57 protein-coding genes (1 of these 57 running past the window's edge) are annotated in these 57,671 nt (G+C 29.9%); 33 read left to right on the top strand and 24 right to left on the bottom strand.

Annotated elements, in window-relative coordinates; translation table 11 throughout:
• From CRV03_RS11525 to trmD, 4 genes are all read right to left on the bottom strand, one after another.
• Positions 1 to 96, bottom strand: partial view of a DedA family protein gene (locus tag CRV03_RS11525; protein ID WP_129085293.1) — the 5' end (the start) only. It extends 498 nt beyond the left edge of the window; only the first 96 of its 594 coding nucleotides appear in the window; it begins with the start codon at positions 94 to 96; its stop codon lies off the left edge, out of view.
• Between the two features lie 117 nt (positions 97 to 213).
• Positions 214 to 753, bottom strand: a complete 540-nt coding sequence (locus tag CRV03_RS11520; RefSeq protein ID WP_129085292.1) for a hypothetical protein — start codon at positions 751 to 753, stop codon at positions 214 to 216.
• Positions 754 to 794: 41 nt separating this feature from the next.
• Positions 795 to 1,151 carry a 50S ribosomal protein L19 gene (gene rplS, locus CRV03_RS11515; RefSeq protein ID WP_129085291.1) on the bottom strand — a complete coding sequence of 119 codons (357 nt, stop codon included), beginning with the start codon at positions 1,149 to 1,151 and terminating at the stop codon, positions 795 to 797.
• 53 nt (positions 1,152 to 1,204) lie between these two features.
• Entirely contained in the window at positions 1,205 to 1,894 is a 690-nt protein-coding gene (gene trmD / locus CRV03_RS11510) for a tRNA (guanosine(37)-N1)-methyltransferase TrmD (RefSeq protein WP_129085290.1), read from the bottom strand.
• A 129-nt stretch (positions 1,895 to 2,023) separates the two neighbouring features.
• Between trmD and CRV03_RS11505 the strand changes: the two genes are divergently transcribed.
• The 5 genes from CRV03_RS11505 (at position 2,024) to CRV03_RS11485 (ending at position 7,506) form a co-directional block, all read left to right on the top strand.
• Entirely contained in the window at positions 2,024 to 2,389 is a 366-nt protein-coding gene (locus CRV03_RS11505) for a hypothetical protein (RefSeq protein WP_129085289.1), read from the top strand.
• 103 nt (positions 2,390 to 2,492) lie between these two features.
• Entirely contained in the window at positions 2,493 to 4,769 is a 2,277-nt protein-coding gene (metE, locus tag CRV03_RS11500) for a 5-methyltetrahydropteroyltriglutamate--homocysteine S-methyltransferase (protein ID WP_129085288.1), read from the top strand.
• 104 nt (positions 4,770 to 4,873) lie between these two features.
• The gene (gene ilvA, locus CRV03_RS11495; RefSeq protein WP_129085353.1) at positions 4,874 to 6,082 is read left to right on the top strand and encodes a threonine ammonia-lyase; all 1,209 of its coding nucleotides are present in this window, start codon (positions 4,874 to 4,876) and stop codon (positions 6,080 to 6,082) included.
• Between the two features lie 88 nt (positions 6,083 to 6,170).
• Positions 6,171 to 6,857, top strand: coding sequence for a F0F1 ATP synthase subunit A (locus CRV03_RS11490; RefSeq protein ID WP_129085287.1), 687 nt, complete (start codon positions 6,171 to 6,173; stop codon positions 6,855 to 6,857).
• Positions 6,858 to 6,939: 82 nt separating this feature from the next.
• Positions 6,940 to 7,506: a thiamine phosphate synthase gene (locus CRV03_RS11485; protein WP_258239079.1), complete on the top strand. Its 567-nt coding sequence runs from the start codon at positions 6,940 to 6,942 to the stop codon at positions 7,504 to 7,506.
• Here CRV03_RS11485 and CRV03_RS11480 read toward each other — a convergent pair.
• A complete protein-coding gene (locus tag CRV03_RS11480) occupies positions 7,503 to 10,229 on the bottom strand; it encodes a RecB-like helicase (protein WP_129085286.1) in 2,727 nt (908 codons plus the stop codon). The genes CRV03_RS11485 and CRV03_RS11480 overlap by 4 nt on opposite strands.
• 110 nt (positions 10,230 to 10,339) lie before the next feature.
• Here CRV03_RS11480 and CRV03_RS11475 point away from each other — a divergent pair, with 110 nt between their 5' ends.
• The 7 genes from CRV03_RS11475 to CRV03_RS11445 all read left to right on the top strand — a co-directional run bounded on the left by CRV03_RS11475 (position 10,340) and on the right by CRV03_RS11445 (position 17,971).
• Positions 10,340 to 12,163: a GGDEF domain-containing protein gene (locus tag CRV03_RS11475; RefSeq protein ID WP_129085285.1), complete on the top strand. Its 1,824-nt coding sequence runs from the start codon at positions 10,340 to 10,342 to the stop codon at positions 12,161 to 12,163.
• Between the two features lie 68 nt (positions 12,164 to 12,231).
• The gene (gene argB / locus CRV03_RS11470) at positions 12,232 to 13,134 is read left to right on the top strand and encodes an acetylglutamate kinase (protein WP_129085284.1); all 903 of its coding nucleotides are present in this window, start codon (positions 12,232 to 12,234) and stop codon (positions 13,132 to 13,134) included.
• Between the two features lie 126 nt (positions 13,135 to 13,260).
• Positions 13,261 to 14,739, top strand: a complete 1,479-nt coding sequence (gene thrC, locus CRV03_RS11465; RefSeq protein ID WP_129085283.1) for a threonine synthase — start codon at positions 13,261 to 13,263, stop codon at positions 14,737 to 14,739.
• A 148-nt stretch (positions 14,740 to 14,887) separates the two neighbouring features.
• Positions 14,888 to 15,391 carry a Rieske 2Fe-2S domain-containing protein gene (locus CRV03_RS11460; protein ID WP_129085282.1) on the top strand — a complete coding sequence of 168 codons (504 nt, stop codon included), beginning with the start codon at positions 14,888 to 14,890 and terminating at the stop codon, positions 15,389 to 15,391.
• 10 nt (positions 15,392 to 15,401) lie between these two features.
• The gene (locus CRV03_RS11455; RefSeq protein WP_129085281.1) at positions 15,402 to 16,649 is read left to right on the top strand and encodes a cytochrome bc complex cytochrome b subunit; all 1,248 of its coding nucleotides are present in this window, start codon (positions 15,402 to 15,404) and stop codon (positions 16,647 to 16,649) included.
• Positions 16,649 to 17,533, top strand: a complete 885-nt coding sequence (locus tag CRV03_RS11450; protein ID WP_129085280.1) for a c-type cytochrome — start codon at positions 16,649 to 16,651, stop codon at positions 17,531 to 17,533. Before CRV03_RS11455 ends, CRV03_RS11450 begins: the two co-directional genes overlap by 1 nt.
• A 42-nt stretch (positions 17,534 to 17,575) precedes the next feature.
• The gene (locus tag CRV03_RS11445; protein WP_129085279.1) at positions 17,576 to 17,971 is read left to right on the top strand and encodes a hypothetical protein; all 396 of its coding nucleotides are present in this window, start codon (positions 17,576 to 17,578) and stop codon (positions 17,969 to 17,971) included.
• Positions 17,972 to 18,016: 45 nt separating this feature from the next.
• Here CRV03_RS11445 and CRV03_RS11440 read toward each other — a convergent pair whose 3' ends face one another.
• Both CRV03_RS11440 and CRV03_RS11435 read right to left on the bottom strand, forming a co-directional pair.
• The gene (locus CRV03_RS11440) at positions 18,017 to 18,688 is read right to left on the bottom strand and encodes a 16S rRNA (uracil(1498)-N(3))-methyltransferase (RefSeq protein WP_129085278.1); all 672 of its coding nucleotides are present in this window, start codon (positions 18,686 to 18,688) and stop codon (positions 18,017 to 18,019) included.
• A complete protein-coding gene (locus CRV03_RS11435; RefSeq protein ID WP_129085277.1) occupies positions 18,689 to 19,093 on the bottom strand; it encodes a hypothetical protein in 405 nt (134 codons plus the stop codon).
• 72 nt (positions 19,094 to 19,165) lie between these two features.
• Between CRV03_RS11435 and CRV03_RS11430 the strand changes: the two genes are divergently transcribed.
• The 8 genes from CRV03_RS11430 (at position 19,166) to accA (ending at position 25,860) form a co-directional block, all read left to right on the top strand.
• On the top strand, positions 19,166 to 20,392 hold the full coding sequence (locus CRV03_RS11430; RefSeq protein ID WP_129085276.1) for a molybdopterin molybdotransferase MoeA: 1,227 nt from the start codon (positions 19,166 to 19,168) through the stop codon (positions 20,390 to 20,392).
• On the top strand, positions 20,385 to 21,062 hold the full coding sequence (gene queC / locus CRV03_RS11425) for a 7-cyano-7-deazaguanine synthase QueC (RefSeq protein ID WP_129085275.1): 678 nt from the start codon (positions 20,385 to 20,387) through the stop codon (positions 21,060 to 21,062). Before CRV03_RS11430 ends, queC begins: the two co-directional genes overlap by 8 nt.
• 3 nt (positions 21,063 to 21,065) lie before the next feature.
• A complete protein-coding gene (locus tag CRV03_RS11420) occupies positions 21,066 to 21,599 on the top strand; it encodes a 6-carboxytetrahydropterin synthase (RefSeq protein ID WP_129085274.1) in 534 nt (177 codons plus the stop codon).
• On the top strand, positions 21,586 to 22,341 hold the full coding sequence (locus CRV03_RS11415) for a 7-carboxy-7-deazaguanine synthase QueE (protein WP_258239078.1): 756 nt from the start codon (positions 21,586 to 21,588) through the stop codon (positions 22,339 to 22,341). The genes CRV03_RS11420 and CRV03_RS11415 overlap by 14 nt, the downstream gene beginning before the upstream one ends.
• A gap of 111 nt (positions 22,342 to 22,452) precedes the next feature.
• Positions 22,453 to 23,196 (top strand): 3-oxoacyl-ACP reductase FabG, encoded by a 744-nt coding sequence (gene fabG / locus CRV03_RS11410; protein WP_129085273.1) that lies wholly within the window; start codon positions 22,453 to 22,455, stop codon positions 23,194 to 23,196.
• A gap of 62 nt (positions 23,197 to 23,258) precedes the next feature.
• Positions 23,259 to 23,489, top strand: a complete 231-nt coding sequence (gene acpP / locus CRV03_RS11405) for an acyl carrier protein (RefSeq protein ID WP_114839973.1) — start codon at positions 23,259 to 23,261, stop codon at positions 23,487 to 23,489.
• Between the two features lie 136 nt (positions 23,490 to 23,625).
• A complete protein-coding gene (locus CRV03_RS11400) occupies positions 23,626 to 24,885 on the top strand; it encodes a beta-ketoacyl-ACP synthase II (RefSeq protein WP_129085272.1) in 1,260 nt (419 codons plus the stop codon).
• Between the two features lie 36 nt (positions 24,886 to 24,921).
• Positions 24,922 to 25,860 (top strand): acetyl-CoA carboxylase carboxyl transferase subunit alpha, encoded by a 939-nt coding sequence (gene accA, locus CRV03_RS11395; protein WP_129085271.1) that lies wholly within the window; start codon positions 24,922 to 24,924, stop codon positions 25,858 to 25,860.
• A gap of 34 nt (positions 25,861 to 25,894) precedes the next feature.
• Here the strand turns inward: accA and CRV03_RS11390 are convergent, their stop codons facing one another.
• Positions 25,895 to 26,227, bottom strand: coding sequence for a histidine triad nucleotide-binding protein (locus CRV03_RS11390; protein WP_129085270.1), 333 nt, complete (start codon positions 26,225 to 26,227; stop codon positions 25,895 to 25,897).
• 98 nt (positions 26,228 to 26,325) lie between these two features.
• On the opposite strand from CRV03_RS11390, the gene pheS reads away from it, so the two are divergent.
• The 7 genes from pheS to efp all read left to right on the top strand — a co-directional run bounded on the left by pheS (position 26,326) and on the right by efp (position 35,697).
• Entirely contained in the window at positions 26,326 to 27,318 is a 993-nt protein-coding gene (gene pheS / locus CRV03_RS11385; RefSeq protein ID WP_129085269.1) for a phenylalanine--tRNA ligase subunit alpha, read from the top strand.
• A complete protein-coding gene (gene pheT / locus CRV03_RS11380; protein ID WP_129085268.1) occupies positions 27,315 to 29,630 on the top strand; it encodes a phenylalanine--tRNA ligase subunit beta in 2,316 nt (771 codons plus the stop codon). Before pheS ends, pheT begins: the two co-directional genes overlap by 4 nt.
• Positions 29,631 to 29,640: 10 nt before the next feature.
• A complete protein-coding gene (gene aroA / locus CRV03_RS11375; protein WP_129085267.1) occupies positions 29,641 to 30,918 on the top strand; it encodes a 3-phosphoshikimate 1-carboxyvinyltransferase in 1,278 nt (425 codons plus the stop codon).
• Positions 30,919 to 30,964: 46 nt separating this feature from the next.
• Positions 30,965 to 31,798, top strand: coding sequence for a 4-hydroxy-3-methylbut-2-enyl diphosphate reductase (locus CRV03_RS11370; protein WP_129085266.1), 834 nt, complete (start codon positions 30,965 to 30,967; stop codon positions 31,796 to 31,798).
• Positions 31,799 to 31,870: 72 nt separating this feature from the next.
• Positions 31,871 to 33,523 (top strand): 30S ribosomal protein S1, encoded by a 1,653-nt coding sequence (locus CRV03_RS11365; protein ID WP_129085265.1) that lies wholly within the window; start codon positions 31,871 to 31,873, stop codon positions 33,521 to 33,523.
• 12 nt (positions 33,524 to 33,535) lie between these two features.
• Complete coding sequence (gene serA / locus CRV03_RS11360; protein ID WP_129085264.1) at positions 33,536 to 35,122, top strand: phosphoglycerate dehydrogenase; 1,587 nt, start codon at positions 33,536 to 33,538, stop codon at positions 35,120 to 35,122.
• Between the two features lie 11 nt (positions 35,123 to 35,133).
• Positions 35,134 to 35,697, top strand: coding sequence for an elongation factor P (gene efp, locus CRV03_RS11355; RefSeq protein ID WP_129085263.1), 564 nt, complete (start codon positions 35,134 to 35,136; stop codon positions 35,695 to 35,697).
• A 208-nt stretch (positions 35,698 to 35,905) separates the two neighbouring features.
• Here the strand turns inward: efp and CRV03_RS11350 are convergent, their stop codons facing one another.
• From CRV03_RS11350 to nadA, 13 genes are all read right to left on the bottom strand, one after another.
• Positions 35,906 to 36,610 (bottom strand): hypothetical protein, encoded by a 705-nt coding sequence (locus CRV03_RS11350; RefSeq protein WP_129085262.1) that lies wholly within the window; start codon positions 36,608 to 36,610, stop codon positions 35,906 to 35,908.
• Between the two features lie 153 nt (positions 36,611 to 36,763).
• Positions 36,764 to 37,771, bottom strand: coding sequence for a bifunctional diaminohydroxyphosphoribosylaminopyrimidine deaminase/5-amino-6-(5-phosphoribosylamino)uracil reductase RibD (ribD, locus tag CRV03_RS11345; RefSeq protein ID WP_129085261.1), 1,008 nt, complete (start codon positions 37,769 to 37,771; stop codon positions 36,764 to 36,766).
• 73 nt (positions 37,772 to 37,844) lie between these two features.
• Positions 37,845 to 38,273, bottom strand: a complete 429-nt coding sequence (gene rimP / locus CRV03_RS11340) for a ribosome maturation factor RimP (RefSeq protein WP_129085260.1) — start codon at positions 38,271 to 38,273, stop codon at positions 37,845 to 37,847.
• The gene (gene rbfA, locus CRV03_RS11335; protein ID WP_129085259.1) at positions 38,270 to 38,629 is read right to left on the bottom strand and encodes a 30S ribosome-binding factor RbfA; all 360 of its coding nucleotides are present in this window, start codon (positions 38,627 to 38,629) and stop codon (positions 38,270 to 38,272) included. The genes rimP and rbfA overlap by 4 nt, the downstream gene beginning before the upstream one ends.
• Positions 38,630 to 38,641: 12 nt before the next feature.
• Positions 38,642 to 41,278 carry a translation initiation factor IF-2 gene (infB, locus tag CRV03_RS11330; protein ID WP_129085258.1) on the bottom strand — a complete coding sequence of 879 codons (2,637 nt, stop codon included), beginning with the start codon at positions 41,276 to 41,278 and terminating at the stop codon, positions 38,642 to 38,644.
• Complete coding sequence (locus CRV03_RS11325; protein WP_129085257.1) at positions 41,268 to 41,546, bottom strand: DUF448 domain-containing protein; 279 nt, start codon at positions 41,544 to 41,546, stop codon at positions 41,268 to 41,270. Before CRV03_RS11325 ends, infB begins: the two co-directional genes overlap by 11 nt.
• Positions 41,547 to 41,580: 34 nt before the next feature.
• The gene (gene thrB, locus CRV03_RS11320) at positions 41,581 to 42,462 is read right to left on the bottom strand and encodes a homoserine kinase (RefSeq protein ID WP_129085256.1); all 882 of its coding nucleotides are present in this window, start codon (positions 42,460 to 42,462) and stop codon (positions 41,581 to 41,583) included.
• 11 nt (positions 42,463 to 42,473) lie between these two features.
• Complete coding sequence (locus CRV03_RS11315) at positions 42,474 to 42,926, bottom strand: hypothetical protein (protein WP_129085255.1); 453 nt, start codon at positions 42,924 to 42,926, stop codon at positions 42,474 to 42,476.
• Complete coding sequence (lpxC, locus tag CRV03_RS11310) at positions 42,923 to 43,828, bottom strand: UDP-3-O-acyl-N-acetylglucosamine deacetylase (RefSeq protein ID WP_129085254.1); 906 nt, start codon at positions 43,826 to 43,828, stop codon at positions 42,923 to 42,925. The genes CRV03_RS11315 and lpxC overlap by 4 nt, the downstream gene beginning before the upstream one ends.
• A complete protein-coding gene (locus tag CRV03_RS11305; protein ID WP_129085253.1) occupies positions 43,825 to 45,198 on the bottom strand; it encodes a M23 family metallopeptidase in 1,374 nt (457 codons plus the stop codon). The genes lpxC and CRV03_RS11305 overlap by 4 nt, the downstream gene beginning before the upstream one ends.
• Positions 45,179 to 46,168 (bottom strand): bifunctional oligoribonuclease/PAP phosphatase NrnA, encoded by a 990-nt coding sequence (locus tag CRV03_RS11300; protein WP_129085252.1) that lies wholly within the window; start codon positions 46,166 to 46,168, stop codon positions 45,179 to 45,181. The genes CRV03_RS11305 and CRV03_RS11300 overlap by 20 nt, the downstream gene beginning before the upstream one ends.
• 39 nt (positions 46,169 to 46,207) lie before the next feature.
• On the bottom strand, positions 46,208 to 47,029 hold the full coding sequence (gene nadC / locus CRV03_RS11295) for a carboxylating nicotinate-nucleotide diphosphorylase (protein WP_129085251.1): 822 nt from the start codon (positions 47,027 to 47,029) through the stop codon (positions 46,208 to 46,210).
• Positions 47,026 to 48,015, bottom strand: a complete 990-nt coding sequence (gene nadA, locus CRV03_RS11290; protein ID WP_129085350.1) for a quinolinate synthase NadA — start codon at positions 48,013 to 48,015, stop codon at positions 47,026 to 47,028. Before nadA ends, nadC begins: the two co-directional genes overlap by 4 nt.
• Positions 48,016 to 48,170: 155 nt before the next feature.
• Here nadA and plsY point away from each other — a divergent pair, with 155 nt between their 5' ends.
• From plsY to CRV03_RS11260, 6 genes are all read left to right on the top strand, one after another.
• The gene (gene plsY, locus CRV03_RS11285) at positions 48,171 to 48,794 is read left to right on the top strand and encodes a glycerol-3-phosphate 1-O-acyltransferase PlsY (RefSeq protein ID WP_129085250.1); all 624 of its coding nucleotides are present in this window, start codon (positions 48,171 to 48,173) and stop codon (positions 48,792 to 48,794) included.
• 57 nt (positions 48,795 to 48,851) lie between these two features.
• The gene (locus tag CRV03_RS11280) at positions 48,852 to 49,166 is read left to right on the top strand and encodes a dihydroneopterin aldolase (RefSeq protein ID WP_129085249.1); all 315 of its coding nucleotides are present in this window, start codon (positions 48,852 to 48,854) and stop codon (positions 49,164 to 49,166) included.
• A gap of 228 nt (positions 49,167 to 49,394) precedes the next feature.
• Complete coding sequence (locus CRV03_RS11275) at positions 49,395 to 50,642, top strand: major outer membrane protein (protein WP_129085248.1); 1,248 nt, start codon at positions 49,395 to 49,397, stop codon at positions 50,640 to 50,642.
• Between the two features lie 123 nt (positions 50,643 to 50,765).
• A complete protein-coding gene (locus CRV03_RS11270; RefSeq protein ID WP_129085247.1) occupies positions 50,766 to 51,413 on the top strand; it encodes a cytochrome c in 648 nt (215 codons plus the stop codon).
• A 4-nt stretch (positions 51,414 to 51,417) separates the two neighbouring features.
• A complete protein-coding gene (prfB, locus tag CRV03_RS11265) occupies positions 51,418 to 52,512 on the top strand; it encodes a peptide chain release factor 2 (protein WP_129085246.1) in 1,095 nt (364 codons plus the stop codon).
• A gap of 96 nt (positions 52,513 to 52,608) precedes the next feature.
• Positions 52,609 to 53,784 (top strand): porin, encoded by a 1,176-nt coding sequence (locus CRV03_RS11260; protein WP_129085245.1) that lies wholly within the window; start codon positions 52,609 to 52,611, stop codon positions 53,782 to 53,784.
• 137 nt (positions 53,785 to 53,921) lie between these two features.
• Here CRV03_RS11260 and CRV03_RS11255 read toward each other — a convergent pair whose 3' ends face one another.
• Genes CRV03_RS11255 through CRV03_RS11245 form a run of 3 tightly spaced genes read right to left on the bottom strand, consistent with a single transcriptional unit; the run spans position 53,922 to position 57,466 of the window.
• A complete protein-coding gene (locus CRV03_RS11255; protein WP_129085244.1) occupies positions 53,922 to 56,273 on the bottom strand; it encodes a PD-(D/E)XK nuclease family protein in 2,352 nt (783 codons plus the stop codon).
• Positions 56,257 to 56,826: a FixH family protein gene (locus tag CRV03_RS11250; RefSeq protein WP_164968657.1), complete on the bottom strand. Its 570-nt coding sequence runs from the start codon at positions 56,824 to 56,826 to the stop codon at positions 56,257 to 56,259. The genes CRV03_RS11255 and CRV03_RS11250 overlap by 17 nt, the downstream gene beginning before the upstream one ends.
• Before the next feature lie 13 nt (positions 56,827 to 56,839).
• Positions 56,840 to 57,466, bottom strand: a complete 627-nt coding sequence (locus CRV03_RS11245) for a hypothetical protein (RefSeq protein ID WP_129085242.1) — start codon at positions 57,464 to 57,466, stop codon at positions 56,840 to 56,842.
• Positions 57,467 to 57,671: the final 205 nt, after the last annotated feature.

Genomic DNA, 57,671 nt, shown 5'->3' with positions numbered 1-57,671 from the left:
GAAAAAAGAACTCTCTAAAAACATCATTAAAAATATACCAATATATCCTAAGTCCCCAACTAATTCAACAACAAAATTTACAATATCATGCAGCATCTATTTACCTTATTTAAAATTTATAATTAAAATATTAATTTGTGGGCAGGATTATAGCAAAAGAAGTATAAACAAAAAGTGTATTATTAGTAAAGTTTGATAATTTTTTTGAAATTATTAATTAATATATTTTTCGATTTTAGAGTATACATTTTGTATAAGAGATTCTATAAATTCATTTTTTAACTCTTCTGTTTCTAAATAGTCTGAAACAACTTTAAAGACATATAACTCTTTGCAGTTTTCCTTTGAAGCTTCTAAGAAATACTTAGCTTCTGTATCCACAAGAAGTGTTTCTAAGTTTTCATCTGTTTCTAAAGGAGTATCAACGGTAGTTAATGAGCCAAAATTCATTCCAAATAAAAGTCTATTGGTACAAAAAAGTATTCCTATTTTAACAGAACCATCACTACATCCAGCAATTCCAATATTTAAAGCTTTTGTTATTGTATAGTTTTTATAGACAAAGCCTAAAGTTTCAAGTATATTATCTTTTCCAGTTTCAGAAACTACTAAAAGATATTTAGCATTTTCATCTTCAAATATTTTTACCCCGTTTGGTAAATTCTTAACAGTATTATTTTGTTTTAGATTTAAAAAGTTAATAAAAGATTGTGATTGAGAAAGTGATGTACAGTGGATTAAAGTTTTTGACATAAGGTAAAACTAAGACCGTAGTCTTAGTTTTTCTGCTTAAATTATTTTCTAAGCTCTTTAATTTTAGCTTTCTTACCAGTAAGACCTCTAAGGTAGTGTAATTTAGCTCTTCTTACTTTACCTCTTCTTACTACTTCAAAAGACTTTAAAGACTCAGAATATAGTGGGAAAATTCTTTCTACACCAACAGAGTTAGCTCCAAGTTTTCTAACAGTAAATGTTGCATCAACACCGTTACCAGATCTAGCAATTACAACACCTTCGAAAGTTTGAACTCTAGTCTTAGAACCTTCTTTAATCTCAACACCAAGTCTTACGTTGTCTCCAGCTCTAAACTGAGGAATTTCTTTTTCTGCAATTTGCGCTGCTTCAAAGCTTGCAATGTATCTATTTTTCATTTGTTCCCTTTGGTGAAAGTGCCCGCCTTTGCAAGACGCGGGGTATCACGCTTTTAATTTTGTTTTTTATTTGTAACTAAACTTGGTCTAAAGTATTTTGTCTTGCATATAGCCAAGTTATATTTTAAGGTGGCAATTTTACTATGGTTTCCCTTTAAGAATTCTTTAATGACGCTTAAATCTTGAAAATTTTCTGGTTTACTAAAAGAAGGTGCTTCTAAAAGGTTATTTTCATAACTCTCTTCTACTAAAGAATCAGCATTTCCTAAAACTCCCTCAACATTTCTAGCAATAGCATCAGCCATAACTAAAGATGGTAGTTCTCCACCAGTTAGAATAAACTCTCCAATTGAAAACACTTCATTTGCATACTTTTCTATAACTCTTTCATCAATACCTTCATATCTTCCAGAAACAAAAACTATATTTTTCTTTTTTGCTAATCTTTTTGCATCATTTTGTTTAAAAGGTTTTGCAGCAGCAAGGGGAAATACAATATAAGCTTCAGGATTTTTTCTTTTAATTTCATCTAAACAATCAAAAAGTGGCTGAGGAGTCATTAGCATTCCTGCGCCTCCACCAATCATTTGTTTATCTACTTTTAAATGCTTATTAGTTGTAAAATCTCTAGGATTGTAAAACTCATAAGATATAAAGTTTGAATCAATAGCCCTTTTTAGTATTGAATCATAAAAATATGGTTCTACTAAATTGGGAAATAAAGTTACAAAAGTAAATTTCAAAACTGACCTTAAATATTTTTTGAAATATTAACCTAATTTCATTTAAACTACTTAACTTTTCAAATGTAATAAACATTAAGCTTAGATTTGATAAATTCCACTTTTAATTTTATGAAAGGAGAAACTAAAGTGAAAGCGCCTAAAGGTTTTGGAAAAAACTATTTTACATTTGCTAGTATCTTAGCTTATACTGTTGAAACAAAATTGCAAAACCTTGTGATAAAGGCTAAACACACATTACAGAAAAAATTATCTTCTGAAAATGATGAGTTTGATGAAAATGACCCTCCACTAGAGGAAGTCACTTTATGTTTACAAATAAATAATAGTAAACCTTGTCACTGTGATTATTTTTTTAGAAGAAAAACAAAATTAGCAGTCTTACTTTTCAAATTCATACCTCGTTGCCCTTTTTATTGCAAGTTCTTTGCGTTTAGACGAACAGGGGTACATCCACCATTACATATTCTAAATATCATAAACCATACTATTTAAATTTTACGCACGAAGATAATCAATAATTATCTTTATTGTTACTGCAAAAGCAGATAGATATTTAGACACCATAACTGGTGCAAAACTTTTAAGGTTAAAAATAATGTCAAAATCATATGTAATAGGTTTTCCAAGAATTGGAGAACAAAGAGAATTAAAAAAAATATTAGAAAAATATTGGTCAAAGAATTGTTCGTTTAAAGAAGTTGAAGAAGTTGCAAGTGTTTTAAGAAAAAGACACTGGAAATATCAAAAAGATGCAGGAATAAAATATATTTCGTCAAATGACTTTTCATTTTATGACAATGTTTTAGATACTTGCGTTTTATTAAATGCTATTCCAAAAAGATTTAAAGACTTAAAAGATGAAGAGCTATATTTCTCTATGGCTAGAGGAAATAAAACTAGTGTAGCAATGGAAATGACTAAATGGTTTAATACAAACTACCATTATATAGTTCCAGAACTTTCATTAGAAGATGAGTATAAATTAAATGCTTCAAAAATATTAAATGAATATAAAGAAGCAAAAGAGTACGGAATAAAAACGAAAATCAATATTATTGGACCAATTACATTTTCAGGTCTTTCAAAAAGAGTTGATAGAGGTGATACATATGAACTTCACTCTAAGATTTTACCTATTTATGAAGAACTTCTAAAAGAGATTTCAAAACTTGATGATGAAATCACTGTTCAAATAGATGAACCTATTTTTGTAAAAGACAATGAACAAAAAGTATTAAGCCTAATCAAGCCAACATATGACAAGTTAGCAAGTGTAAGTGAAAATATCAAAATCATTGTTGCAACATATTTTGAACACTCAAATGAAGCTACTAAAGTATTAGTAAATACTCCTATTTATGCTTTAGCTTTAGATTTTTTATATGGTAAGAAAAATATTGAAAGCTTAAGTGATATTGCAAAAAGTGATAAAAAACTTATTGCAGGAGTAGTTGATGGAAGAAATATTTGGAAAAATGATATTGAAAAAAGTGTTTCGATATTGGAAGAGATTTCTCAAGAAGTTAAAAAAGAGAATATCCTAATCTCTTCATCTTGTTCATTACTTCACACACCATTTACACTAAGATATGAAGAGAAGTTAGACAAAAAGATTAAATCTTGGCTAAGTTACGCAGAAGAAAAACTTGATGAGATTCACTTGATTTCAAAACTATTTTTCCAAGGCAAGTCTAGTCTAAATGAAATTGAAGCAAAAGATTTAGAAAAAAATATAGAAGCAAATAAAAGCAGAAAAACTTCAACTGTTATTCACGATGAAAAAGTAAAACAAAGAGTTGAAACTTTTACTAAACTTTCAAGAGAAAAAGATTTTGAAGAAAGAATCAAAATACAAAAAGAGCTTTTAAAGTATGAAGACTTAGCAACAACAACTATTGGTTCTTTCCCTCAAACACCTGAGATTAGAAAAGCAAGAAGAGATTTTAAAAATAGTGAAATCTCAAAAGAAGATTATGAAAAACAGATGAAACAGTATATTGATGAGTGTATTGCTTTTCAAGAAGAGTGCGGAATAGAAGTTTTAGTTCATGGTGAACCAGAAAGAAATGATATGGTTGAATACTTTGGAGAGCAACTAAAAGGTTATGGGTTTTCACAAAATGGTTGGGTTCAATCTTATGGAAGTAGATGCGTAAAACCACCATTTATTTATGGAGATATTTCAAGACCAAAAGCTATGACTGTTGATTGGATTACTTATGCACAAAGTAAAACAGAGAAAATCATGAAAGGTATGTTAACAGGTCCAGTTACTATTTTAAACTGGTCATTTGTTAGAGATGATAAACCTAGAGACGAAGTTTCAAAACAAATTGCTGTTGCTTTAAGTGATGAAATTGATGATTTACAAAAGAGTGGTATTAAAATAATTCAAGTTGATGAAGCAGCATTTAAAGAAGGCTATCCTTTAAGAAGTGAGAATATTAAAGCTTATGAATCTTGGGCAACAAGAGACTTTAAGATCTCAGTTAGTAGTGCATACCCTGAAACTCAAATTCATACACATATGTGTTATAGTGAATTTAATGACATTATTAAAACTATTGAAGATATGGATGCAGATGTTATTTCTATTGAGACTGCAAGAAGTGGAAACGAGCTTCTTAAAATATTTAAAGAAGTAGGATATAAACAAGAAGTTGGACCTGGAGTTTATGATATTCATAGCCCTAGAATTCCAAGTGTTGAAGAACTAAAAAAACAAATCAAACTTTTACTCGAAGTACTTCCAAAAGAGCAATTATGGATAAACCCAGATTGTGGACTTAAAACAAGAAAATGGGAAGAAGTAATTCCAAGTTTAAAAAACATGGTTCAAGCAGTAAAAGAGATTAGAGAAGAGAATAGATAGAGCTTATGCTCTATCTATTACTACTATGTAAAAAGAGTTTTATTTATAAAGGTGAAAACTCTTTTTAGATAGTATTTCAAGGAAATTAAATGAAAAGAAAAAATATGATTACGTTAGATAATATAAAAGAAGCAAAAGAAAATTTAAAAGATGTTGCACAAAACACACCTTTAACTTTAGCTCCTATTTTAAGTGAGACTTTTAGAAGTGAAATCTACTTTAAAAAAGAGAATCTACAATTAACAGGAAGCTTTAAATTAAGAGGTGCATACAATAGAATTGCTAATTTATCTCAAGAAAAAAGAGATAAAGGAGTAGTTGCAGCTAGTGCAGGAAATCATGCGCAAGGTTTAGCATATGCAGCTAAACAGTTTGGCTGTAATGCAACTATTTTTATGCCAGAAGCAACTCCTTTAACAAAAGTAAGTGGCGTTAAATCCCATGGAGCAAATGTTGTTCTAATAGGTGAAAACTTTGATGAAGCATATGCAGCAGCAATGAAATACAAAGAAGAAAATGGAGTTGAATTTATTCACCCATTTGCTGATGATGATGTTATTGCTGGACAAGGAACTATTTCACTTGAACTATTAGAAGAGATACCTGATTTAAAACAAATTGTTGTACCAATTGGTGGTGGTGGTTTAATTGCAGGAATTGCAATTGCTGCAAAAGCTATAAATCCAGATATCAAAATCATAGGTGTAGTTGCAAGTGGTGCAAGGGGTATGAAAGAATCATATAAATCTCAAACTCCTATTGATAGTGCAAGTGTTAGAACTATTGCAGATGGAATAGCGGTACGTGATGTTAATCCAAAACTTCTTGATATTATTATTGATTATGTAGATCATATTGTTGAAGTAACTGATAATGAAATTGCAAATGCCATTTTATTCTTACTTGAAAAACATAAACTTGTGGTTGAAGGAGCTGGTGCTGTATCAACTGCTGCTATTATGCACGATAAAATTGATAATATAGAAGACTCAAAAGTTTGTGCAATTATTAGTGGTGGAAATATTGATGTAACTATGCTTTCACAAATTATTGAAAAAGGTTTAGTTAAATCATATAGAAAGATGAACTTAATTGTAAAACTTATGGATAAACCAGGTTCATTAACTCATTTAAGTGATATTTTCAGAGACTGTGGTGCAAATATTGTACAAATAGACTATGACAGAGACTCAGTTAAGTTAGAGTTCGGGGAAGCCCAAATTACAATATCTTTAGAGACTAAAGGTGAAGAACATCAAAAAACAATTGGTGAAAAATTGAAACAAAGTGGTTACAGATTTAAACAAATTTAGTTTTATAAAAGATCTTTAGAAAGATTTTAGTAAACAAAATATATAATGTGCGTTATATTTTAGTCACAAACGAAAAAAAAGGAAGAAAATGGAAGGAAGATTGTTTACATTCTTAGGCTCTATCGGTGGTCACGGTCAAGAATGGATCATTTTATCACACTTTGTACTAGTAGTGGGAGTTATCTTTTTACTAGCAAGATCTGCAACTAAAAAAATGCAACTTGTTCCAACTGGTACACAAAATGTTTTAGAAGCGTACATCCAAGGTGTTATCTCAATTGGAAAAGATTCAATGGGAGAAGAAAATGCTAGAAGATATTTACCATTAATTGGTGCTTTAGGTTTAGTTATTTTCCTAAGTAACATGACTGGTGTTATTCCAGGTTTTGAATCACCAACTGCTAATATTAACTTTACTTTATCTTTAGCACTTATTGTATTTATTTACTATAATTACGTAGGTATTAAGAAAAATGGTTTTGTTAACTATTTCAAACACTTTATGGGACCTATGCCAATCTTAGCTCCATTAATGTTCCCTATTGAGATTATTTCTCACTTTTCAAGAATTATCTCATTATCATTCAGACTTTTTGGTTCTGTAAGAGGGGATGACATGTTCTTAATGGTATTATTAATGTTAGTACCATGGTTAGTTCCATTAGCTGGTTTCTTTATGTTAGCTGCTTTTGGTGTTTTACAAGCATTCATTTTCATGATTTTAACTTACGTTTATATCGCAGGTTCAGTTATGATGGAGCATGAGGATCACTAATTAATTTAGTCTCCACAAAACTTAGAAAGGGGAAGAGTTTTTGCTCTTCCCCTTTTTTCGTTCTATAAAAGGAATAAACAAAATGAGAGATGATTTGGTTAGTTATCTAATAACTGATCCTGAATACTATTCAAATGATTTAATATTATTTGAAAAAAACCTAAGAAAAGTTTTTAATTCTAAAAAAATTGATATGGCTTGTTTTAGAGATAAACAATCTTCAAACTATAAAGAACTAGCAGAAGTTTTTGTTAAAGTTTGCAAAGAGTTTAATATAAAAAAGATTTTATTAAATGAAAACTATAAACTAGCACATGAACTAAAAGCACATGGTGTTCATCTTACATCAAAACAGTTCGATGATATTCAAAAGGCAAAAGATTTAGACCTTTATACTATTATCTCATGCCACAATTTTACAGATGTAGAAAATGCACAAAAAAAACATATAAATGCAATTACTTACTCTCCAATATTTGATACACCAAATAAAGGTGAACCAAAAGGAATGTCAAAATTAAGAGAAGTAATTAGGTCATATGAAGATTTAGATGTAATTGCCTTAGGTGGCATAGTAAATGAAGATAATCTAAAACTCATTTCAAAGACTAGAGCCTATGGCTTTGCTTCAATTAGGTATTTTATTTAAACCTTTTTTAGCTTAGCCATATCCTCATTTAAATAGACAATATAAGTATAAACCTCATCAGAGGCTAAAATATCTTTTATTGCCTTTTTATAATAACTTACTTGATAAACATGCTCTTGTAATTCACCCTTTGTAGTTTTATAATCAAAGATATAATACTTATTATCTTTTTCAACAAGTAAATCTATAATCCTTAACTCATTTTTATAAATAAGTGATTGTTCTTTACTATAGTTACCCTCTTTTACTAACTCTAAAAATTCACTATTTACTAAAAGATTAGAAACTCTATTTTTGATATTTTGAATATCATTTTCATCTAAATAGTTTGAATATCTATTTCTTACGATATTTATAGCTAGATTTAATGAATTCTCATCAAAACTATTCATCATTTCTAAGCAATAGTGAGTTGCTATACCAAAATATTTTGCATGTAAAGTATACTCTTCATCCTCATTTTCTACACTTATTGGTTTATCTTGTTTACCTAAGTTAAGTGCTTGATATAATACTTTAGATGTTTTCTCATAGTTTTTAGTTTTATTATCACTAACAACTATTTCTCCTAAAATATTTGGTTTTAAATCAAGTAGGTCAAAAACTGACTTTTCAGGCTTTTTAAATATTATCATATTCTTTTTTGCCCTTGTCATAGCAACATATAAAATATTTAATTCATCTTCAAACTCTAAAGATTTCTCTTTTTTTAAAGCTTCTTTATATTCAATACTATAATTATCCAAACCACCAATTTTATAATAAATATTTTTTAAATTTACATCATCATATTCAAATAATAATGAATCTCTATTAGCTACTTTTTGTTTTATTCTATCAAGTAATAATACAGTATGGAACTCCAAACCTTTTGATTTAAAGATAGTTAAAATCTGTAAACCTATTTGCTCAGAGTTTTCTATTGACGCATCTAATTCATCAATTTCATATACAAAGTCAACTACATTTTTATATGAAGAACAAAGCTCTACAAACTTTATAACATTGTCATCTGTTACATTTAAAGCTTGTGCTATTTTTAATACTGATTCTTGCACACTTTTATATTTTAAATCAATATCTAATTCAAATTGTGTTTCAGGCTTCTTTCCTATGATTGCATTTAAATTCTCTTTATAAATACTCTCTTGAAAATAAAGATATTTGATTGCATTTATAATAGCTTTTACATTCTCTTGATTTATTAACTTTGATGTCATCTCTGTACTAATTTTTAAACTTGGGAACATCTTTTTTAAATAAGAGTATAGATTTAATACATCATCGTTTGTATATGTTAATATTGCTATATCATTACTATTTACACCTTTTTGCATAAGCTCAGATATTTTTTTAGCTATATTTGCATACTTTTCATCTTCTAATAATGCCTCATCTTCAAGTACTTCTACATACCCATCTTTATGAATTGGTATTTGGTCATGATACTCATATGAAACTAACTTATTAAAAGATTGATTTACATAATTAACTACTTTTTCACATGACCTAAAGTTTGTATTTAAAACCTCAACATTTACCATTGGGTTTGTTTTTAATACATAATCAAATAGTTCTCTTTTTCCACCTCTAAATCTATAAATAGACTGCTTTGTATCTCCAACATAAAAGAAGGTTTTAAACTCAGAACTTGAAAGTATCTCTTCAATCAATGGTTGTAAAATCTTATATTGTAAAAGTGAAGTATCTTGAAACTCATCGATTAATATATGAGAGAAGTTAGAGTCTAATCTAAAGTATAAAAACTCTTTATCAATCTTTGTACTTAATAGCTCATAACAAATATTTGAAATATCATCAAAGTGTAAGTAATTTTTAGAACTATTATATTTTCTTTTATACTCTTTGAAAAGATTGTATAGTTCAAATAATCTACTTAAAGAAAAAGTAGACCTCAACTTATAGTAGTTTCCTACTTGCTCTTTTGTTTTGGCAAAATATTGTTCTAAAGTCTCATTTGCACATTTCTTGAAATATGAATACTCCCCTGCACTATTCTTCTCTAACCATTTTTTAGAGATTAGTTCATCAAAATTTTCATACTCAACTGCTTTTATTGCACTTTTTGAAGCATTTGGACAGTTTAAAATAAACTCTTTTATTTTTAAACCTTCAGTTAAAGCCTCTTTTTTTTGTATTTCTATTAATGAAAGATCTATATTTACAACATCAACTGTCTCACCCTTTTCAAAAATATTTTTAAATATTTCAAAGATAGAGTTATACTTTTTATTTTCAAATAAAGAGAAATCAATCAATTTATCAAAACTATCTATGTCTAAAGATTGTAGAAATTTACTACTTAGTTTCTCTACATCATCCTCTTTAATTTCAAAATCATCATTTATTCCAGCATATCCACTAAACTCTCTTAAAATCTTATTTACAAACTTATCAATAGTAAATATAGATAAAGAAGCATTAGAAAAGATATGTACAAGTTGTTCTTTTCTACTTAGTATTTCTTCTTTAGAAAAACCTGACTGCTCTTGTATTGCACCTAAATATGCCTCATCTTCTCCAAGTGAAAGCAAAGTTTTATAAATTCTTTCACTCATCTCATTTGCAGCTTTATTTGTAAAGGTTAGTGTTAATATCTCTTTAGGACTAGCACCTTTTAATAATAATGTTATATATCTTACTGTTAAGGCGAAAGTTTTCCCACTTCCTGCACTTGCTTTTAATGCTAAATATTTTTTCATAACAGAATAATACAAAAATAATCATTTATATCTATATAACTATAAGTTTTTTTATAATTTTACTGTTATAATATATTTTAAGATTATTATCAGCGAAGAAGAGATACTGAATGCAGACAAAAAATAAGATTATTCTACTTGTTATTTCGATTATTTCCTTTACTTTTTTTCTAATCACTATAGACATGGTCTATAACTTTAGAAATTATGGTATTCAATCAATTGATGATAAAGCAAAGGCTGTTGCAAAAACAGTAGAGCACTCATTGACTTCCCAAATGGTGAGTGGAGTTATTGATGATAGAGAACTTTTCTTAAGTCAATTAGAAGATATTCCAAATATTGATAAGATTTGGTTAAGTAGATCTCAAAAAGTAATCGATATGTATGGAAAAGGGTTCAATAATGAAACTGCAAGAGATGATGTCGATAGAGAAGTTTTACAAACTGGTGAAACAAAAAAAGTTATAAATGACAAAATCTTCTCACAAAGTACATATAGAATCACTATTCCATATAATGCAACAAGCAAAGGCAAAATCAATTGTATGTCTTGTCATACAAATGCACAAGAAGGTGATACTTTAGGTGCTATTTCTATTGAAATGTCTATTGATGACTCAAAGCAAATAGGTATTAGAACTATTACCGATACACTACTTATTGCATCTGTTTTAATGATTGTAATTATTTTCTTACTAAACTTTATTATTTCTCCATTCCTTTCACTATTTGATTCTATTAAAAGAGTTATGAATAAAGCCCAACAAGGTGATTATTCATATAGAATTCAAAATCCAAAAGGAAAAGAAGCAAAAGATGTTGCTCTTTGGATTAATGGTTTACTTGAAAAACTAGAGATAACTTTAGAGGCAATTGATTCTAAAATCTCTATTTTCTTATCTGAAAACCATAAAGTAACAGATAAAGACCACTTAATCAATGTAAAAAATACAGTAGATAGACTATCTGATGTTTATAAATTTAGAAAAACAATTGAGTATGATGAAACAATTGATGATGTATATAATAGACTTGCAGAAGTTTTAAAAATAAAACTAGGAATTAGTAAGTTTAATTTCTTTGAGATAAGTACAATTACAAACGAGATTAACCTTGTTCACAGTGAAGCAAAAGTTATCTGTAATATTTTTGATGAAGGTTGTAGAGCAGATAGAACAAATACAACTATAGACTCAACACAATTTAAAGATATCTGTCCTGCATGTCCATCATGTGATAAGACAAACTATTTTTGTGTACCTTATGCTATTTCAAATGAGCTTGATTTAATTATTTCAATTTATACAGATACAGTAAATCAAACAATTGAAGTAAGAGAAATGATTCCATATATTCAAGATTATGTTGATGCTGCAAAAACAGTAATCGTAAGTAAAAAACTTATGAATATTTTAGAACACAATGCTCAAACTGATGCTTTAACTGATTTAAAAAATAGAAAATATCTAGAAGATGCTATTCCAAGTATTACTTCTCAAACTAAGCGTTCTGGTATAGCATATGGTGTGCTAATGCTTGATATTGATTACTTTAAAATGGTAAATGATACTTATGGTCATGATATTGGAGATAATGCAATCAAAATTGTAGCTCAAACTTTAAATGAAAATATCAGAGAATCAGATATTGCCGTTAGATTTGGTGGAGAAGAGTTTATTGTATTATTATATAATTGTGATGAAAAAGGTGCTATGGATGTTGCCGAAAAGATAAGAGTTAACTTTGCTAAAAAAGAGATTCCAACAGGTGGAAGTACAACACTACAAAAAACTATGAGTATCGGGGTGTCAATGTTCCCTGAAGATACTGAAGACTTAGAGGAAGCAATTAAATATGCTGACCTTGCACTATATAAAGCAAAAAATAGTGGAAGAAACAAAGTTATTAGGTTTGATCAGTCTTTAGTTTAAAAATTAAAACCTTAAGATTATTTTAGGTAAAATATTTGCCTTAAAAATAATAATCTTAGGGAACTTCTATGCAAAAAAAACAACATAAGGTACAAACCCTTCTTGACGCGATACCTCATATTAAAAAATTCTATGGAAAAACTATTGTTATTAAATATGGTGGTTCTGCACAAACAAGTCCTGAACTAAAAGAAAAATTTGCTGAAGATATTGTTCTTCTTTCTCTTGTGGGAATTAAGCCAGTAATTGTACATGGTGGTGGAGCAAGAATTTCTGAACTTCTTGATAAATTAGAAATACACTCAGAGTTTGTAGACGGACATAGAGTTACATCTGAAGAGACTATGAGAGTAGTTGAAATGGTACTTAGTGGTGAAATCAACAAAAATATCACTTCTTTATTAAATCATCACGGTGCTAAAGCTATTGGTATTTCAGGAAAAGACTCTGCTATTATCAAAGCTACTCCAAAAGAGAATGGAAAATTTGGTTATACAGGTGTAATTACAGAAGTAAATGGAACTATGATTAATAATCTTATTAAAGAAGGTTTCATTCCTGTTATTGCTCCTATTGCTGATAGTGCAAAACCAAATCACCCTGGATATAACATCAATGCAGATGTTGCAGCAAGTAAAGTAGCTCAAGCAATTGGAGCTCAAAAAGTTCTATTTTTAACTGATACAGTTGGAGTTTTAAATAAAGAGGGTGAACTTTTAAACTCACTTGATAAAGATGATGTTGATGGGTATAAAGCAGATGGAACAATTGCAGGTGGAATGATACCTAAAGTTGATTCTTGCGTAGATGCAATTTATAACGGTGTAAACAAAGCACACATTATTGATGGAAGAGTTGAGCATTCAATTTTATTAGAACTATTTACTAGTGATGGAATTGGTACACAATTTCTTAGGAAAGACAATCCCAATAATGGCATAGATATGGAAAAATTATTAAACGAACAATAAAATAAGAGTAACTCGTTACTCCTTTAGAGTTTGTTTATTTAGCTAAAATTCACTTTTAGCGCTAAAAGAAATTAAAAAATAAAATAAAAGGTCCCTTCAAAATTGGGACAATTTTAAGGAAATATAATGAATTTTATAGAAACAAGAGGAAATGACGGTATAAATCCAAAAGAAGTTAGCTTCTCAGATGCAATTTTAAGTCCAAGTGCATCTTTTGGTGGATTATATGTACCTAAAGAATTACCACAACTAGAAGAAAACTTTTTACAAAACCATATTAATTCTTCATATAAAGAGCTTGCATACGATATTTTAAAAGCTTTTGAAATTGATATTGAAGAAGAGGAAATCAAAAAAGCTCTTGACCTTTATGATAACTTTGATGATGCATCAAACCCTTGTCCAGTAGTAAAAGTAAAAGATGACTTATTTGTACATGAACAATACCATGGACCAACAAGAGCTTTCAAAGATATGGCTTTACAACCTTTTGGTTCTATTCTTTCTTCAATTGCTAAAAAAAGAGATGAAAAATATTTAATTTTAGCTGCTACATCTGGTGATACTGGGCCAGCTGCATTAAATACATTTAAAAATAAAGAGAATATTCAAATCGCTTGTATGTATCCAGATGGTGGAACATCAGATGTACAAAGACTTCAAATGGTATGTGAAGATGGTCACAACCAAAAAATTATTGGTATCAAAGGAAATTTTGATGATGCACAAAATGCATTAAAAAATCTTCTTAGTTCTCAATCATTTAAAGATGAGTTAGAAAATGATGGCATTAAACTAAGTGCTGCAAACTCAGTAAACTTTGGAAGAATTATTTTCCAAATTATCTATCACTTCTGGTCATATATTCAACTTCTTAAACAAGATGAAATTAAATTTGGAGAAAAAATCTATTTAGTTGTTCCATCTGGAAACTTTGGAAATGTACTTGGTGGATTCTATGCAAAACATATGGGTGTTCCAATTCAAAAACTTTTAGTAGCTTCAAATGAAAACAATATTTTAACTGAGTGGATTAATACTGGTATTTATGATATCAGAGATAAAGAGCTTATTCTTACAAAATCTCCTGCAATGGATATTTTAAAATCTTCAAATATCGAAAGAGTTATGTTCTCACTATTTGGTGCAAAAAGAACAAAAGAGTTATTTGATAATCTAAATAAAGATAACATCTTTACACTAACAGAAGATGAAACAAAACTTTTACAAGAAGAGTTCTCAGCTATAAACTCTGATGATGCATATGGAGCAAAAATTATCAAATCATATTTAGATGATGGATATTTAATGGACCCACATACTGCAACTTGTATAAAAGCATATGAGAATTTAAGAGAAGAGAAACTAAAAACAGTAATTTATTCAACTGCTGAATGGACAAAATTCTCTCCAACAGTATTAAATGCTTTAAATGAAGATAGCAAAACTTATGCGGATAAAGAAGCATTAGAAGAGATTTCATCTAAATTTAACGCAAACTTACCACAATCAATTTCTTCACTTTTTGGATCGAAAATAAACCATAATATTATCATCGAAAAAGAAAAAATAGAAGAGGAAATCGTAAAATTTATTAGAGACTAAAATGTCTTTAATAAGTTTACCTTATAAATCTACTGTGTAGATTAACTACACATCTCTCAATAAATCGGCTTTTTTTGACCTCAATCATAATTTTTTAAGAAAATTAACTATATAATGTATAGATTTAATTTTAAAATAAGGAAGCTAAATGTCTAACGATACAAATAGACGGGATTTTCTAGGTTATTCATTTGCAGCTGTTGCGGCAGTTGGTGGAGCTGCTGCACTTGTTGGTATGAAACAAGTGTGGGATCCATTACCAAGTGTATTAGCTAGCGGATTTACGAATGTTGAGCTTAACGGACTAAAAGCTGGTGAACCGATCACTGTTATGTGGAGAGGTAAACCAATTTTTGTTCTTAAGAAAACTGCAGATATGGAAAAGTCAGATAGAGATTTAATCATCGGTGAAGATAGATACACTGTTGCTATTGGTCTTTGTACTCACTTAGGTTGTATTCCAGCATGGAAGAAAACACAATGGAAATGTGCATGTCACGGTGGTGAGTTTAATGCAAGTGGTAAACAAACTTTTGGACCTCCTCCAAGACCTCTTGATTTACCTCCATTCGCTGTTCAAGGTTCTCAGATTGTTCTTGGTGAAGAAGGACCTGAATACAAAAAAATCGCTGCTGCGATGGCAACGGCATAAGGAGTAGTTTATGGCAAAATTTGAAAAAGCTAACTCTGTAGGTGAGTGGTTAGACCAAAGACTTAATACTACAGCATTAACTAAAGTTTTAATGACTGAGTACTGGATTCCAAAAGATATTAACTTCTTATGGGCAATGGGTGTTCTTTTAGCAGTAACATTTAAAATCTTAGTTATTTCTGGTCTATTCTTAATGATGTACTACAAGCCAGATGTTGCATTAGCATTTGACTCTGTAAACTATACAATCATGCAAGAAGTTGCTTATGGTTGGTTATTTAGACATATGCATGGTGTTGCAGCTTCGGTTGTATTCTTAATTATCTATATTCACATGTTTACTGGAATCTACTATGGTTCTTATAAGCAAGGTAGAGAGATGATTTGGATTTCTGGTATGTTATTATTTATGACATTCTCAGCTGCTGGATTCTCTGGATATATGTTACCATGGGGACAAATGTCTTACTGGGCTGCAATGGTTATTACTAACTTATTTGGTGGTGTTCCAGTTATTGGTGATGCTTTAGTTGTATGGATCAGAGGTGACTTCAACGTTGCTGATGCTACATTAACTAGATTCTTCATGTTACACGTATTCTTATTACCTATCGTAATTATGGGTGTTATTGGATTACACTTCTATACATTAAGAATTCCTCACGTTAATAATCAAGAGGGTGCAGATATCGATTATGATGCGGAAGCTGAAAAATATCTATCTGGAAACAAAAAAGAATCTAAAGTTATTCCTTTCTGGCCAGTATTTATTTCTAAAGACTTTGCTATTTTAGGTATTTTCTTAATTTTCTATTTCTACTTAGTGTTCTTCCACTATAACTTTGCTATGGACCCAGTTAACTTCGACCCAGCAGATGCAATGGTAACTCCAGCGCACATTTACCCAGAGTGGTATTTCTTATGGTCATATGAAGTATTAAGAGGTTTCTTCTTTGATGTTGGTCCTATTAAAGCATTTGATATTGGTTTAGCAGCATTTGGATTTGCAAATGTTATTTTCTTAGTATTACCATGGTTAGACAGAGATCCTGCAATTTTACCAGCACATAAAAGACCTGGATTTAGAGTATGGTTCTGGATTTTAATGGTTGACTTAATTGTATTAACTGTTTATGGTAAATTACCTCCAACAGGTATTAATGCTTGGGTTGGATTCGCTTCAGCTTCAGTATTTATTTTATTATTTGTAGCATTACCATTTGTTACGAAATCAGATGCTAAAAAGAGAGGTGCATAATGAGAGAATTAAAAATTTTAGCAGTTGTAGTAGCATTTACTCTTGTTACTTACTGGGGTGTTGAGCCATTTGCTCACTCTCAGATGCATCCACATGTAGATCCAGCTGATTATAAATTCACTGATGTACAAGAAGATGTTAAAGATGTTAAAGCTTTAAGTGGAAACGCTCAAAATGGTGCAGCATTAGTTCAAGCTAACTGTACTGCTTGTCACTCTATTGAGAAAGAAGGTTTCCCTCAATTAATGGATAACGCTAGCGCTGCTGCAGCTTATGGTGTTGTTCCACCAGATTTATCTACTGCAGGTAAAATTTACAATGCTGATTATTTAGCTGCGTTTATTAAAGATCCTGTAAAAGCTTCTAAAGTTGGTCACAAATTCCAAGATGGAAGAGTTCATCCAATGCCAGGTTATGGTTGGATGCAACCACAAGAGATTGCTGATATGGTAGCATATTTACAATCTATTGCTCCTGCTGAAATGACTAACAAAGAAGTATTCGTAGATGCTTGTCAAAGATGTCACGGTATTAAATATGGAGATATGAAAGGTGGTTCTATGGCTGCTAAAACTCCAGATGAAAATATCAAAGCATATATGGGTAAACTTCCTCCAGATTTATCACAATACATTAGATCAAGAGGTGAGTCTTACTTACATACTTTTGTTAATGATCCTCAAAAACACTTAGAGGGTACAGCTATGCCTAGAGTTGGTTTAACTGAAGAAGCAGAAACGCAAGCTATTAAATATATGGAAGAAGTTGGTGATTCTAAAAAAGCTGAAAGAGAAGCTTTAGGTCCTAAATTCTTAATCTATTTAGTTATTTTCGCGATTTTCGCTTGGTTATGGAAAGCAAGTAAATGGAGAGAAGTTCACTAAGAACTTCTTCTCTTATAATAAACTCATAGGGAGAGGCTTATAATGAAATTATTAAAAATTTTAGCAGCAGTAGCACTTACAGTAAGTATTTCTTCTGCTCAAGACGTTATGCAAAAATCAATGAATATCATGGAACAAGGTATGAGTGAGATTCAAAAAGGTTTTTTAAATAACTCTGTAGAACTAATTAAAAGTGGTACAGCAAAAGTTAGAAAAGGTAATGAACTATTTTCTGACAAAAAAGTAATTGCTCAATATTTACCAGAGAATAAAAAACATATGGTAAACATTGCAGAAAATGCAGCACAAAGAATTAAACTTGATGCTAACGTTTTAGAATTAAATCTAGAAAATAATGCATACATCGATGCAGCTAATGCATATTCAGATATGATGAATGCATGTGCTAGATGTCACTCAATTGTTAGATCTTGGTAATTTAAAATAAGAAGATAAACTTTAAAGTTTATCTTTTTATTAAACTTATATAATAATCTTAGAAACTGCGCTTATTGCAGCTGTTTCACTTCTTAAAATCAAATTTGAATTAAACCCAACTATTTTATCAGTATCAAAAGTTTCTCTTTCTGTTTCTGAAAAACCACCTTCACAACCTAATAATAAAGTTTCTATTTCATCTTTTTTAGTCTCTATATTCTGCTTTGAAAAATCTAAAAGATAAACATTTTTATTTACTGATAAAAACTCATCTAAAGATTTACAAATTTCTAATTTTATGATAGAACTTCTTCCACATTGAGAAGAAGAGTTAAGTAGTATTTTTTCTAATTTTTCAAGGTTTAACTTGAAGTTTTTTTGTGAATACTCACAATATATAAATGTAATTTTTTCTAGTCCTAATTCATTTAATGAAGCAATATTCTTTTCAACTGTCTTAGGATCAACAACACACCAAGCAAGGTGTAGCTTTTTATCATTTTCTACAATTCTTTCTTCAAAAGATACAAGTTGTAGTCTTGCATCTTTTCTACTGATTTCAATAACTTTATAAAGGTAGATATTTTTATCATCTAAATTTCTAAAGTATATTTCATCTTCAATTTTATGACGTCTAGCTTTAAATAAATACTTATAAGTTTCATTATCAACAGTTAAAAACTCTTGTGAAGCTTCTTGGTGATAAGTAAACTGCATTTAAAATATCTTTGAAATCATATAAACAGAAACTAAAACTGCTATTTCAATTGTATATATTTTCTTTGCATATACTTTAAACTCTTCTTGTAATTGAATATCAGTTGTCTTAATAACTCTCATCTTTTTATATCTTTTAATCTCAATCACTAATAAAAATATTGCTGCTGCAATCATAATTACAACAGTAAAAGAAAAATGTTGTGCATAAGCAGATACAATTGCACCTGTATACATAACAATAGCATTTGTAAGATGATATAAAGGAGTCATAAACTTTAATCTTTTTGCTAAAGGTAAAAACTCTTTTGTAGTTGTTACTGAATATAAATTAAATAGCATAACCGCTAAAAAGAAATATACTGCAAATACGTGTGTGACTACGGCATCACTCATTAATTCCATGTTAAACTCACTTTTAAAAAATTTGGGTATTATAGCTTAATTGTCATAAGGTATTAGTAAAAAAGGATCTCCATGGCATTAAGCGTAGATAATGCATTAAAAACAATCTCAGAATTAATAGTAAATCCTAAATTTGAAATCATCCCAATAGAAGAATCTATAAATAGAATTTGTGCCCAAGACATAAATGCGAAGTTGGCACTTCCAAGATTTAACAACTCTGCTATGGATGGTTATGGCTTTAGATTTGAAGATATAAATAAAGAACTAAATATAATCGATACAGTTTTTGCAGGTGATAATAAAGATATCACTCTTAAAGAAGCAACTTGCATAAAAATCATGACAGGAGCAGTTGTTCCTGATGATGTAAATGTTATAGCACCAAAAGAGAATTGCACAGTTTTAGATAATGGAAATGTTCTAATAAATGATAAAACTTTAAAAGAATACTCTCATATACGATTTGTAGGTGAAGATGTAAATATTGATGATAAAGTATTAAGTAAAGGTGATGAAATAAATTTTGCTGATATTACACTACTTAGTTCTCAGGGTATTTCATACATAAATGTTTATAAAAAACCAAAGGTAGTTGTTTTTGCAAGTGGTGAAGAGTTAAAACTTCACTATGAAAAAATAGAAGACCATCAAATTTATAACTCAAATACCCCTACTCTTTTAACAAGATGCAAAGAGTTTAATTGTGATGTAACTTTTATAGGTCAAGCAAGGGACTCAATTGAATCATTACAAGAGCTAATAAAAAACTCACTTGATGCTGATTTAATTGTTACTTCTGGGGGAGTTTCTGTTGGAGATGCTGACTTTACAAACGAGGCATTTTTAAGTTTAGATTTTAAACAAATTTTTAGAGGTATTGAAATAAAACCAGGTAAGCCAACTATTTTTGGAAAAATAGAAAATACCTTTATTTTAAATTTACCAGGTAATCCTCTTGCTTCAGCTTTAATTTTTGAAGTTTTTGGAAAAGTTCTACTTCAAAAACTTTTAGGTTCTAATTCAATTTTTCATGGAACAATAAATGCAAAATTAGGAACTGATTTAAAAAATAAAAAAGGAAGAATTACTATAATTCCAGGTTTATTTGATGGAGAGTATTTCTTTCCAGAAGACAAAAGACTTCCAGGAATGGTATCTACCTTAAGTAGAAGTAACTGTATGATAGCACTTAGTGAAGATATCTCATCTTTAAAAAAAGATGCAATAGTTAAACTTCTACCAATAAATTGGAAATTTTTTAGAAAAGATTATAAGGATTTTATAACATATGAGTAGTACATCAAAAAAAGCAGTTTGTATTTTAAGTGGAGGAATGGACTCTACTTTAGCTTCATATATAGCAAAAAATGATGGTTACGAGATTATTGCAGTTCATTTTAACTATGGACAAAGAACAGAAAAAAGAGAGCTTCAAGCCTTTAGAGATATTTGTGAAGATTTACAAATTAAAGAAAAATATGAAATTGATATTCCTTTCTTCACACAAATCGGTGCTAGTGCTCTTACAGATAATAGCATAGATGTTCCAACAAGTGGAGTTGAAGATGGTGTTCCTGTAACTTATGTACCTTTTAGAAATGGAATTTTCCTTTCTATTGCAAGTGCAATTGCAGAAAAAGAAGAAGCAAGTGCATTATACATTGGAGTTGTTGAAGAAGATAGTTCTGGTTATCCAGATTGTACTGATGACTTTATCTATAAAATGACTAATGCAATTAACCAAGGAACAAAAGAGTCAACAAAAATAGAGATAAAAACTCCATTAGTTCATTTAATGAAAGATGAAATAGTAAAGAAATCTATAGAGTTAGATGTTCCATTAAAACATACTTGGTCATGCTACAAGGAAGAAGAAGCTGCTTGTGGTATATGTGATTCTTGTAGACTAAGGCTAAATGGGTTTAAAAAAGCCAACTCAACTGACCCAATAAAATACAAGGGATAAATTTTGACGTGGAAAATTTCAAAATCATTTGATTTTTGTTATGGACATAGAGTTTGGTCTCAAACTTTAAATAGTGAATATTCACTAGATCCATGTTTAAAGTGTAGACACCTGCATGGACATCAAGGTAAAATTGTGATTTTTTTAGAAGCTCAAAAATTAAAAGATGGAATGGTTACAGACTTTAAACACTTAAACTGGTTTAAACAGTTTTTAGATGATGTATTAGACCATAAATTTATTCTTGATATAAATGACCCACTATACCCTACTTTACTTCCTCACATAAAAAAAGAGGATTTAATTCATTTTGAAGAGGGTTATTATATTCCTAATATAGATAAAATTAAAGATGAGCAGAGTCATATAAAAGAGATGTATGAAGGATATGTAATAGTTGACTTTGTACCTACAAGTGAAAATCTATCAGCTTGGTTTTTAGAAATAGCAAGCAAAAAAATGCAAAAACTTGGAGTTAAAGTTTCAAGTGTAGAGTTTGCAGAAACTCCAAAAAGCAAAAGTCATGTCTTTGCTTGAAGTTAATGAAATCTTTGGTCCTACAATTCAAGGAGAAGGAAAACTAGTTGGTACTCCTTCTATTTTTATAAGACTTGGGAAGTGTAACTTTAGATGTGAAGGTTTCAGCGTAGAGTATGAAACGCCAAGTGGCATTAAAAAATGCTCATGTGATTCATATTATGCTGTAGATATGGCATTTAAAGACCAATGGCAAAAGATGACTGCAGAAGATGTAATCAAAGATGTTTTACAACTTGAACCTAACTACAAAATTGATATTGTTATTACTGGTGGAGAACCTCTTCTATATTGGAAAAATGAAGAGTTTCAAAACTTATTAAAGCATTATGTAGAGAATAATTATAAAGTAACTATTGAAACTAATGGCTCATTAAATATAGATTTAACTGAAACTTATCAGAAACAAATACTATTTTCTATGAGTGTAAAACTATCAAACTCTTTAGAACCTTTAAAGAAAAGAATTAATATAAATACACTAACAAAAATCATCAATGAAACAGATGGTTCTTACTTAAAATTTGTTATTGATGAAGACTTTAAAGAACAAGCTAGCAAAGAGATAAAAGAGCTAACAGCTCAACTACCAAAAGTAGATGTATACTTAATGCCAATGGGAGATACAGCAAAACAAATAAATGAAAATAGTGAGGCCGTTATTAACCTCTCAATTGAAAATGGATATAAGTATTGCGATAGACTTCATATAAGAGTTTGGGACAATAAAAGAGGTGTTTAAAATATTTTAGATATAATCTGTCTTTAATATAAAGAACAACTTGTTGTTCTCTTTAGAAGTCAAAAATAAAAGGTTTTCTTTTAATTGGAAACTATTTTAAGGATTTAATTTATGAATTTTACAGGTTCTAATGTATTAGTAACAGGTGCTAGTAGAGGAATTGGTGCAGAGATTGCAAAAACTCTTGCTAGTTTTGGTTTAAAAGTTTGGATTAACTATAGAAGTGGAGCGGAAGCTGCTGAAAAAATCAAAGAAGAGATTGAAGCTGCTGGTGGAAAAGCTGCAATAGTTAAAGCTGACGTAACTAAAGAAGATGAATTCACTGCTGCAATTAAAACAATTGTAGATGCAGATGGACAACTTTCATACTTAGTTAATAATGCTGGTATTACAAGAGATAAATTAGCACTAAGAATGTCTGTTGAAGATTTCAACGATGTTATTGCAGCAAACTTAACATCTGCATTTATTGGATGTAAAGGTGCTTTAAAAGCTATGGGTAAAAAGAAGTTTGGTTCTATTGTAAACATCTCTTCAATTGTTGGAGAAATGGGTAACCCAGGTCAGACAAATTATTCTGCTTCTAAAGGTGGATTAAATGCAATGACTAAATCATTTGCAAAAGAAGCTGCAGCTAGAGGTATTAGATATAATGCAGTAACTCCAGGTTTTATTCAAACAGATATGACTGATGAATTAAAAGATGAAGTTAAAGCTGAATATGAGAGAAATATCCCTCTAAGTAGATTTGGACAACCAAAAGAAATTGCAGATGCAGTAGCATTTTTATTGAGTGATCATTCATCGTATATTACAGGTGAAATACTAAAAGTAAATGGTGGATTATACGTTTAAAAAAGATTTATTAAATCTTTTTATGGTATAATTTGGCGATAATTTTAAAAAAGGAAAAGAATATGGCATTATTTGATGATGTAAAAGAAGTAGTAGTTGAGCAACTAGATTGTGATCCTGCAGAAGTTAAAGAAGAGTCTAAATTTATTGAAGATTTAGGTGCTGACTCATTAGACGTTGTTGAATTAGTTATGGCGTTAGAAGAGAAGTTCGATATCGAGATTCCAGACGAAGATGCAGAGGGTATCTTAACTGTTGCTGATGCTATCAAATACATCGAAGATAACGCGTAATTAATACGCTATTCTTATAATTTAAGCCAGTATTCTATACTGGCTTTTTTTTAACATTTTTTATTTTAATTGTTGAATTTTTAATAAATATTTTAAGAATTGAATTATTTAAATACTTATTTTTGGAGCATATTTAATGAAAAGAGTTGTTATAACAGGTTTAGGAACAATTAATTCAGTAGGTCACAATGTAGAGGATTCTTTCAATGCCGTAGTAAATGGTAAATGTGGAATCAATGAAATTACACTGTTTGATGCTAGTGAATATTCTGTTCAATTTGCAGGTGAGGTTAAAGATTTTGACCCAACTACTGTAATGGATAAAAAAGAAGTTAAAAAAGCTGATAGATTTATTCAATTAGGAATAAAAGCAGCTTATGAAGCGATGGATGATGCAGGATACATCAGTGCTGAAGATAAAAAAGTTAATGAATCAATTTCTGAAAGATTTGGAGTTATTTCAGCTTCAGGAATCGGTGGATTATCAACAATTGAGAAAAACTCAGTAACTTGTGCTAACAGAGGACCAAAAAGAATTTCACCATTCTTCATTCCTTCTTCATTAGTAAATATGTTAGGTGGATTTATTTCAATTGAGCATGGACTAAAAGGTCCTTCATTATCTCACGTAACAGCTTGTGCAGCTTCAACACACGCTTTAGCAGATGCAGTTAAAACTATTGCAACAAATGGTGCTGATAGAGTATTAGTTGTTGGTGCAGAAAGTGCTATTTGTGGTGCTGGAATTGGTGGATTTGCTGCAATGAAAGCATTATCTACTAGAAATGATGATCCACAAAGTGCTTCAAGACCATTTGATAAAGATAGAGATGGTTTTGTTATGGGAGAAGGTGCTGGTGCACTTGTACTTGAAACATTAGAATCAGCACAAGAAAGAGGTGCTAAAATCTATTGTGAAGTAATTGGATTTGGTGAATCAGGTGATGCAAATCACATTACAGCTCCTGTTATGGATGGTCCACTAAGATCAATGAAAGCTGCATTAGCTATGGCTAAAGCAAATACTGGTGAAGACATTAAAATTGACTATATCAATGCTCACGGTACATCAACTCCTGTTGGAGATGTAAATGAGTCTAAAGCAATTGTTGAGTTATTTGAAGGACTTGAAAACTGTCCTCCTGTAACTTCTACAAAAGGTCAAGTTGGTCACTGTTTAGGTGCAGCTGGTGCAATTGAAGCAATTTTTACTATCAAAGCACTAAATGAAGGAATTATTCCTCCAACAATTAATATTGAAAACCAAGATGAAGAGTGTAAACTAGATTACGTTCCTAATACTGCAAGAAAAGTAGAGTTAAATACTGTTATGAGTAATAACTTTGGTTTCGGTGGAACTAACGGTTCTGTAATATTCAGAAAACTAGAAAAGTAATATAGAGTTTAAACACTTTTTCAAAAAGGAAATTATTTGGCAACTTACTTAGATTTTGAAGACAAAATAAAAAAAATTGAAGAAGATATCACAGTTGCAAAAACAAAAAATGACGAACATGCAGTAGAAATACTGGATAAAAAGTTAGAAAAAGAGGTTGAAAAGACATTTAAAAACCTTAGTGATTATCAAAAACTTCAATTAGCTAGACACCCTGATAGACCATATGCAATGGATTATATCAAGGGTCTTATGACAGATTACTATGAAATTCATGGTGATAGACACTTCGATGATGACAATGCTATTGTGTGTTTCCTTGGATATATTGGAAATGAAAAAGTAGTAGTTATTGGAGAGCAAAAAGGTAGAGGGACAAAAGATAAGTTAAAAAGAAACTTTGGTATGCCAAGTCCTGAAGGTTATAGAAAAGCTTTAAGAGCAGCTAAATTAGCTGAAAAGTTTAACTTACCGATTCTTATGCTTGTAGACACTCCGGGTGCATATCCTGGAATTGGTGCAGAAGAAAGAAACCAATCTGAAGCAATTGCTAGAAACCTTTATGAGTTTTCTGAACTAAAAACTCCTACTGTTTCAGTTGTAATTGGAGAAGGTGGTTCAGGTGGTGCACTTGCTATTTCTGTTGCTGATAAATTAGCAATGATGAGATACTCTGTTTATGCAGTTATTTCTCCTGAAGGTTGTTCTGCAATTTTATGGAATGACCCTGCAAAAGTTGAAACAGCAGCAAATGCATTAAAGATTACAGCTGAGTCATTAAAAGAACTTGGTTTAATTGATGATGTAATTAAAGAGCCACTTATTGGTGCTCATAGAAAAAAAGAAGACGCTATTAAAGCATTAGGTGATTATTTTTTAACTTCACTTGCTGAATTAAAACAACTAACACCAGCTCAAAGATACGAAAAGAAATATGAAAAACTTATGAACTTAGGAAAGTTCGAAGCTAAATAATATTTTCTTAAAAGTTGTAGTTAAACTACAACTTTTAGTCTCTAACTAGCCTACCTACAGGCTCCCCACCAATCATATGAAAATGTAAATGATGAACTTCTTGTCCACCATCATCACCAATATTTGTAATTAATCTATAACCACTTTCTCTAATACCTAATTTAGATGCAACTTTTTGCATAAACTCAGTCATACCTGCCATAATTTTTGGAGGAATTACATCAAATGAATCATAGTGCTCCTTAGGGATAATAAGAACATGAACTTTTCTAGCTGGATTTATATCATTAAATGCTAAAAAATTCTCGTCTTCTAGGATAGTTTGATTAGGTATTTCACCCTTAACTATTTTGCAAAAAATACACATATATTCACCTTTTTTAGTTTAAAAAATATTATAACCAAACTCTAATAAATTTTAAAGTATAATCCAAACCTTTATAAATAAACAACAGGAGAATAAAAGTGAAAGAATGGCTTGATAAAATTAGTAATGCTGATTCACTTGAAGTTCTAGAGAATTTAAGAATTGAAACTTTAGGTAAAAAAGGTATTATCCCTGCACAATTTGCAAAGATGAAAGATATTCCAGGACCAGAGAAAAAAGCTTTTGCTGAAAATTTAAATACGCAAAAAGCTGAAATCACTGAAGCACTTGAAGCTAAAAAAGAGATTTTAGAACAACAGGCACTAGAAGCAAAATTAAAAGAAGAAAAAATTGATGTAACAAAATTCAACAACGAGTTAACATGTGGTGCAGCTCACCCAGTTTCTTTAACAATGGATAGAATTATTCAATATTTCCAAAACCTTAACTTTGCAGTAGAAGAAGGTCCATTAGTAGAAGATGACTTCCATAACTTTGAAGCATTAAATCTTCCTAAATATCACCCTGCAAGAGATATGCAAGATACATTCTATAATAAAGATTATACTTTATTAAGAACACACACTTCTCCTGTACAAATTAGAACTATGTTAAGTCAACAAACTCCAATCAGAATGATTGCACCAGGTACAGTTTTTAGAAGAGACTTTGACTTAACACATACGCCAATGTTCCACCAAATTGAAGCATTAGTAGTTGATGATGCAGATAAGATTTCATTTGCAAACTTAAAACATGTATTAGTAGAGTTCTTACATCATATGTTTGGTGACGTTGATGTTAGATTTAGACCATCATTCTTCCCATTTACAGAACCATCTGCAGAAGTAGATATTTCATGTGTATTCTGTAAAGGTGATGGATGTAGAGTATGTTCTCACACAGGATGGTTAGAAGTACTTGGATGTGGTGTAGTAGACCAAAATGTATTCAAAGCAGTTGGATACGAAAATAAATCAGGATATGCTTTTGGATTAGGTGTTGAAAGATTTGCAATGCTAATTCATAATATTGGTGATTTAAGATCTCTATTTGAGAGTGATTTAAGATTATTAGGACAGTTCAAATGATAATAACAAGATCGTGGATACAAGAATATATTGATATTTCAAAAATATCAACAGAAGATATTTGTAAAACTTTAAACTCTATTGGATTAGAAGTTGATAGTGTTGAAGAACAAAGAATGCCTTCTAATATTGTAGTAGGTAAAGTTTTAGAAAAAGAGAAACACCCAGATGCTGATAAATTAAATATTTGTCAAGTTGATATTGGAAATGAAACTGTTCAAATTGTTTGTGGTGCAAAAAATGTAGATGCAGGACAATTTGTTCCTGTTGCAGTTGTTGGTTGTAACTTAGGTGAAGGTTTCAAAATTAAAAAGGCAAAACTAAGAGGTGTAGAATCAAATGGTATGATTTGTTCTTCTACTGAAATAGGTTTACCTAAATTAAATGATGGAATTTTAGAACTTGATGAATCAATTGGTAAATTAGAAGTTGGAAAAGAGTTAAAAGACTACCCTCTTTTAAATGATGATATTATTGAAATTGAATTAACTGCAAATAGAGGTGACTGTCTAAGTATCAATGGAGTTGCTAGAGAATTATCTGCATTTTATTCTATTGCTTTTAAAGAGCAAGAATTCAAAATAAATTACAATGATTTAGGTATTGGACAAATTTTAGAAGTAGAGAGTTTAAGTACAATCGAATCTAAATATATCTATACAGTTATTAACTCAGAAAACTTCACTTTACCAGTATTACAAAGATTAAGAGTTGGGGCAATTGATAAATTTAAAGAGAATGATTTAGTTGATGCTTTAAGTTATATTACTCATACTACTGGTGTTATTTTAAATGCTTATGCAAAAAAAGATGCTGAAGATATTAAAGGTTTAGCAACAATTCATATCCAAAAAGACAAACAAGGTTTTGATGTAATTATTGGTGAGAAGAAGTTAAGTACTGTAGGTGTTGAACACTGTGAAATTAGTGAAGACAAAGAGTATATTATTGAAGCTTCATATATCAACCCTGAACTTTTAGCAAAAAAAGTATTTGAAACAAAAAAAGAGACTGGTGATGTTTATTACAGAAGTTCAAGAGGTAGTGAACCAGATATTGAAACTGGAATGAAATCTTTTTGTTCTTTAATCTCTCAAAGTGGTGCAGAAGTTTACAATGGAAATGAAGCACTAGTTGACTATGAAGAAAAAACTACTATTGATGTAAGTGTTAAAAAAGTTAATGCAATTATTGGTCAAGACGTAGAAAAAGCAAATATTGATAAAATCTTAAGTGGTTTAGGATTTGAAGTAAAAGATAACTCTTCAGATGTTTTATCTATTAAAGTTCCACACTACAGACACGATATTAAAAATATTGCAGATGTTACAGAAGAGATTGTTAGAATTATTGGTATTGATAACATTCAAGCAAAACCTTTAGCAATTGATGAAGTAAATAGAGTAAACAAAACTTCATATGATTTAGTTAAGAAAAACAAATTGAGAGCTAAAGCTATTGAAAATGGTTTCTTTGAAACTGTAACTTATGTTTTTGCAGATAGAGAAAAATTAACAAAATACTCTCTTCCAACAGTTCAAGAGAGTTTAGATTTATTAAATCCTATTGTTAAAGAGTTAGATACATTTAGAACAACTATTTCATTAAACCTTATTGAAGCTTGTTCAAATAACTCAAAACTTGGATTTAAATCAGCAGCCTTCTTTGAGATTGGAAAAATATTCAACTTAAAAAGAGAAGAAAAAACTGTTGTTTCTTTCGTATTCTCAGGACAAAAAGAGCTTGAAGAGATTTCAAATTCTGGTAAGCCAGAAAATATTGATTTCTTCTCTTTCTCTAAAAAAGTATTAAATACAGTTGGAAAATTTGATTTAGAGCCAATGGAAAAAATTTCTAATGATTTAATTCACCCATACCAAAGTGCAAATGTAATTGTAGATGGTCAAAGTGTAGGATTTATTTCAAAATTACATCCAAGTGTAGCTTCTGAATATGATTTAAGTGATACATTCATTGCAGAGATTGATTTTGAAGCAATTGCAAATAACTTAATCAAAGTAGAGAGCTACTCTAAATTCCAAGCTTCTAAAAAAGACTTAAGTCTTATTGTTCCAAAAGATATGGAGTTTAAGAAAATTAAAGATGTAATTAACTCTTTAGAAAACAACACAATTAAACAATATAACCTAATTGATATCTACAATGATGAAAACTTAGGTGAAAATGAGAGTTTAACTATTAGATTTGTTCTTCAAAACGATGAAAAAACACTTGAAGAAGAAGATATTACTTCTACAATGAATAGTATTTTAGAAGCATTAAAAGAAAAATTAAATATTGAATTAAGATAAGGAAATAAAAGTGGAAACATTTGACATTAAAAAACTATCTAAGCCTTTTGACATAGAAATTGACTCAATTGCAAGTGATAAATCAATATCACATAGATGTGCAATGTTTTCACTATTTTCTAATGAAACTTCATATATTAAAAACTACCTTACAGCAGAAGACACATTAAATACTTTAAGTATAGTAGAACAATTAGGTGCTAAAATCACACGTGATGGTTCTACTGTAGAAATTACACCAACAGATAAACTAACTGAGCCAAAAGATATTCTTGATTGTGGTAACTCAGGAACTGCAATGAGACTGTTTTGTGGACTTTTAGCTTCTATTGATGGTGCTTTTACTTTAACAGGTGATAAATATCTAAAAGAGCGACCAATGAAAAGAGTGGCAGACCCACTAAGAAGTATTGGTGCAAAGATTGATGGTAGAGAAGAAGGGAATAAAGCTCCTTTATTTATTAGAGGAGTTAAAGAGTTAGATCCTTTTACTTATATCTCGCCTGTAGATTCTGCCCAAGTAAAATCAGCAATGATACTAGCAGCTTTAAGAGCTAATGGTATTTCAAAATATAAAGAAAATGAACTAACACGTGACCATACAGAAAGAATGTTAAAAGGTATGGGAGCTAAGTTAGAGACAGATGATGAAGGGTTTATAAATATTCATCCTTTAGAAGGTCATTTAAAGCCATTAAATATTACAGTTCCAACTGATCCTAGTTCTGGGTTCTTTTTTGCAGTGGCTGCTGCAATTACAAAAGACTCAAGAGTTGTAATAAAAAATGTATCTTTAAATCCTACTAGAATTGAAGCATACCAAGTTTTAAAAAGAATGGGTGCAGAAGTTAATTTTATAGAAAAAGAGAATATTTATGAGCCTATTGGAGATATTGAAGTAAAACACAAAGAGCTAAATGGTGTTGTGGTTGAAGATAATATCTCTTGGTTAATTGATGAACTTCCAGCACTTTCAATTGCTATGTCAATTGCAAATGGAAAATCATTGGTAAAAAATGCAAAAGAGTTAAGAGTTAAAGAGTCAGATAGAATTAAATCTGTTGTTTCAAACCTTGAAAAATGCGGTGTTACTTACACTGAATTTGAAGATGGCTATGAGATAGTAGGTGGAACAATAACTAAAGCCTCTATAGACTCTCATGGAGACCATAGAATTGCAATGAGCTTTGCAATTGCTGGTACTTTATGTGATATGGAAATAAATGATGTTGATTGTATTTTAACATCATTTCCAAACTTCAAAGAAATCCTTGACTCTTTATATTAAAAAATGAAGGTCCCTTTTTTGATGGGGACATCAAAAAAGGATACAAATGAAAGTAAAACTAGCATCAAGCTATGGTTTTTGTTTTGGAGTAAAAAGAGCAATTGAAATTGCAGAAAAATATGAAGATTCTGCAACAATGGGACCACTAATTCATAATCAAAATGAAATTGATAGACTAAAAACTGACTACAATGTAGGTTTATATAACAATCTAACAGATGTAAAACCTAATGATACTATTATAATTAGAACACATGGTATTCCAAAGAATGACTTAAAAGATTTAAGAAAAAAAGATGCAAAAGTTATAAATGCAACTTGTCCTTTTGTTACCACTCCTCAGCAAATTGTAAAGAAGATGTCTGCTGAAAACTACTCTATTTTAATCTTTGGAGACCAAGACCATCCAGAAGTTAAAGGTGTGAAATCATATGGTGAGGACCAAGATGATGTACATGTGATTTTAACTGCTGATGAACTAGATAATTTGAACTTCAAATATGACAAAATTGCAACTGTTGCACAGACAACTAGAAAAAAAGAGATTTACTTAGAGATTGTAAATAAACTTATTCTAAAAAACAAAGAAGTAAGAGTATTTAATACAATTTGTGATGCAACTTTTGAAAATCAAGATGCAGCAAGAGAACTATCAAAAGAAGTAGATGTAATGGTAATTATTGGAGGGAAGAACTCTTCAAATACTAAACAATTACATCATATTTGTTTAGATAACTGCAAAGATTCATATTTAATAGAAAATGCCAAAGAACTTGATTCTTCTTGGTTTAAAGGCAAAGAACTTTGTGGTATAACAGCAGGGGCTAGTACACCTGATTGGATTATTCAAGAAGTTGTTAACGAAATAGAAAAATATTAAGCGAGTTGTTTAAGTAAAATTTAGATATAATCATAGCCATTTATAATAAAACGGTTAATACGAAGGAATAAAATGGGTATCGATGATATTGAATTAGGTGAAGACTTTGATTTTGAGAAAATGCTTAATGAGTCTTTTGAGAATGCTGAAAATAACTCTGTAGTTGATGGTGTAATTGTAGAAATTACTAATGATAGTGTACTTGTTGATGTTGGACAAAAGATTGAAGGTAGATTAAACCTTTCAGAAATCACAATTGGTGGTGAAGTTCAATTTAAAGCTGGTGATACAATCTCTGTTATGTTAATGGGAAATAAAGGTGAAAGACCAAATATTTCTTACAAAAAAGTTTTACAAAAAGAAAAATTTGATAACTTTGTAAAAGAACATGGTGAGAATGTTGAAGATGTAACAATTGAAGGTAAAATCATTTCTGTTAAAAACAGAGGTGGATTTATTATTGAAGATGATTCTGGATTAGAATACTTCATGCCAATGGCACAATCTTACTTAAAAACTCACGGAGCAATTGGTAAAAAAGTTAAAGCTAAAGTTTTAAAAGTAAACGAAGCTCAAAACTCAATCATTGTTTCTAGAAAAAAACTTATTGAAGAGTCTAAGTTAGAAAAAGATTCTAAAGTAAATGAAATCTTAGAGAAAAACGAGCCAGTAAACGGTATCGTTAAAAAAATCACTTCTTATGGTATGTTTATTGATTTAGGTGGAATTGATGGTTTAGTAAACTACAATGAAATCTCTTACAAAGGGCCTGTTAACCCTGCAAATTACTATGACGAAGGTGATGAAGTATCTGTTGTTGTATTATCTTATGATAAAGCTAAACAACACTTATCATTATCTATTAAAGCTGCATTACCAAATCCTTGGGATGAAATCAAAGATGAATTAGAAGTTGGTGATACAATTACTGTTACTGTTTCTAACTTTGAATCATATGGTGCGTTTGTTGATTTAGGAAATGATATTGAAGGTCTATTACATATCTCTGAAATTTCTTGGAACAAAAACTTAAAAAATCCAAAAGATTTATTAACATTAGGTGAAGAAGTTAATGTTGAAGTTATTGAACTAGATGTTGACAAAAAAAGATTAAGAGTATCTCTTAAAAACTTACAAGAAAAACCATTTGCTAAATTTGTAAAAGAGAACAAAGTTGGTGATGTTATTCAAGGTAAAGTTGCTACATTAACTGATTTTGGTGCTTTCGTTACAATTGGTGAAGTAGATGGATTATTACACAATGAAGAAGCTTCTTGGGAATCAAATGCTAAATGTAAATCACTTTATAAAAAAGGTGACGAAGTTGAAGTTAAAATTATCAAGATTGATAGAGAAAAAGAAAATATCTCTTTATCAGTTAAAGAAATTTCTGAATCTCCAGCTAAAAAATTCCAAAATGAACACAAAATTGGTGACATCGTAAAAGGTGCTGTTAAAGATAAAAAAGATTTCGGAATTTTCATTAAATTAGATGACAACTTAGATGGTCTAATCAGAAATGAAGACTTTGGTCCATTAAATGTTGAAGAAGTTAATGTTGGTGACGAATTAGAAGCAGTAGTAGTAAATATCGACACTAAGAAAAATAGAGTAAGATTATCTGTAAAAAGATTAGAGCAACAACAAGAAAGAGAAGTTCTAAAAGCAGTTAATGATGATACGTCTATGACATTAGGTGATTTACTAAAAGACCAAATTAAATAAGGATTTGTACAAATGAGTAAACATACAATCGTAGTTTGTGATCACATTCATGAAGATGGTTTAAACATTTTACAAAACACTGAAGATATCAACTATGTATATGCAGCAGACATTGATAAAGTAGCACTTTTAGATGTTATTAAAGATGCTGATGTTGCTATTACTAGATCTTCAACAGATGTTGATGAAAAGTTTTTAAACGCAGCAACTAATCTTAAAGCAATTATTAGAGCTGGTGTAGGATATGATAACGTAGATATGGAAGGTTGTAGCAAAAGAGGAATCATTGCTATGAACGTTCCAACTGCAAATACAATTGCAGCAGTTGAGCTTACTATGGCTCACATGCTGTCTTGTATGAGAAAGTTTCCTTACGCACATAACCAATTAAAACAAGATAGAATCTGGAAAAGAGAAGATTGGTATGGAAATGAGCTTTATGGTAAAAAACTTGGTGTTATCGGATTTGGTAACATTGGACATAGAGTTGCATTAAGAGCTAAATCTTTTGAAATGGATGTTGTTACATACGATCCTTATATTCCTTCAACAAAAGCAACTGATTTAGGTATTAATTATACAACAAACTTCGATGATATCTTAGCTTGTGATATTATTACTATTCACACTCCAAAAAATCAAGAGACTCTTGATATGATTGGTGAAGAAGAAATTGCTAAAATGAAAGATGGAGTTATTTTAATCAACTGTGCTAGAGGTGGTTTATACAACGAAGAAGCACTAGTTAATAACTTAAAATCTGGAAAAATTGCAATGGCTGGTATTGATGTATTCAAAAAAGAGCCTGCAATTGACCACCCTCTTTTAGATTTAGACAATGTAACTGTAACTGCACACTTAGGTGCAAATACAAAAGAATCTCAAAAGAAAATTGCTACTCAAGCAGCTGAAAATGCAATTGAGTCTGCAAGAGGAATTGCATATCCAAATGCTCTTAACTTACCTATTGATGAGAGTAAAATTCCTTCATTTGTAAAACCATATATTGAGTTAACTCAAAAAATGGCATATTTAGCTGCTCAAACAGATAAATCTGCTATTAGATCTATTTCTGTGTGTGCTCACGGAGAGATTAAAGAGTATCTTGACTCTTTATCTACATTTGCTACAGTTGGAGCTTTAACTGCATCTAGTGATGCTGCTGAAATCAACTATGTAAATGCTAAATTTATTGCTGAAGAAAAAGGTATCAAATTTGATACTTGTGAAGTAAATCACTGCACAGGATACAGCAATAAAGTTACTATCAAAATCACTACAGAAAAAGGTGTAAATACTATTTCTGGTACTGTATTTGATGAAGATGTACAAAGAATTGTTGAACTAAATGGTTTTGACTTTGATATTGAGCCAAAAGGAAAGTTAATCATTATGAGAAATACTGATGTTCCTGGTGTAATTGGAGAAGTTGGTAAACTATTAGGAGATAACAAAATTAACATCTCAGACTTTAGATTAGCAAGAGGAAAAGATTCTGCATTAGCAGTTATCTTAGTAGATGAATCTATTAATCATAAAGTATTAGATCAAATTAAAACTCTTGAAGCTGCAATTGCTGTAGCTTATGCAGAAGTATAAAAGGAATAGCAATGGCAAATATTTCAATGAGTGAACTTAAAAAAGGTCTAAAAATTGAACTTGATGGTGTTCCTTATAAAATTACTGAATACCAACACGTAAAACCTGGTAAAGGTGCTGCATTTGTAAGATGTAAAATCAAATCATTCCTAAATGGAAAAGTTATTGAAAAAACTTTCCATGCAGGAGACAAATGTACTACTCCAGATTTACAACAAAAAACTATGCAATACCTATATGATGATGGTGAAATGCTACAATTCATGGATGCAAATACTTATGAGCAAATTGGTTTAACATATGACCAAGTTGGTGATGCTGAAAAATGGATTATTGATGGAATGAATGTTGATATGATGTTCTTCAATGGTAATGCTATTACTGTTGAACCACCAATGACTGTTGAACTTAAAATTGTAGAAACGCCACCTAACTTCAAAGGTGACTCACAAGGTGGTAAAAAACCTGCTACTTTAGAAAGTGGAGCTGTTGTACAGATTCCTTTCCACCTAGTAGAAGGTGATGTTATCAAATGTGATACTAGAACTGGGGAATACCTAGAGAAAGTTAAATAGCGTTAAAAAAGAGTGAATAATTTCACTCTTTTAGCTATTTAAGCTGAGTATTTGTTTTCTAAGAGAAAACATACGAAGCCGATGTGAACTAGCTCGCTAGAGCGTATTGTCGAAGCTAAGTGAAACGAAGCAAGACATTGTGAGATGAACTATCTAAAAATTTATACTCTTCAAAATCTCTATCTTTTTTTCTACACTAAATCTTAACCTATTTAAACCAATCTATTATATTTGTTATTGAATCTTTAAAACCTATTAATACCTTTAATTTATTATCTAAATTTTTAAACTTATTCCATGTTGTGAGGTACCAAGATTTTTTAGGATATTTTGTTAAATTGTTTTTACTGTCTTCAATAACTGAATGAATTTTTTCACTATCTTCTTTGGAAATTTCTTTTTCTAATTTGATTACTTTTTCTTCAAGTCTATCTAGCTTAATAATCATATTTTCTATTTCTTCTAATGTAAATCTTTCATTTTCATCAATAATATTTTTATCAAGTTCAGTTTTTATTAATTCAGATATATTATCAATATTAAAATTATTATTTATTTCTTTTAGTTCTGTATCAATTCTTTGAATCCAATTTCTAATATTAAATGGTACAGAATGAAAATCATTAATTTTAAGACAATCTTCTTTTTTATAATCACCAGGAGACACTGTAATAAATAATGTTTCTTTATCTATATAGTTTGCATCTGCTAAAACAAATGCACTTTTCTGCTTAACTTGATAGCTTTTTTCTTCTAATGTAAAATGGCAATCATCATGTGCAACAAATTTAATCTTACATAAAACTCTTCCAGATGAAGGAAATTCAAAAATAAAATCATCAATAGTAAAATACTTAGATTCATTAAATTCACTTAATATTTCATTTATTTTGCTTTTTTTTAGATTTGTCAAACTTCCTCCAAAATCATTTTTTTTATTATATTCAAAAATATCTAAAAGCCATATTTTTAAGTAAGGTCAAGGAATAGAAGGAGTTTACTGTAGTAAATGACTGATTAAATTTTCTTATTTGACGAAGAGATTGCTAAAAAGATGGCTTTTAATCTAGCCTTTTCTTTTTAGATAAATTATCTTATCTTCACCTATATAATTCTCATGTACAATCTCAAAATCCATATCAATATCATTTAAAGCATTTACACCTTTTCTAATCTTAGGACTTACAAGTAAAACAATATAGTCAATCTTCTCTTTTAGACTTTCCATTAAGTTATAAGTACCCTCAACCATAATGAATTTATAGTCTAATAGTTTAAATAAATCATCACTTATAATTACATCTCTATTAGGTATTTTAAAAAGAGGAATATTATTGTCAAAGACTTTGTTCTTTGTATAAATCATAATATTAGGAGCTCGTCCTGCAATATATCTAGCATCTAATGTTGGTTTATCAGTTCTTACTGTATTTCCACCAATAAGCATTAAATCAATTTTATCTCTTAATGTATGTACATAAGCTTTAGCTGTATTAGAAGAGATACTTCCATCAATACAACCATTTAATGTTTGAGCCATCTTATAAAATATAAAAGTTCCATTTGTCCACTTGATAAATGGATATAAAAGGTCATAAGCTTCTTTTTTCATGCATCCAAGGTTTACATCAATATTAGATGACTTTAGTGTCTCACAGCCTCCAGATGCCTCTTTATTTATATCTTCGTGAGCTACTACAACTCTTTTAGGTTTTATTTCTTTTAATAAATTAGCACAAGCAGGTGTTTTACCTATATGATTACATGGCTCCAAAGTTACATAAACTGTACAATCTTCAAAAAAACCTTTATGATTTTTTATTAGATAATCATGAATATCATGGCTCGATGTTTTTGCTTTTAAAATATCATTTGGATGTTTTTTAAGATATGCAGCTTTAAGTGCATTTACTTCTGCATGAGGCATTCCTGCTTCTTTATGAGCTTCAATAGAAAGTATCTCCCCATCTTTTACAACAACACAGCCAACAGCTGGATTAGGATAAGTCATTAACTGATATTTCCAGGCTTCATCAATCGCAAGTTTCATAAAAAAATTATCATCTATTTTCATTGTTCTCTTTTCTAAAGTAAAAAAAAAGGAAGCTGAAAAATCAACTTCCTTTTTTAACTATTTAAAATTTATTCTACCATTCAAAATAAGTAGATGCTGAAGATATTTCATCATATGAAATTATCTCTTCACCATGTTCAGTTTTGATTTTAATTTCATTATCATCTGCTGATAATAATTCACCTTTTATAGTGTCTTTATCAAAATCTTTTAGCTTAACTTTATCACCAATAGAAGCTTTATAGTGTCTTGGATTTTTTAATTTTCTTTCAATTCCAGGAGAACTAACTTCTAAGTTATATTTACCATTCATTGGTTCATCTAAATCTAGAATTGGAGATATCATTCTAGAGATTTCTGCACATTTATCAAGGTTGATTCCCTCTTTAGCTGTAACATAAACTCTAAAGATATTCATATCATTCTCTTTTAAAGATACAATATCATATACTTCTGCACCACAACCTTGTACTGCAATTTCAATTGATTCTTCTAAATTCATGAGTCACTCTTTTTATCTTTTTCAATTTTTCTAAATAAATCTTCAATATTTTTTGATTTCTCTAAAGATTTATCATTTTCAAATTTAAAGTTAGGACACTTATACCAACCAGTTGCACTTAAAACATATGATTTAATTCTACCACTTGCTTTAGTTAATGCAGAAACTACACCTGGTATTTCCTTATCCTCGAAGTCACTTCCATCAAAATATACAATTGCATCATATTTTCCATTTTTACAATTTACACCAGTGATAGGAAGAGATCGGATTCTATCGTCATTCATACTTGATAGAGCTTCAGGTACAAGCTCCATCAGTAATGATTCAGTTCTTTGAAGATTAATACTTTTCATTAAGCTGCCTTTTTACAGTTCAATTTCTCTTTTTTCTTCAATTTGAATAAATGTTTCAATGAAGTCTCCAACTTTGATATCGTTGAATTTGTCAAACATGATACCACACTCGTATCCATTTGATACTTCTTTAACATCATCTTTAAATCTTTTAAGAGATGAAATCTTACCAGTGTAAGTTACAACACCATCTCTAATAATTCTTGCATGTCCACCTCTGATAACTTTACCATCAGTTACGAAACATCCTGCAACTGTTCCAATTTTTGGAACAACAAATGTATCTCTAACTTCTGCTTGTCCAGTATTTTCTTCTCTAATAACTGCACTCATCATACCAGAAAGAGTATCTTTAACATCATCAATTAAGTCATAGATGATAGAGTAAGTATTAATAGTAATACCATCTGCTTTTGCTTTATTTTTAACAGAACCAGTAGGTCTTACGTTAAATCCTAAGATTACACACCCTTCTGATGCACCAGCAAGAATTAAGTCAGACTCAGTAATTCCACCAACACCAGCGTGAACTACTTTTACTTTTACTTCTTCATTTTGGATTTTTTCTAATGAACCTTTAATTGCTTCTAATGAACCACCAACATCAGTTTTAATAATTACTGGAAGTTGTTTGATTTTACCTTCTGCAATTAATCCACTCATCTCTTCTAAAGAAACTTTTGTAGATTTAGATAACTCTTTTGCTCTTGCATGTTCTGCTCTAGTTGTAGCAATCTCTCTAGCTTCTTTATCAGACTCTTGTGCTACTAAAATCGAACCAGCTGCTGGAACTTCATTTAATCCAAGAACAGAACCTGTTTCAGAAAGTCCTAAAGATTTAACTTGTTTACCAAGGCAGTTTGTAATTGCTTTAACTCTACCAAATGTAGTGTCACAAACAATGTTGTCACCAACTTTAAGTTCACCATTTTGAACAATAACAGTTGCAACAGGTCCTCTACCTTTTTCTAAAGATGATTCAACAACAGTTGCTTTTGCTTTTGCAGTTGGGTCAGCTTTTAGTTCTAAAATTTCTGATTGTAAAAGAATGTTTTCTAATAAATCATCAATTCCTTCTCCCGTTTTAGCAGATACACCAATAAACTCAATATCTCCACCCCAATCAACAGGAGTCATTTCTCTCTCTGCCATTTGAGCTTTAACCATATCCATGTTTGCTGCTTCTTTATCAATTTTGTTTACTGCAACAATAATTGGACATCCAGATGCTTTTGCATGAGAAATCACTTCTTCAGTTTGTTGTTTAACACCATCATCAGCTGCAACTACAATAATTACAACGTCAGTTACTTCAGCACCTCTTGCTCTCATAGCAGAGAACGCGGCGTGACCTGGAGTATCCACAAAAGTAATCTTTTGGCCATTTTGTTTAATTGTATATGCAGAAATATGTTGAGTAATTCCACCAGCTTCACCTGAAGCAATTTTAGAAGATCTAATTTTATCTAATAATGAAGTTTTACCATGGTCAACGTGTCCCATAATTGTAACAACAGGAGGTCTTGTTTCAAAGTTACTTTCATCAATCTCTTCTTCTTGATAATCTTCAACATAGTTTGCATCTTCTAAAGCATCTTTAACAGTTACTTCAATACCAAATTCTTCACCAAGAATTTCTAATTCGTCTTGTTTTAAGAAGTCATTTTTAGTAACCATCATTCCAAGACTAAATAATACTGTGATTACTTCTGATGCAGATTTTCCACAAGCTTCAGCAAACTCATAAACCCTTACATCTTCAGGAATAGTTACTTCAGTAATTTCAATTTCTTCTTCAGTTCTTTTAATTCTTTTCTTTCTTTTCTTTCTTTTTAAACCTTGTGGTCTATTACCAAATGCTGCAGGTCTTGAAGATCTAGTTTGTTTTTTATTGTTTTCTTTAGGTTTGTTGTCTTCTAAGAATTTTGAAGGTTCAGATAAGTCCATATCTAATAAAACAACTTCTTCACCAAGTAATGATTCATCACTTGCATTAGAGAAGTCTGATTGAGAACCTCTTTCTAATTCAATAACCTTACCATGGTCATGTGCTTTAGGAGGTTGTTTCTTTTTCTCTTTTTTTCTAGCTATTTTTTGAGCTTGAGTCTCTTTTTTATCTTCTGATTTATCATTTCCACCTAAAATTTCACTAAGTGACTTCATTGCTTTTTTAGGTTGACCCTCAATAGATGAAGAAGAAGTTTGGATTTGCTCTTTTGGCTCTTCTCTTGGCTTCTTCTTTTTAATAATTTTTAGCCCTCTTCTTTTAGGAACAACTCTTTTAGGAGCCACACTTTTAACGCTTTCTTCTTTTGGCTCTTCTTTTTTTGGTTCTTCTTCTTTTTCTACTTTTTTCTCTGAAGTTTCAACTTTTTTTGGTTCTTCTTCTTTTTTTGGTTCTTCTTTAGACTCAGTCTCTTTTTCAACTGGTTCTTTTTTCTTTACTACTTTTTTAGCAGCTGGTTTTTTAGCAAGTTTCGAACTTTTACCAGTCATTATGTAGTTTGCTATCTCTTCTGCATCTTCAAATGAAACTGCTGTTTGAGGTGATTTAAGTTCTATTCCTAAATCTTTAGCTTTAGCAATCACTTCTGTGCTACTAGCTCCTGCTTCTTCAGCAATTTCATATACTCTTACGTTATCTGACATGCGTTAAAATCTCCTTAAGTTGTCCTATGTAGTTATCTTTGTTTTTACACTCTCTAAAAAGTGCTTTTTCAAGTTTTTTCAAATTTTTAGAGTTAATGTTTTCATCTTCTAAAAATGAAATACACTCTTTACAGATATAAAAACTTCGTCCCATATTGTCAAAGGCTTGAAGTTTCTTATCTTTACATTTAAATCTTAGCAACAAGTTTTGTTCAAATTTACCTCTACAAACAATACATGTTCTAATGGGCTTTTTCAAAATAGTCAATATAATACCTAATTTTTACTTAAACTTATTATTTTTAGTCTTCTACTCTAACACCATCATTGTCAAAATTCCTTGAAAGAACTTTAAAATGAGGGAACCTTTTTTTAAGTTCTGACTCAATTCTTTGACAATCTTCTCTTAGACACATTGAGAAAAGTGTTGAACCTGAACCTGATAAAGTACTCATTAATGCACCATGTTTAAGTGCAGTTTTTTGTACATCAAATAGTTCTGGCATCTGCTTCATTCTATACTTTTGATGAACTTTATCTAGTGATGCAGTTCTTAGCATATCCCAATTTTCAGTCATAAAAGCAGCTGTTAATAAAGATGAATGAGAGATATTAAAAATAGTATCTTCTTTAGAATATTTAAAAGGTAATGCTTTTCTTGCAAGTTGTGTTGAAATTGGTCTATTTGGAATTACAACAATAGCTTTTAAAGATTTTGGTAAAGTTTTTCTTATGAACTTAACTTCATTATCTTGAACTGTTGCAACATTAAATCCACCCATTACAGCTGGTGTAATATTATCTGGATGGTTTTCATATGCCAATGCAAGGTTTAAAAGTTTCTGTTTATCAAGTTTAATACCCTCTATAGCATAAGCACTTGCAATTGCTGAAACAATTACAGCTGATGAACTTCCTAAACCTCTTGATAATGGAACTTCATTTGTAAATTCAAATCTAAAATGTCTTTTTTTTCTAGATAAGTTGTGATAAAAATCATTAAAGATAGCAATAAACATATTGTTATCTTTTAATACAGGGTTATTTGACCCTTCCCCTCTTAATGACACACTGTGAAATTTTGAAGGTCTAATTGTTACTTGGTTGTGTAACGAAATTGCTAATCCTAGAGTATCAAACCCTGGTCCTAAATTAGCACTTGTTGCTGGAACACTAATTCTCAATCTATTTCCTTTTATACGGCAGGTAAATTATATATTGGCAAAGTCTCTTCACTAAAATCTATTTGTTTTAGTTGCTTTGGCAATTTAAAGTCTGCAATTTTAGTATCTTTATCTAAAAAGTCTACTTTAATACCTTCATCTGAATTTATGAAGTATTTTTTACCCAATGCTTTTATGGGACTATTATCATTAAACTCAAAGCCACTACAAGCCATCAGTTCTATATTCTTTGTAATTGCTAATGTTTTTAAAAATACATATGCAACTTTTATAGCCATATAAGAACCAGGTGTATTAACATAGCTTATTCTGTTTATTTCATACTCACTGATTATTTTTTCAAAAGTTACAGGTAAAACATCAGAAGTCATACCTTCTATTTCTAGCTCTTTTATTAACTCTTTGTTTTTATAAATTCCTAATAAAAGAGGATTTGAGATGCTAATAACTAAAACTTCTGTCAAGCTTGAACCTTAGAGTATGCCATTTCAAATACTTGTGCTTCTTCATTTGCTTCTTCTAAATCAAGTATTTCGTAGTTTTCTTCACTCTCATACACTTTTTTAGTAAGTAGATGATTTAAATAATGACTTCCTGCATGGGCATCATATTCCCCTACTAGCGTATACCCAAGTAGAGCCATATCTCCAATTGCATCCAAGATTTTATGTCTTACAAACTCATCGCTATATCTTAAGCCTTCAGGATTAAGAACTTTTGATTGATCAAGCACAATTGCATTTTCTAAACTTCCACCTTGAGCTAAACCTTGACTTCTTAGGTATTGAACTTCATGTAAGAACCCAAATGTTCTTGCCCTACTGATATTCTCTTTATACTCTTCAATTGAATAATCAAATCTAAAATCTTGCTCTCCAATAACTGGATGATCAAAATCAATTGAGAAATCATAGATAATATGATTAGATGGTTTTAAAGCAACTCTTTTACCATCTTCTGTTGTAACTTCTACATCTTTTTTTATCTTAATTGCTTTTTTTGAAGATGATAACTCTTTGATTCCTGCTTCTTCAATAAGCATACAATAACCAGATGAACTTCCATCAAGAACTGGAACCTCATCGTTATCAATAATAACTCTTAGATTATCAATACCATAAGCATATACAGCAGATAAAAGATGTTCAATAGTAGAAATAACAATTCCATCTTTGCCAATAACTGTTGCCATTTTTGTGTCTACTACATTTTCTATTTTAAGAGGAATTGTAACACCTTCATCTTCTCTATAGAAAACTATTCCCATATCAGAATCTAAAGGCTCTAGTTTCATTTTTACAGGAACTCCCTTATGAAGTCCTATTCCAACTATCTCTACACTATTTGCTATTGTTCGTTGTTTCATTTGTCACTACTTTTAATTGCATAGTCTGCTTCGTGAAGGATATTTGAGATTCTAGTTTTTATCCAGTTTCTATCCATCCACTCTAAAGGATTTACTTCAATTCCTTGAACTAAAACACCAAAGTGTAAGTGGTCTCCAAATACAGCACCAGTACTTCCTGTTGTTGCAATCTTATCTCCTGCTCTTACATTTTCAGTATCTTGCACAAAAGATTTACTTGTGTGAGCATATAAAGACTGTACTCCAAACCCATGGTCAATAACTAAAGTATTTCCATAGATTCCTAAATAGTCATTAAATATAACTCTACCATCATTTGATACATTAATTGCAGCATGTTTTATACTTGCCCAATCCATACCTAAGTGCCAAGCTTCATCAATCTTGTCACCTTCATAATAATAGTGTCTTCTCTCAGCGAAACCTGCAAAAGTTTTAGAGCCACTAAGTCTTCTAAATGGTTTTAAATCAAATTTTGAAACCATTTCCTTTGACATGTTTTCTAAACTTGCTTTTCTTATAGTTGCAACATTTGAAACTCTTAAGTCCCTATTTTGTTTAACAAAAATATCAATATCATTTGTTGGTACTTCAAAATCACTTCTTTGTAATACTGGAATTGATTTTCTTTCTATAAAGTTTTTACTAATTTTTATTTTGTCATTTTTGATTTTTAAATCTTTGATATATAAAGGAACTTTTGAAATAGTTTTATTATTTGCTTTATCAACTGCTACAAGATTTACCCTTGAAAACTCTTCTTCCCAAACAGGCCAAGCAATAATTGCTACATAAAAGTTCTCTTTTTTATATGGGATTAACTCAAATCTATATTCATTGTTAAAAGTGATATATTTATCACTTAAGTTTTCATCTTTTACTTCAACAACAACAGCAGCACTTCCACCTTGTCTTATATTGTATGAGTTTGTAATTACATTTGCAACTGGTCTTTTTCTATCAACATCTAAGATAAACTCTTTTGAAACAGTATTCCCTTGAAATAAATTCCAATTACTTCTATCTGTTGCTTCTACAATTATCTTTATACTTTTAGCGTTTGGATTTAATCTAATATCTCCTAAATTAAACGTAACATTTGTTTGTTTTGAAGATATCTTTTGACTATTTATTACTACTGGTCCATTATTTCCAACATAATAAGCACTATACTCTTTGATTCCACTCTCGTCAGATAAAGAGATTGTTAACTTATCTTTTCCATTCCAAAATAGATTACTCTCTGTTGTAATCTCTGGAGCTTGTTTCTCAAACTGTGGAGATAAAAATACAAATACAGCTCCTGCTGCAACTACTGCTAAAACTAAAAAGATAACAATTTTACCAAAACTATTTTTTTGTCGTCTCAAAAACTTCCTTTAAAACTTTTTTTCTGGCTTTTTCTATATCTGTTGTATCTAAACTACAACCTGCTGCATTGAAATGGCCGCCACCGCCAAACTTTCCTGCAACTTCTGACACATCAATTTTCCCTTTTGATCTTAAAGAGATTCTTGCTACGCCATTTACTTCTCTTACAAAGAATGCAACTTTTACAATATGCATACTCATAATCATATCAAGAGCATCTTCACAATCTCTATTATGAGCTCCCGTTTCTTTAAACCACTTTGTCTTTGCATAAATAGAAGCAACACTTCCTTCTTTATAAAGTTCTAAACTTTCTAAAACCTTTGGAATAATTCTATATTTTGCTAAAGAATCACGTCTAAGAAGTTTATTCGCTATTTCAGAAGGACTTGCCCCAAATTTAACAAGATGATTTACCTTATCAAAGGTTAACTCATCACATCTTCCTAAAGAAAAAGATAATGAGTCATCATAAATACCTACATAAAGTGCTGTTGCACTTGCTTTTGTAATATAAAGACCATTATGCTTGAAAAAATCATAAACAATCTCTGCTGTTGAACTTTTCATTGGGTCAACAATATTTATTTTTCCAAAGTTATTATTTGATTGATGATGATCAAAATTTATAATTGGAATATCTTTGGGAACATCAAAACCAAGTCTTGCATATGTTCCACAATCACAAGAGATAACCAAATCATAAAACTTTGGAAGCTGGTCTGTAATTTTTTCAAACCTTGGAATAAAATCTAAATTTTGAGGAAGATCAGAACTAACATTATATACTTTATGTTTAATTCTATTTTCCTGTAAAAAGTTTGACAGCGCTAAAGCTGAACCAATTGAATCTGGGTCTGGATTTACGTGAGTAACTATTAATATATATCTACTCTTTTCAATAAGTTCCAATGCTTTTGCATAATCTGTCATATTGATTTTATTGCTAAGGATAAAGTCTTTTTTCATGTTTTCCACTATACTCTAGAACTGTTAACCAATAGTAAATTAGTCAAATTTCATTGAGAAATCAAGCCAAGTTGCTTGGTGAATAATACTTCCTGAACTTAAAGCATCAACACCTGTTAAAGCATAATCCCTAACAGTATCAAGATTAATATTTCCACTTGCTTCTAATAAAACATGAGGATGTTCTTCATCTCTAAACTTAACTACTTCTTTTATTTGCTCAGGCTCCATATTATCACACATAATAATATCAGCCCCTGCTTCCATTGCAGTTTTTACTTGCTCAAAAGTTTCACACTCAATCTCAATTTTTGTAACCCAAGAGATTCTTTTTCTTGCTTTTTTAATAAACTCTTCAAGATTTGGAATTGTTTTCATGTGAGTATCTTTAATCATAAGACAATCATCAAGTCCAAGTCTATGGTTTATAGCTCCACCAATTCTACTTGCATACTTTTCAAAATCTCTAAGCTGTGGTCTTGTTTTTCTAGTATCTAATAAAGCTACTTCTAAATCCTCAATCTTACTTGCAAATTTATTTGCCATAGTTGCAATTCCAGATGCATGTTGAAGCATATTTAAAAAAGTTCGCTCACTTGATAAAAGAATTGAAGCCTTTCCTTCAAGTTTTGCTATTACATCACCTTTTTTTAGAACATCACCATCATGCTTTAAAAACTTACAATCAAACTTTTCAGTTTTTGCTAATGCTTTTGCATAAAGCTCACCTGCTAAAATTCCATCATCTTTTGCAATTGCTTTTGCAGTAAACTTACCCTTAGGAGCTACATCAAAGAATAAGTCCCCTCTTCCATTATCTTCTATAATGGCATTTTTAACAAACTTCTTAATATTTATCATACTTCAAGCATCCTCTCTAAAGCAACTCTTGCCCATTTAATTGTTTCATCATTTACTTTAATTAGTGTCTCTTCACTAATATTATTGTCTTTTATAGATTTCAGTGTTTTATAAACATCTTCTAATGTTGTTTCATTCATTGTTGGACACTCTGGTTTTGTAGAACTTAAAATATAAGTATTTTTTTCTCTTAATCTATTAACCATATTAAACTCAGTTCCTACAACAACTTTTTGTTCAAGAGGTAAATCTTTTATATATTGAATCAATTGAGAAGTTGAACCTACAAAATCAGCTGCATCACAAACACTTGGGTCACACTCAGGGTGAACTGCAACTAAAATATCTTCATACTTTTCTCTATAAAACTCTACATCATCAACAGTAAATAACTGATGTACAGAGCAAAAACCGTTATAACAAATAATATCTGCTTCTTTTAAATCACTTCCATCACCAACAACTGCTGATTTTAGATTCATCTGTTTTGCAAAGTTTTGTCCAAGACATCTATCTGGTACAAAGAAAATTTTCTTTCCAGACTCTAAACCTTTTTCAATAATTTTATAAGCATTTGAAGAAGTACAAACCATACCTCCCATTTCACCAACTTTTGCTTTTACGGCTGCACTTGAATTGATATAAGTGATTGGTAGAATATCTTCATTTGGTATTCCAGCTTCATTGATTTGCTTTAGGTTTTGCTCATAATAACCTTCATCAATCATTCTTGCCATTGCACAACAGGCAATCTTTGGCATTAATACTGTTTTTTCAGGACTAAGAACTTTTACACTCTCTCCCATAAAACCTACACCACAAAATACTACATATTTTGAGTCAGTTTGTTTTGCTTTTCTTGCTAGTTCTAAAGAGTCCCCTGTAATATCAGCTAATTCAAAAACTTCATCTCTTTGATAAAAGTGCGCAACTAAAGTTACATCTAACTCTTCTTTTAGTTTTAAGATTTCTTCTTTTAAATCCATTTTTAAGTTCAACTTTTGCCTTTTATTTTTTTCTTTGTATCACTAAATAATTTAATGGGAATATATCAAAATTTTTGTTATAACTTATTAAAGCAAAAATGATTAAACAAACTTTAGGTATAATTCAGCTTCAAAATTTAATTTCAAGGTTTTAAATGGATTTTCTATTTAATTTTAATATTCTATTTTATATTGTTGCTTATTTAGCTGGTTCTATTCCTTTTGGACTTCTTCTTGCTAAAGTTTTTGCAGATGTAAATATCAAAGAACATGGAAGTCGTTCAATTGGTGCAACAAATGTATTAAGAGTAGTAAAAGAAACAAATCCTTCTTTAGCAAAAAAGCTAAGTGTTGCAACTGTTATTTTAGATGCGTTAAAAGGAACTATTGTTCTTTTAATTGCAATGATGTTTGATGCAAGTGCTTCTACACTTTGGGCTATTGCTGTATTAGCAATCTTAGGTCACTGTTATTCTATTTTCTTAGGATTAGAAGGTGGGAAAGGTGTTGCAACAGGACTTGGTGTATTTTTAGTACTTATTCCAATACCTACACTTATTGGTGCAGCTATTTGGATTTTTTGTGCAAAAGTTTTAAAAGTATCATCTTTATCTTCATTATTAGGTCTTACAGCTGTTGTTATTGCAGCACTATTTTTAAATAATGGATTAGAAGTTGGAAGTAATGCACCTATGTATTTAATTGCATTTATTATCTACTATAAACATATCCCAAATATAATAAGACTAATTAAGGGAGAAGAAAAAAAAGTAGTATAATCTACTTTTTTTCTTTCATTTGCTTAAATTCACTTAAGGTTACAAAACGGTTACACCATGAAAATATCAATAGAAAAGCTAACATTTAAATGTATAATTGGGATACTTGATTTTGAAAGAATTAAAAAACAAAGAGTTGTTATTGATATCTTTTTTGAATATGACTTTTTAGATAAAGATAGCTTTATTGATTACTCAAAGGTTGCAGCAAAAGTAGAAAAAACTATGAAAGAAAAAAAGTTTGAACTACTAGAAGATGCTATATCTACGATAGAAAAGCAACTAAAAAAGAAATATCCTATAAAAAATTTAAAAATAAAAATCTCAAAACCAGATATTTTAAAAAACTGCATTGTCTCACTAGAAAATTAAATACAATTTTACAAGATGTATAAGAAATATTTTTCAAAAAAAATATAATTTTTATATGTATTTGAATATACGCTTAAATTTACCACCAAAAGGTCAATAAAAGACCAATTTAAGAAAACTTTTATTTTTTGTGCAGTAGAATTTGTGCAACGGTCATCCGGAAAGGTCTACTTGTAGATTGTTCGCGCATCCGGTTAACTGCAATTATTTGTAAACTTAGGAGACAAAATGAAAAAATTCGCAAAAATGAGTTTAGTAGCTGCATTAGCTGTAGCTGGAACTGCTGCATCTGCACAACCTTTAGCAGAAGCTATTAAAAACGTAGACGTATCTGGTACAGTTGTATATAGATATGATGACAGATCTTTCGATGATAATCAAAAAGATGTATCAAAGAACAACTACAAAATCGGTTTAACTGCAAAATCAAAAGTAAATGACGATGTTACAGCTGTAACTAGATTTATTATTGGTTCAGATACTAATGCTGGATTTATAGGATTAGATAACACAAATGAGTCTGATGGACAAGTTAATGTTACATTATCTAATGTTTATTTCTCATACACTGGTATTGCAAACACTACAGTTAACGTAGGTAAGCAAGGTTTAACTACTCCATGGACTGTAGCTGTTGATTCTGATGGTAATGAGCAAACTGGTACAGGTATCTTAGCATTAACTAATGTAGGACCTGTTACATTAGCAGGTGCATATTTCAATCAAACAAACTTAAATAAATCAACTGATGCTTCAATTTCAGGAAGTAAAGCTTTAGGTGCAGCAACAGTTAAACTTTATGATTCAAAAACTGATATTTCTCAATTAGATGGAGCAAATAATGTTATTACTGTAGGAGCAATGGCTAACATTGGACCTGTTGCATTAGACGCTTGGTATTTAGATATGCAAGACACTTTTGATACATATACATTAGGTGCTGCTGCTAAATTTGATTTAGATGCTGTTCAATTATCTGTAGGTGCAAGACACACTCAATTAGATTTTGATAAAGAGTTCAGCAAGGCATTATCTAAAGAAGATAACTCTTTAACTAAAATTATGTTAGGTGCTAAAATGGGTATCTTCTCAGCAAACGTTAACTACGGATGGACTGATTCTGAAGGTGGTTTAGTAGCACTAGACAATGATGCTAAAACAGGTATGCAAGGATGGACTGTTCAATTAAACGGTGTTGCTGATGCTGAGTATTTACAAGTGAAAGCTGGTGCACAAGTATTAGATTCATTAAAACTTTCTGTTAACTATCACCAACTAGATCAAGATAAAGATGCAACTACTACAGGTAAAGATCAAAAATCTACAGAGCTTTACTTACAAGCAGATTATCAAATGTCTAAAAACTTCGGTGGATACATCAGATTTGGTGAGCAAGAAATCGAAGATGGAAGAACTTCTAATGGTAACGACTTAGATGGTACAATCGGAAGATTACAAGTACAATACTCTTTCTAATAAGAAAGTTTAATTTACTTTTTCCTAAAGCTAGAGAGATTTCTCTCTAGCTTTTTTTTTACCTTAAAATTATTATTTAACTTATCTTTGCTATAATATCCTCAATTTAACAAAAGGATATAAATGAAACTTCTATCTAGCATTGCATTAACTTCTATTTTAACTGCAACTATTGCAACAGCTCAAACAACAATGTGTTTTAAAGAAAATCATAAATCAATGACTACTATCGAAACTACTGCTTTAAGTGGGGGAGAGTGTCAAAACCAAAAATCAGTTCAAGACATGAAAAAAGAGGGTTGGTCTGTTGCAGATATAAATATTGATAAAACTAAAAATGGTGCAAACTATATTTATATATTCAAAAAAGAGGAAACTAACTTATCATCAATTGATGAAAAAGCTTTAGAAGAGAAAATTTTAAATAGACTTGAAGAGAGAAAAAAAGAAGAAATAGCTACAAAGAAAAAGCAAGCTTATATTAGAAAAAGTAAATCAGGTGAAAAACTTTATAATAACAAATGTATCTCATGTCATGGTAAAAATGGTGAGCTTAAAGCCAGAGGTGTATCAAGACCAATCAATGACTTGAATCTTCAAGACTTTACTCTTTCAATTAGAGGTTACAACAATGGTGATTATGATAGAGGAATGGCTTTTGTTATGAAACCATATGCTACACTGATGAATGATAAAGACATTAAAAATGTATATGTTTATCTACAAAGTTTAAAAGAAAAGAAAACAAATTCTACAGAGGAAAATAAATAATTACATGGATAATTATGAATACTCTGAACTACTAAAACTTCTTAATACTAAATTAGAAAATATTAAAAATATTCTAAAACCAGAAGAGTTAAATGAAAGAATTAAAGAAATTGAAAAACTTGAAGCAGACCAAAATTTTTGGTCTGATGTAGAACAAGCAACAAAGATAGGTATTGAAAAGAATAGAATCCTTAGTAACTTAAGTAAGTTTAATAAAGCAAATGATGCTTTAAATGGAAGTAATGAACTATTTGAATTAGCAAATGAAGAGAATGATGAAGACACTTTTGAACTTCTTTTTGAAGAAGCAAAAGAGCTTGAAGAGTTAGTAAAGTCAACAGAAATAGCTGTAATGTTAAGCTCACCTGATGACTCTTCAAATGCAATTGTTTCTATTCACCCTGGTGCAGGTGGTACTGAGTCACAAGATTGGGCAAGTATGCTTTACAGGATGTATTTAAGATGGGCAGAGAGACAAAACTTTAAAATAGAACTTCTTGATTATCAAGATGGAGAAGAGGCTGGTATAAAAGATGTTTCATTTATAATTAAAGGTGAAAATGCCTATGGTTATTTAAAAGCTGAAAATGGTATTCATAGACTAGTTAGAATTTCTCCTTTTGACTCTAATGCTAAAAGACACACCTCATTTGCTTCTGTTATGGTAAGTCCAGAGATTGATGATAATATTGATATTGAAATTGAAGATAAAGATATAAGAATTGATACATATAGAGCAAGTGGAGCTGGTGGGCAACATGTTAATAAAACAGAAAGTGCCATTAGAATAACTCATATAGAATCAGGCATAGTAGTTCAATGTCAAAATGATAGATCTCAGCACAAAAATAAAGCAAGTGCTATGAAAATGCTTAAGTCAAGACTTTATGAACTTGAACTAGAAAAACAACAAGCAGAAAAAAATGGTATAGAAAAGAGTGAAATTGGATGGGGACATCAAATTAGATCATATGTATTGCAACCATATCAACAAGTAAAAGATACAAGAAGTAATATAGGCTATTCAAATGTAGATGCAATTCTTGATGGAGACATAACAAAAATTATTGAAGATGTATTAATATCTCAAAAAAGTTAACAAATTATTAACTGTATATAATTTTTACAACTTTTTAACACTTTTTTAATAACTTTTATATATAATAAAGGCTAATTTCACACAAAAGGGACAAAAATGAAAAAATTCGCAAAAATGAGTTTAGTAGCTGCATTAGCAATTGCAGGAACTGCTGCATCTGCACAACCTTTAGCAGAAGCTATTAAAAACGTAGATGTATCTGGTACAGTTGCATACAGATATAATGACTATGAAGATCAGGCTCAAGGTAAAAAATCTGAAAATAATGCTGCTCTTGCATCAGATAGAAGTGACAGTGCAACAAATAACTATAAAATTGCTGTAAACTTAAAATCTAAAGTAAATGATGATGTTACTGCAAACACTAGATTTATCATTGGTTCAGAAACTGATGCTGCTATTTTAGGAACTTCAAATGATGGAGATGCTAATCCTTCAGTAAATTTAACAGAAGTTAACTTCACTTATACAGGTATTGCAAATACTGCAATTACTCTTGGTAAACAAGGTATTGCAACTCCATGGACTATTTCAAGAGATGCAATGGGTGATGAGCAAACTGGTACTGGTATCTTAGCTCAATACTCTGCTGGTCCTGTAACATTAGTTGGTGCGTATTTCAACCAAACTAATTTTGATGCTGCTGAAACTTCAACGACATTAGCTACTGATGGTTCTGAAAACATCTATGTATTAGGTGGTGTTGCATCTTTTGCTGGTATTACTCTTGATGCATTCTATGCTGATTTACAAGACACTTTTGATGCATATACTATCGGATTAGCTGCATCTTATGATGTTTCTTCTGTAAAACTTTCTCCTTTTGCAAGATACTCTTCATTAGATTTAGACAATTCGTCTAATGACAATGCATTATGGCAATTAGGATTAGGTGCTAAATTAGGTATCTTCTCTGCATTTGTAGCTTATGGAGAATCAGACGATGAAGGTGGAAATGTTTATATTGATTCTGGTGCTCAAACAAATATGGATTATCACTGGAGAGTAACTGCTGATGGTTCTGCTGATACTGAGTACTTATATGTGCATGCAACTGCAGATGTAACTGATAAAGTTAATGTAGGTTTATTCTACTCTGAAGCAGACTATAAAAATTCTACAACTGGTGATGATACTAATGAAATCTATGTACAAGCTAAATATCAAATGTCTAAAAATCTTGCTACTTATGTAAGACTTGGTGAGTTAGATGTTGATAACTCAGATGAAGATGGTTCTATGGGAAGACTTCACGTACAATACTCTTTCTAATCCTTTAGAAAATATAGTACAAAACAAAAAAGGCTTTGATTTTACTCAAAGCCTTTTTTTATGTCAAATTTGTAAACTTAAGAGACTTATATTTTATCCACTCTCTACAAATAATATACTATTTGGCTGTATAAAAATTACTCTTTATTACAAATTGTCTTATAAATACAATATTGACAAATTTGATTATTATCACACTTCTCAAAGCTTACACTAATTGTTTTAAACTCTGCAAAAATATTTTTTAGCAATTCTAACTTCTCATTTAATACCACTTCTTCAAGAAGTTTCATTTTATGTAAATCATAATAAAAAGTATTAATACTATTACTATTATATAAACTTTCAACACCTAAAAAATAAAACTCTAACTGAAAATCAACTGCTTTTTCATAAGTTCTTTTTGTACTAACTTTTAAATTTGATGATGTCTTATAGTCTAATACAAAATATTCATCATTTAAAATATCAATTCTATCAATCTTCCCTTGAAGTTTCACTCCCTCAAATTCACAAAAAAAAGATTTTTCTAACTCTAAAACTTTATATTCCTGCTCAAATCTTTTTTCTTCTAAAGATACAAACTCTTTTAACTTTTTCTTCCAAATCTCTAGGTCAAGATTTAAAAATGGATTTTCACTTCTATTTTTATTAAATATTTCAAGTAATACTTCATAAGCTCTCATATCTTGCTTATAATACTCTTCTAAAGTATTATGTATGATATTACCTAATTCATAGCCTTTTGGCTTTATAGATATATCATGCTCTTTTATTCTAAGTATATGATTTAAATAGTATTTTCTTTTACACTCTAAGAACTCTTTTAAAGAGCTTGCACTCCAAACTAACTTTGATAAATCTATATCAAGAACTATATCTTCATCAAAATGTTTTAAACTATTTTGAGAATAAAGAATATGCTTATATTCATTGTCATAAAGCTTTTCATCTATTTTTATGTCAAATAGTTTATTTGCAAATCTTGATATTTGGTCAGAATCATTTTTTACATATGAAATAGCAACATTATTAGAGTTTGATATCAATCTTTTATAATAATACTTCTGTAAGTCTTCTCTATCACTTGAAGTTGGAAGATTAACTTTTTGTTTTAAAGCAGTTGATAAAAACTTATCTTTTAAACTTCTTTTAGGAATTAAAGACTCATTGAAATCACAAATAATAACTGCTTCAAAATTAATAAGTCTGCTTTCTAATAATCCCATTACTGTGATTTTTCCAGAACTAACATCATCTAAAGTAATTGAAGAAACTTTCTGAAAGAAAATTTTCATAGCATCTTTTAAAATTATTGGTTCTTCTTGAGAGAAAACAAGTTTTTCATATCTAAAACATACTTCATCAAACTTTTCAAGTAATTCATTTTCATCTTCAATACTTTTTAGATATTCACATATTTTTAAAAACTTCTCTTTTGTTAAATATGATTTAGAAGCATTAAAAAAAACCTCTTTATAAAAGTTTTCATCAATATTTAAATACTCTATATTTTTAAAAACTTTTATTTCATCATCAAAAAGTGAAGTATTAATTGCATCAAGAGCTTTATATAGTTTTGAATTACTAATATCTATTCCCATAGCGTAGTTAAAATAGCCTTCATTATCAAAAAGTCTTAAAAGTCTAGCTAAGCCTTCATCAGGTAAAACAAGAGCTATTTTTGATGGATTTAGACCCTTATTAATAAAGTTTACAATAGAAGCTCTTATAAAGGCTATTTGATTTATTCTTGAAGAAAAGCCTTTTATCTCTATACTATCAAGGTACTCTTCTAAAATATACTCTTCAACTACAGTTTTTGAACTTAAATTTATAATATACTTTCTACCTTCTTCTAATTCAAACCCATAATCTACAAATTTCTGAATAGACTTCTTATTATATTCATTATAAACAAACTCTATTTCTAAATCTAACAGTTTAGATACCTCTTTTACAATCTCAAACTCAAATTGTGTGAAGTATCCTTCAAAATGTATCTTAACACTTTTATATCTATTTATATAGTCTTTATTTAGCTTAAAATGCAAATGCATATTTATTCTATCTATTGCATTATTCTTTTCTAAAATATTCAAATAGTTTTTATAAATTTGAATAAGTATTTCTAAATGCTCTTCATAATAAGAGTATGTATCAGCTGTTATTATAGATTCTATACTAACATTCTCACTTGATATTTCTAAAAAGAATCTATATATATAATCACTTTGTTTTAAAAAAGCATTAAAACTAGATGAAATACCTAGAGCTGAAAGATTTACATTTTTAACAGCTTCATTAAGATATAAAAATCTTTGTTCTTCATCTATTATTTTTTTATTTTCAAAAAAAAGTGATTTTTTAAAAAACTCATCTATTGTAGTAATTGTAGGTAGAAGAGTATTAGATAAATTATCTTTATCTAAATACTCTCTTATTGATCTAGAAGTTGGAAATACTAATAGTTTATTGCTCTGTAGCATCAGACTTTATATATATGTATCCCACATCATTTGAGGCTTTAAAGTTTCCAGTAACATTCCAGTTACCCTTTAATGGTAAATCTAAATAAGTAACATATTCACCATTTTCAATTTTAAAATCTTCTGTTTTAAAATCCATTGTATATTTGTGATTTGTTGGTCTAGATATTCTAAAGTTGATATCTAAATCATTCACAATATTTCCTGCTTTATCAGTAACTTTTACAGCAACTTTATTTTTACCTTTAACAAAAGTTTTTTTATGAGCTGAAGTTTTTTCAATAACTCTTTGCCCTTTAAACATATCATCAATTACTAGTCCAAACTCTTTATTTTCATTAAATACAATTTGAAAATTATACTTTGATGAAAATACTCTATTTGAATTAACTACATCATTATAATGCTCATCTAAATCTTGATATGATTTTAAAAATGTCTCATCTTCATGAACGGGAGTATTTACTGCTGAGTAAATAGTCCAAACAATCATTGAAAAAGTGAATGAGAAAATACCTATAAATAAAAAAGGCCAAAGATTTCTTTTTTTCATAAATTTAGTTATCCTATTTTTTTCTTCTAAGAACTGCATAAACATAAAGTAAAAGTCCTACTACAATTAATGAGTACATAAAGACTTTCCATACTGTTCCAGCAACTTTACCTGAACTTCCAATACTACTTTCAAGTTTAATATTTTTTGATTCTGCGATTGTATCTGCAATAGCTGCGTAACCATTTAAAATAGCTGCACTTGCTTTTGCAAATGTAGAGTTTTTATCTTTTGAAGCTAATAATGGTACAACATAACTATTTAAGATTTCATTTTTATCTACAGTCTCTTTTAAACTTGAAGATACAATTAAATTTACGTGAGTATCTTCCACTGCCATTGTAAGTAAAACATAAGGCTTGTGTAATGCTTGTGTAATTTCAGTCTCATGATCTTTGATATATTTAATTTTATCTTTTGTTGAGATATCTGGATTAAGTCCTAAAGTACTTTTTGCATATACGTATATATTTACACCTAATTTAGAAAATGCTTCGTTACCAATTTCTTCTATTTTTACAATAGCTCTTTGGTCAACTAAACCATCATCACTTAAAACGAATTTGCTTGCATAAAGGTTTGAAGATAAGAAAAGTAGCAGTGAGATTACTGCTACTTTAATAAAGTTAAACTTTTTCATTAACCTACATAAACTCTTGCAGAGTCAAAGAAAGATAAGTATGCAGATAGTGCAGCCGAAGCTAATAGTAATATTCCTATAATTTTATCCATTTTATCTCTCCTTACTGAGGTTTACCAACAAGTTCATAATGCTTTAGGTTTTCAGTACTATTGAATTTTAAAGCATCTAAATCTTGATTGATTTTATAAAAGTTTGTAGATTC

The organism is Arcobacter sp. F155 (genome assembly GCF_004116455.1).
Lineage (GTDB): Bacteria > Campylobacterota > Campylobacteria > Campylobacterales > Arcobacteraceae > Halarcobacter.
This window is presented reverse-complemented; position numbering and strand designations above follow the sequence as displayed.

What these genes read in the sequence shown, in the direction of transcription:
- CRV03_RS11520 (WP_129085292.1), bottom strand. Translation starts at nt 753, where the DNA reads ATGTCAAAAACTTTAATCCACTGTACATCACTTTCTCAATCACAATCT.
- rplS (WP_129085291.1), bottom strand. Translation starts at nt 1,151, where the DNA reads ATGAAAAATAGATACATTGCAAGCTTTGAAGCAGCGCAAATTGCAGAA.
- metE (WP_129085288.1), top strand. Translation starts at nt 2,493, where the DNA reads ATGTCAAAATCATATGTAATAGGTTTTCCAAGAATTGGAGAACAAAGA.
- ilvA (WP_129085353.1), top strand. Translation starts at nt 4,874, where the DNA reads ATGATTACGTTAGATAATATAAAAGAAGCAAAAGAAAATTTAAAAGAT.
- CRV03_RS11490 (WP_129085287.1), top strand. Translation starts at nt 6,171, where the DNA reads ATGGAAGGAAGATTGTTTACATTCTTAGGCTCTATCGGTGGTCACGGT.
- CRV03_RS11485 (WP_258239079.1), top strand. Translation starts at nt 6,940, where the DNA reads ATGAGAGATGATTTGGTTAGTTATCTAATAACTGATCCTGAATACTAT.
- CRV03_RS11480 (WP_129085286.1), bottom strand. Translation starts at nt 10,229, where the DNA reads ATGAAAAAATATTTAGCATTAAAAGCAAGTGCAGGAAGTGGGAAAACT.
- CRV03_RS11475 (WP_129085285.1), top strand. Translation starts at nt 10,340, where the DNA reads ATGCAGACAAAAAATAAGATTATTCTACTTGTTATTTCGATTATTTCC.
- argB (WP_129085284.1), top strand. Translation starts at nt 12,232, where the DNA reads ATGCAAAAAAAACAACATAAGGTACAAACCCTTCTTGACGCGATACCT.
- thrC (WP_129085283.1), top strand. Translation starts at nt 13,261, where the DNA reads ATGAATTTTATAGAAACAAGAGGAAATGACGGTATAAATCCAAAAGAA.
- CRV03_RS11460 (WP_129085282.1), top strand. Translation starts at nt 14,888, where the DNA reads ATGTCTAACGATACAAATAGACGGGATTTTCTAGGTTATTCATTTGCA.
- CRV03_RS11455 (WP_129085281.1), top strand. Translation starts at nt 15,402, where the DNA reads ATGGCAAAATTTGAAAAAGCTAACTCTGTAGGTGAGTGGTTAGACCAA.
- CRV03_RS11450 (WP_129085280.1), top strand. Translation starts at nt 16,649, where the DNA reads ATGAGAGAATTAAAAATTTTAGCAGTTGTAGTAGCATTTACTCTTGTT.
- CRV03_RS11445 (WP_129085279.1), top strand. Translation starts at nt 17,576, where the DNA reads ATGAAATTATTAAAAATTTTAGCAGCAGTAGCACTTACAGTAAGTATT.
- CRV03_RS11440 (WP_129085278.1), bottom strand. Translation starts at nt 18,688, where the DNA reads ATGCAGTTTACTTATCACCAAGAAGCTTCACAAGAGTTTTTAACTGTT.
- CRV03_RS11435 (WP_129085277.1), bottom strand. Translation starts at nt 19,093, where the DNA reads ATGGAATTAATGAGTGATGCCGTAGTCACACACGTATTTGCAGTATAT.
- CRV03_RS11430 (WP_129085276.1), top strand. Translation starts at nt 19,166, where the DNA reads ATGGCATTAAGCGTAGATAATGCATTAAAAACAATCTCAGAATTAATA.
- queC (WP_129085275.1), top strand. Translation starts at nt 20,385, where the DNA reads ATGAGTAGTACATCAAAAAAAGCAGTTTGTATTTTAAGTGGAGGAATG.
- CRV03_RS11415 (WP_258239078.1), top strand. Translation starts at nt 21,586, where the DNA reads ATGTCTTTGCTTGAAGTTAATGAAATCTTTGGTCCTACAATTCAAGGA.
- fabG (WP_129085273.1), top strand. Translation starts at nt 22,453, where the DNA reads ATGAATTTTACAGGTTCTAATGTATTAGTAACAGGTGCTAGTAGAGGA.
- acpP (WP_114839973.1), top strand. Translation starts at nt 23,259, where the DNA reads ATGGCATTATTTGATGATGTAAAAGAAGTAGTAGTTGAGCAACTAGAT.
- CRV03_RS11400 (WP_129085272.1), top strand. Translation starts at nt 23,626, where the DNA reads ATGAAAAGAGTTGTTATAACAGGTTTAGGAACAATTAATTCAGTAGGT.
- CRV03_RS11390 (WP_129085270.1), bottom strand. Translation starts at nt 26,227, where the DNA reads ATGTGTATTTTTTGCAAAATAGTTAAGGGTGAAATACCTAATCAAACT.
- pheT (WP_129085268.1), top strand. Translation starts at nt 27,315, where the DNA reads ATGATAATAACAAGATCGTGGATACAAGAATATATTGATATTTCAAAA.
- CRV03_RS11370 (WP_129085266.1), top strand. Translation starts at nt 30,965, where the DNA reads ATGAAAGTAAAACTAGCATCAAGCTATGGTTTTTGTTTTGGAGTAAAA.
- CRV03_RS11365 (WP_129085265.1), top strand. Translation starts at nt 31,871, where the DNA reads ATGGGTATCGATGATATTGAATTAGGTGAAGACTTTGATTTTGAGAAA.
- serA (WP_129085264.1), top strand. Translation starts at nt 33,536, where the DNA reads ATGAGTAAACATACAATCGTAGTTTGTGATCACATTCATGAAGATGGT.
- efp (WP_129085263.1), top strand. Translation starts at nt 35,134, where the DNA reads ATGGCAAATATTTCAATGAGTGAACTTAAAAAAGGTCTAAAAATTGAA.
- ribD (WP_129085261.1), bottom strand. Translation starts at nt 37,771, where the DNA reads ATGAAAATAGATGATAATTTTTTTATGAAACTTGCGATTGATGAAGCC.
- rimP (WP_129085260.1), bottom strand. Translation starts at nt 38,273, where the DNA reads ATGAATTTAGAAGAATCAATTGAAATTGCAGTACAAGGTTGTGGTGCA.
- rbfA (WP_129085259.1), bottom strand. Translation starts at nt 38,629, where the DNA reads ATGAAAAGTATTAATCTTCAAAGAACTGAATCATTACTGATGGAGCTT.
- infB (WP_129085258.1), bottom strand. Translation starts at nt 41,278, where the DNA reads ATGTCAGATAACGTAAGAGTATATGAAATTGCTGAAGAAGCAGGAGCT.
- lpxC (WP_129085254.1), bottom strand. Translation starts at nt 43,828, where the DNA reads ATGAAACAACGAACAATAGCAAATAGTGTAGAGATAGTTGGAATAGGA.
- CRV03_RS11300 (WP_129085252.1), bottom strand. Translation starts at nt 46,168, where the DNA reads ATGAAAAAAGACTTTATCCTTAGCAATAAAATCAATATGACAGATTAT.
- nadC (WP_129085251.1), bottom strand. Translation starts at nt 47,029, where the DNA reads ATGATAAATATTAAGAAGTTTGTTAAAAATGCCATTATAGAAGATAAT.
- nadA (WP_129085350.1), bottom strand. Translation starts at nt 48,015, where the DNA reads ATGGATTTAAAAGAAGAAATCTTAAAACTAAAAGAAGAGTTAGATGTA.
- plsY (WP_129085250.1), top strand. Translation starts at nt 48,171, where the DNA reads ATGGATTTTCTATTTAATTTTAATATTCTATTTTATATTGTTGCTTAT.
- CRV03_RS11280 (WP_129085249.1), top strand. Translation starts at nt 48,852, where the DNA reads ATGAAAATATCAATAGAAAAGCTAACATTTAAATGTATAATTGGGATA.
- CRV03_RS11275 (WP_129085248.1), top strand. Translation starts at nt 49,395, where the DNA reads ATGAAAAAATTCGCAAAAATGAGTTTAGTAGCTGCATTAGCTGTAGCT.
- CRV03_RS11270 (WP_129085247.1), top strand. Translation starts at nt 50,766, where the DNA reads ATGAAACTTCTATCTAGCATTGCATTAACTTCTATTTTAACTGCAACT.
- prfB (WP_129085246.1), top strand. Translation starts at nt 51,418, where the DNA reads ATGGATAATTATGAATACTCTGAACTACTAAAACTTCTTAATACTAAA.
- CRV03_RS11260 (WP_129085245.1), top strand. Translation starts at nt 52,609, where the DNA reads ATGAAAAAATTCGCAAAAATGAGTTTAGTAGCTGCATTAGCAATTGCA.
- CRV03_RS11255 (WP_129085244.1), bottom strand. Translation starts at nt 56,273, where the DNA reads ATGCTACAGAGCAATAAACTATTAGTATTTCCAACTTCTAGATCAATA.
- CRV03_RS11250 (WP_164968657.1), bottom strand. Translation starts at nt 56,826, where the DNA reads ATGAAAAAAAGAAATCTTTGGCCTTTTTTATTTATAGGTATTTTCTCA.
- CRV03_RS11245 (WP_129085242.1), bottom strand. Translation starts at nt 57,466, where the DNA reads ATGAAAAAGTTTAACTTTATTAAAGTAGCAGTAATCTCACTGCTACTT.